The organism is Methanogenium sp. MK-MG, assembly GCF_009914725.1.
In the GTDB taxonomy this organism is placed as follows: Archaea; Halobacteriota; Methanomicrobia; order Methanomicrobiales; family Methanomicrobiaceae; genus Methanogenium.
Genome location: NZ_JAAAWJ010000014.1, coordinates 1 through 43,616, shown reverse-complemented (window position 1 = coordinate 43,616; position 43,616 = coordinate 1). Strand labels below are relative to the sequence as shown.

Annotated in this window: 41 protein-coding genes and 3 tRNA genes; 21 read left to right on the top strand and 23 right to left on the bottom strand. The window is 56.1% G+C overall.

Annotation, left to right across the window (positions count from 1 at the left end; genetic code table 11):
* Window positions 1-324: 324 nt before the first annotated feature.
* The 4 genes from MKMG_RS03815 (at window position 325) to MKMG_RS03800 (ending at window position 3,324) form a co-directional block, all read left to right on the top strand.
* Window positions 325-594: a hypothetical protein gene (locus MKMG_RS03815; protein WP_165075806.1), complete on the top strand. Its 270-nt coding sequence runs from the start codon at window positions 325-327 to the stop codon at window positions 592-594.
* A gap of 204 nt (window positions 595-798) precedes the next feature.
* Window positions 799-2,298 carry a DUF2193 domain-containing protein gene (locus MKMG_RS03810; RefSeq protein WP_165075803.1) on the top strand — a complete coding sequence of 500 codons (1,500 nt, stop codon included), beginning with the start codon at window positions 799-801 and terminating at the stop codon, window positions 2,296-2,298.
* A 71-nt stretch (window positions 2,299-2,369) separates the two neighbouring features.
* Window positions 2,370-2,582: a DUF2180 family protein gene (locus MKMG_RS03805; RefSeq protein WP_165075801.1), complete on the top strand. Its 213-nt coding sequence runs from the start codon at window positions 2,370-2,372 to the stop codon at window positions 2,580-2,582.
* Between the two features lies 1 nt (window position 2,583).
* Entirely contained in the window at window positions 2,584-3,324 is a 741-nt protein-coding gene (locus MKMG_RS03800) for an MIP/aquaporin family protein (protein WP_165075799.1), read from the top strand.
* Between the two features lie 21 nt (window positions 3,325-3,345).
* Here MKMG_RS03800 and MKMG_RS03795 read toward each other — a convergent pair whose 3' ends face one another.
* From MKMG_RS03795 to MKMG_RS03785, 3 genes are all read right to left on the bottom strand, one after another.
* Window positions 3,346-4,674: an NAD(P)/FAD-dependent oxidoreductase gene (locus MKMG_RS03795; RefSeq protein WP_165075796.1), complete on the bottom strand. Its 1,329-nt coding sequence runs from the start codon at window positions 4,672-4,674 to the stop codon at window positions 3,346-3,348.
* 19 nt (window positions 4,675-4,693) lie between these two features.
* Window positions 4,694-5,653, bottom strand: coding sequence for a hypothetical protein (locus MKMG_RS03790; protein ID WP_165075794.1), 960 nt, complete (start codon window positions 5,651-5,653; stop codon window positions 4,694-4,696).
* A 70-nt stretch (window positions 5,654-5,723) separates the two neighbouring features.
* Window positions 5,724-6,500: a TrmB family transcriptional regulator gene (locus MKMG_RS03785; protein ID WP_165075791.1), complete on the bottom strand. Its 777-nt coding sequence runs from the start codon at window positions 6,498-6,500 to the stop codon at window positions 5,724-5,726.
* Window positions 6,501-6,564: 64 nt separating this feature from the next.
* Here MKMG_RS03785 and MKMG_RS03780 point away from each other — a divergent pair, with 64 nt between their 5' ends.
* Window positions 6,565-7,860, top strand: coding sequence for a COG1361 S-layer family protein (locus MKMG_RS03780; protein ID WP_165075788.1), 1,296 nt, complete (start codon window positions 6,565-6,567; stop codon window positions 7,858-7,860).
* A complete protein-coding gene (locus tag MKMG_RS03775; protein WP_165075785.1) occupies window positions 7,860-8,552 on the top strand; it encodes a glucose-6-phosphate isomerase family protein in 693 nt (230 codons plus the stop codon). Before MKMG_RS03780 ends, MKMG_RS03775 begins: the two co-directional genes overlap by 1 nt.
* A gap of 6 nt (window positions 8,553-8,558) precedes the next feature.
* Here MKMG_RS03775 and MKMG_RS03770 read toward each other — a convergent pair whose 3' ends face one another.
* Genes MKMG_RS03770 through MKMG_RS03760 form a run of 3 tightly spaced genes read right to left on the bottom strand, consistent with a single transcriptional unit; the run spans window position 8,559 to window position 11,939 of the window.
* Window positions 8,559-9,311, bottom strand: coding sequence for an NAD+ synthase (locus MKMG_RS03770; RefSeq protein WP_165075782.1), 753 nt, complete (start codon window positions 9,309-9,311; stop codon window positions 8,559-8,561).
* 1 nt (window position 9,312) lies between these two features.
* Window positions 9,313-11,040: a TrkA family potassium uptake protein gene (locus MKMG_RS03765; protein WP_165075780.1), complete on the bottom strand. Its 1,728-nt coding sequence runs from the start codon at window positions 11,038-11,040 to the stop codon at window positions 9,313-9,315.
* Window positions 11,037-11,939 (bottom strand): ATP-binding protein, encoded by a 903-nt coding sequence (locus MKMG_RS03760; protein WP_165075777.1) that lies wholly within the window; start codon window positions 11,937-11,939, stop codon window positions 11,037-11,039. Before MKMG_RS03760 ends, MKMG_RS03765 begins: the two co-directional genes overlap by 4 nt.
* A gap of 38 nt (window positions 11,940-11,977) precedes the next feature.
* Here MKMG_RS03760 and MKMG_RS03755 point away from each other — a divergent pair, with 38 nt between their 5' ends.
* Together MKMG_RS03755 and thiL are read left to right on the top strand one after the other, a co-directional pair.
* Window positions 11,978-12,850 carry an RIO1 family regulatory kinase/ATPase gene (locus MKMG_RS03755; RefSeq protein ID WP_254059076.1) on the top strand — a complete coding sequence of 291 codons (873 nt, stop codon included), beginning with the start codon at window positions 11,978-11,980 and terminating at the stop codon, window positions 12,848-12,850.
* Window positions 12,851-12,916: 66 nt separating this feature from the next.
* A complete protein-coding gene (gene thiL / locus MKMG_RS03750; RefSeq protein WP_165075774.1) occupies window positions 12,917-13,780 on the top strand; it encodes a thiamine-phosphate kinase in 864 nt (287 codons plus the stop codon).
* An 85-nt stretch (window positions 13,781-13,865) separates the two neighbouring features.
* On the opposite strand, the gene MKMG_RS03745 is transcribed toward thiL, so the two are convergent.
* From MKMG_RS03745 to MKMG_RS03720, 6 genes are all read right to left on the bottom strand, one after another.
* On the bottom strand, window positions 13,866-14,441 hold the full coding sequence (locus MKMG_RS03745) for a hypothetical protein (protein ID WP_165075771.1): 576 nt from the start codon (window positions 14,439-14,441) through the stop codon (window positions 13,866-13,868).
* Window positions 14,442-14,452: 11 nt separating this feature from the next.
* A tRNA-Ala gene (locus MKMG_RS03740) sits at window positions 14,453-14,524 on the bottom strand.
* A 47-nt stretch (window positions 14,525-14,571) separates the two neighbouring features.
* On the bottom strand, window positions 14,572-15,582 hold the full coding sequence (locus MKMG_RS03735) for a transcription initiation factor IIB (protein ID WP_165075769.1): 1,011 nt from the start codon (window positions 15,580-15,582) through the stop codon (window positions 14,572-14,574).
* Between the two features lie 6 nt (window positions 15,583-15,588).
* Entirely contained in the window at window positions 15,589-15,819 is a 231-nt protein-coding gene (locus MKMG_RS03730) for an H/ACA ribonucleoprotein complex subunit GAR1 (protein WP_165075766.1), read from the bottom strand.
* A gap of 216 nt (window positions 15,820-16,035) precedes the next feature.
* The gene (locus MKMG_RS03725) at window positions 16,036-16,674 is read right to left on the bottom strand and encodes a histidinol phosphate phosphatase domain-containing protein (protein WP_165075763.1); all 639 of its coding nucleotides are present in this window, start codon (window positions 16,672-16,674) and stop codon (window positions 16,036-16,038) included.
* Window positions 16,675-16,689: 15 nt separating this feature from the next.
* On the bottom strand, window positions 16,690-16,953 hold the full coding sequence (locus MKMG_RS03720; RefSeq protein WP_165075760.1) for a signal recognition particle subunit SRP19/SEC65 family protein: 264 nt from the start codon (window positions 16,951-16,953) through the stop codon (window positions 16,690-16,692).
* A 55-nt stretch (window positions 16,954-17,008) separates the two neighbouring features.
* Here MKMG_RS03720 and hypB point away from each other — a divergent pair, with 55 nt between their 5' ends.
* The 4 genes from hypB to MKMG_RS03700 all read left to right on the top strand — a co-directional run bounded on the left by hypB (window position 17,009) and on the right by MKMG_RS03700 (window position 19,094).
* Window positions 17,009-17,656, top strand: a complete 648-nt coding sequence (hypB, locus tag MKMG_RS03715) for a hydrogenase nickel incorporation protein HypB (RefSeq protein ID WP_165075758.1) — start codon at window positions 17,009-17,011, stop codon at window positions 17,654-17,656.
* A gap of 96 nt (window positions 17,657-17,752) precedes the next feature.
* Entirely contained in the window at window positions 17,753-18,127 is a 375-nt protein-coding gene (locus MKMG_RS03710; RefSeq protein ID WP_165075755.1) for a 30S ribosomal protein S8e, read from the top strand.
* Between the two features lie 100 nt (window positions 18,128-18,227).
* Entirely contained in the window at window positions 18,228-18,623 is a 396-nt protein-coding gene (locus MKMG_RS03705; protein WP_165075752.1) for a hypothetical protein, read from the top strand.
* Window positions 18,624-19,094, top strand: coding sequence for a DUF2240 family protein (locus tag MKMG_RS03700; protein WP_165075749.1), 471 nt, complete (start codon window positions 18,624-18,626; stop codon window positions 19,092-19,094).
* Between the two features lie 40 nt (window positions 19,095-19,134).
* Here MKMG_RS03700 and MKMG_RS03695 read toward each other — a convergent pair whose 3' ends face one another.
* Together MKMG_RS03695 and infB are read right to left on the bottom strand one after the other, a co-directional pair.
* On the bottom strand, window positions 19,135-19,536 hold the full coding sequence (locus tag MKMG_RS03695; protein ID WP_165075746.1) for a 30S ribosomal protein S6e: 402 nt from the start codon (window positions 19,534-19,536) through the stop codon (window positions 19,135-19,137).
* An 89-nt stretch (window positions 19,537-19,625) separates the two neighbouring features.
* A complete protein-coding gene (gene infB / locus MKMG_RS03690) occupies window positions 19,626-21,428 on the bottom strand; it encodes a translation initiation factor IF-2 (RefSeq protein ID WP_165075744.1) in 1,803 nt (600 codons plus the stop codon).
* A gap of 639 nt (window positions 21,429-22,067) precedes the next feature.
* Here infB and MKMG_RS03685 point away from each other — a divergent pair.
* Window positions 22,068-22,139 (top strand) — tRNA-His (locus MKMG_RS03685).
* A 141-nt stretch (window positions 22,140-22,280) separates the two neighbouring features.
* Here MKMG_RS03685 and MKMG_RS03680 read toward each other — a convergent pair.
* The gene (locus tag MKMG_RS03680; RefSeq protein ID WP_165075741.1) at window positions 22,281-23,672 is read right to left on the bottom strand and encodes a PAS domain S-box protein; all 1,392 of its coding nucleotides are present in this window, start codon (window positions 23,670-23,672) and stop codon (window positions 22,281-22,283) included.
* Window positions 23,673-23,878: 206 nt separating this feature from the next.
* Between MKMG_RS03680 and acs the strand changes: the two genes are divergently transcribed.
* Window positions 23,879-25,771, top strand: coding sequence for an acetate--CoA ligase (gene acs, locus MKMG_RS03675; RefSeq protein WP_165075738.1), 1,893 nt, complete (start codon window positions 23,879-23,881; stop codon window positions 25,769-25,771).
* Window positions 25,772-25,801: 30 nt separating this feature from the next.
* On the top strand, window positions 25,802-27,070 hold the full coding sequence (locus tag MKMG_RS03670) for an OFA family MFS transporter (protein WP_254059075.1): 1,269 nt from the start codon (window positions 25,802-25,804) through the stop codon (window positions 27,068-27,070).
* Window positions 27,071-27,164: 94 nt separating this feature from the next.
* Here MKMG_RS03670 and MKMG_RS03665 read toward each other — a convergent pair whose 3' ends face one another.
* From MKMG_RS03665 to MKMG_RS03645, 5 genes are all read right to left on the bottom strand, one after another.
* A complete protein-coding gene (locus MKMG_RS03665; protein ID WP_165075735.1) occupies window positions 27,165-28,466 on the bottom strand; it encodes a methyl-coenzyme M reductase glutamine C-methyltransferase in 1,302 nt (433 codons plus the stop codon).
* 71 nt (window positions 28,467-28,537) lie between these two features.
* Entirely contained in the window at window positions 28,538-29,842 is a 1,305-nt protein-coding gene (locus MKMG_RS03660) for a PEGA domain-containing protein (RefSeq protein WP_165075733.1), read from the bottom strand.
* Window positions 29,843-29,977: 135 nt separating this feature from the next.
* Window positions 29,978-31,279, bottom strand: coding sequence for a PEGA domain-containing protein (locus tag MKMG_RS03655; protein ID WP_165075730.1), 1,302 nt, complete (start codon window positions 31,277-31,279; stop codon window positions 29,978-29,980).
* A gap of 55 nt (window positions 31,280-31,334) precedes the next feature.
* Window positions 31,335-32,411: an ABC transporter permease gene (locus MKMG_RS03650; RefSeq protein ID WP_165075728.1), complete on the bottom strand. Its 1,077-nt coding sequence runs from the start codon at window positions 32,409-32,411 to the stop codon at window positions 31,335-31,337.
* Window positions 32,412-32,413: 2 nt separating this feature from the next.
* A complete protein-coding gene (locus MKMG_RS03645; protein ID WP_165075725.1) occupies window positions 32,414-34,201 on the bottom strand; it encodes an ABC transporter permease in 1,788 nt (595 codons plus the stop codon).
* A gap of 187 nt (window positions 34,202-34,388) precedes the next feature.
* Here MKMG_RS03645 and MKMG_RS03640 point away from each other — a divergent pair, with 187 nt between their 5' ends.
* Window positions 34,389-35,279 carry an ABC transporter ATP-binding protein gene (locus tag MKMG_RS03640; protein ID WP_165075722.1) on the top strand — a complete coding sequence of 297 codons (891 nt, stop codon included), beginning with the start codon at window positions 34,389-34,391 and terminating at the stop codon, window positions 35,277-35,279.
* 111 nt (window positions 35,280-35,390) lie between these two features.
* On the opposite strand, the gene MKMG_RS03635 is transcribed toward MKMG_RS03640, so the two are convergent.
* Window positions 35,391-35,464, bottom strand: a tRNA-Lys gene (locus tag MKMG_RS03635).
* Between the two features lie 91 nt (window positions 35,465-35,555).
* Here MKMG_RS03635 and MKMG_RS03630 point away from each other — a divergent pair.
* From MKMG_RS03630 to MKMG_RS03620, 3 genes are read left to right on the top strand one after another with little or no spacing between them, the layout of a single operon-like run.
* Complete coding sequence (locus MKMG_RS03630) at window positions 35,556-37,025, top strand: DHH family phosphoesterase (protein WP_165075720.1); 1,470 nt, start codon at window positions 35,556-35,558, stop codon at window positions 37,023-37,025.
* Window positions 37,015-37,635 (top strand): 6-hydroxymethylpterin diphosphokinase MptE-like protein, encoded by a 621-nt coding sequence (locus MKMG_RS03625; protein ID WP_165075717.1) that lies wholly within the window; start codon window positions 37,015-37,017, stop codon window positions 37,633-37,635. The genes MKMG_RS03630 and MKMG_RS03625 overlap by 11 nt, the downstream gene beginning before the upstream one ends.
* Entirely contained in the window at window positions 37,625-39,280 is a 1,656-nt protein-coding gene (locus tag MKMG_RS03620; RefSeq protein ID WP_165075715.1) for a radical SAM protein, read from the top strand. The genes MKMG_RS03625 and MKMG_RS03620 overlap by 11 nt, the downstream gene beginning before the upstream one ends.
* On the opposite strand, the gene MKMG_RS03615 is transcribed toward MKMG_RS03620, so the two are convergent.
* Window positions 39,270-40,448, bottom strand: coding sequence for a CBS domain-containing protein (locus tag MKMG_RS03615; protein ID WP_165075712.1), 1,179 nt, complete (start codon window positions 40,446-40,448; stop codon window positions 39,270-39,272). The two genes, MKMG_RS03620 and MKMG_RS03615, sit on opposite strands and share 11 nt — an antisense overlap.
* 52 nt (window positions 40,449-40,500) lie before the next feature.
* On the opposite strand from MKMG_RS03615, the gene MKMG_RS03610 reads away from it, so the two are divergent.
* Together MKMG_RS03610 and MKMG_RS03605 are read left to right on the top strand one after the other, a co-directional pair.
* Window positions 40,501-40,764, top strand: a complete 264-nt coding sequence (locus tag MKMG_RS03610) for a PRC-barrel domain-containing protein (protein WP_165075709.1) — start codon at window positions 40,501-40,503, stop codon at window positions 40,762-40,764.
* Window positions 40,765-40,813: 49 nt separating this feature from the next.
* Window positions 40,814-41,539, top strand: coding sequence for a tRNA(His) guanylyltransferase Thg1 family protein (locus MKMG_RS03605; RefSeq protein ID WP_165075706.1), 726 nt, complete (start codon window positions 40,814-40,816; stop codon window positions 41,537-41,539).
* Between the two features lie 63 nt (window positions 41,540-41,602).
* On the opposite strand, the gene MKMG_RS03600 is transcribed toward MKMG_RS03605, so the two are convergent.
* Window positions 41,603-43,616 (bottom strand): class I tRNA ligase family protein (locus MKMG_RS03600; protein ID WP_165075704.1); only part of this gene is annotated, 2,014 nt, incomplete at its 5' end.

Here is a 43,616-nt window from a genome sequence, read left to right as displayed (position 1 = left end):
TCCGTTAGACCTGCTGCCATGTGTTGGGGGGGGGGGTTGGCAGCAGGCCGGAAATCACTGAATGTTGTCCATATATGTGTTTGGATGAATAATCGACACCGATGGGACAATAATCATACCTCTTTCCTGCGTCATCTGGACACGACTCTGCCATCTTCTTTGTTAATCTTCAAAGTTATTTAACATTTCGTTAATGCGCTATGCATATTTGCCATGCATAACTGTTTGGCAATCAGAATATTAATACCAGAAAAAGAATACACTTCTGTATGTCGATTTCTGAACCAAATGTCCCATTTCCGCCAATTTTCCGGTGGTGTGCTCATGGATGCCGGTGAAAATACGGGGATGTCTCTTGAAGATCTCCTTCTGAGCACCGGGGAGATGGAATATATGGGAAAACTGATTCGCCACTGTGCACGCGATAAAGCGGGATTAAGCCCGGAAAAGATGCTGGATGTGGTGGTCCATCCTCTGCTGGATGAATTGGAATTATATATAAAACGTGAGGTGTCGTCGCCGCAGGATGCAGTACAGCTGAAGGCTGTGGTCCATCAGTGGATATCATCCCGGTTTGATGGTCCGAATATATAGTTTGCCCTTAATATTCTCTATTTTTTGATTGATTGGTGCATCGGCCACGGAATGGCATTTTTATTTCAATTTAAATGTATTTTTTCAGGCATTCGCAAAAACAAGGTTTATTTGATATATATTCTACCCTGCGCGCACGACGTTCTGAGATAGGGTTATATAGTATCATGTGGCATTCTCGGACAACCTCAAAGGGGTGAAGAAATGGAGAATCTATATAAGAAAATGATTGACGAGGCCATGGGCGCCCAGTGGGCCGACGTCAATATTCTGAAAGAGAAGAGAGGTACAGAATTCCACGTGACGGACGGGAAACCGTATGTCGATGCAGTGAACAGGATGACCGTGGGGGACGGTCAGTCAAAGGCTGTCATTGATTTACACAAGCAGTCAGTGAATGCCCACTATGATTCGCTTACGGGTCTCACAAACTACGTGAGGCCTGAGGACGATCCGTTTGTCGAGCACTACCAGACGCCGGTGATCCTTGAGGTCCTCTGTGATCAGGATGAAGCATTCCGGAAGAGTGTGGACATCTTCATTGCAAAGATTGGAGATATGAATGCGATGATCGGCCTTGAGTCCGCCCGCCGGTATGCCGGATTCTACGGGCCGACCTGTGTGGTTGACTTTGCGATGATTCCCGGTTCAACCAGCAATGTGGTGAACCAGATTCTCAAGAATACCGACATTCCGCAGGATCACAAAAAGGCGCTCCTTGCAGCCAAGTCCTGGGGTATGAACACCTCATATGGTGTGGGAGAGGTCTTTGCGAAATCCGTGGAGGGCGGAGAGACCCTTGCTGCAGCTGTTGAAAATGAGATTGCGCAGTTACAGGCCATTTATGAAAATCCGGTTGAGGCGCAGGCCCGGCTGATGGACAGCCTTGGCATGGACTCGTTTGATCCGCGGAAGTACATGCAGGCATATCGCAAAAAGATGGAGCCGGTGGTGAAGGCAGCCGTCGCCGATGGTGTGCACTATGCAAACATCGTTACGATTCCCGCCTACTGTGTGGGTGACATTGGGCACCATATCGCACAGTCCACGTTCAACATGTGCAAGGACGATATGGTGATGGCCATCATCGAGGCCGTGACCCAGGTAATGGACAACTCACTGCGTGCTGCTATTCCAAAGTTCAAGAACTCCGGCCAGGTGCTCTCGCTTGCCACCGGCAGCGGTGCTGCCGCAGCAGAGTACCTGCTCGAACTCGACGGGTTCAACGGGCCGTCTGTCGTTGAATTCCTGACCCGCCGGTTCCACAACTATGTCCAGCTCTACCCGACACGCGGTGCCGCAGCAGAACTGCACAACTGTGACTTCATGGACATGGTATACCGCGGCTGGAATATCATGGACCGGGCACGCAAGGTGAAGGCGGGGACGGCAGCTGACTTCAAACCGAATGTGAGCGGCCTGCCGATTGACCTCGGGCCAATCCTGACCAATGATGTGATCAACAACCCGCAGCGGTATGTCTATCCGGCCTGTGCCATCACGGTCCGGTTTGCAGCACTGATGAGCCTTGCCGATTACCCGTGCCTGCTCACATCCGAGCCGGTCACCGCGACGATGATGACCAATGTCATCGCCCTTGACAAGGCAACGCCGGCAGCGCCGGTCCGTGCCTGCAAGAACTGTGCGTCTGCCTCGGTTGTTGACTTCAGGCACCAGTACTGCCAGTACCGTGAGGCGGTGTGAGGAGTTCTTCCCCTCACCCCTCTGGTGTCCGGGAACGAATATGACCGGACACACATACAGGGTGGTATGAAATGAAGTGCTATATATGTGCAAAAGAGGGCCGGGACAGTGATGCCGTTGCCATCTGTATCGTCTGCGGTATGGGGCTCTGCATGGACCATGCGATCCGTGAGGAGAACGATGTCTGGGAAGGCGGCTACCCGTTCCCTGCCCATAAGGTCAAACAGCGGCTCCCGCGTATCCTCTGCCCGGAGTGCGCTATTGCGATGAAAGGAGAGAAGTGATATGGCATCCCTGATGAGGCGGTCAGTGGCCGAACTGGTGGGTACCATGCTGCTGGTCTACTTTGGCCCTGGTGCAGCAGCAATGCTCCTGATGATTGCTGCACGGGAGTCAGGTCCACTCCAGTCTCTGACGATCGGTTCACTGGGGGGCCTTGCGGACTGGCTTGCCATTGGTCTTGCCTTTGCGATTGTGATTACCGCTGTTATCTACGGTCTTGGCCGGGTATCAGGCGCCCATATCAACCCGGCGGTGACGATTGCCCTCCTTGCCTCAAAGCGGTTTCCGGCCACGGATGCAGTGGCATATATCGTTGCCCAGCTGGTGGGGGCCCTTTTAGGGAGTTACCTCTTCTACCTCTCGGCAGGCATGGATGCCGTCACCATCGGCGGGCTGGGAGCAACTGCACCGGCATTGGGTGTGACATTCTGGATGGCGATTCTCGCAGAGACCATCGGCACCTTTGTCCTGATGTTAATCATCATGGGTGTTGCGGTGGATGAACGGGCGCCACCCGGGTTTGCCGGCCTGATCATCGGTCTTACGGTGGGAGGTATCATCACCACCATCGGCGGGCTGACCGGTTCGTCCCTGAATCCCGCCCGCAGTTTCGGCCCTGCGGTGGGTGACCTGCTCCTGGGCGGGCCTGATGTGATGGGGGTGTTTCCCATCTATATCATCGGTCCCATCCTGGGGGCACTCATTGCTGTCTTCTTCTACGACTGGGTCGTAAAAGAGGACTAAAATACACTATTTTATGGAAAATTATCTGTATTCGCGCTGTTCTGCACAATATCGCATCAGCCAGGCGACACCATCAGATGATGGATGCACTTCAGTAAACGACTCCATTGCATCGACACTGACTCCGCTGTTGATCAGGTATGCCAGGTAGCCCGCCGCAGCAGATGACTGCGGAGAGGCTTCATAAAATCCGGTCATCCGCCCGGTTGTGTTGTCTGTCATCAACAGTGATCTGCCGGTATGGCGTTCCGGGACGAGCCAGAATGAACCCGGCCCTGCCGGTGACGGGATCGTGGTGCCGTTCTCTTCTGCATCCGGGTGGAGGGCAATGGAATGTTCATGGCGCAGCTTAATTGTCTGTGGAATACAGGCGGGCGCAGGTTTCAGGGGCAGTCCGAGGATGGCATCGGCTGCGGCCCGGCCTTCCTGCCGTGCCAGGGGAGTGAGATACGGTGGGGCCGTCACATCGCCTGCCGCATAGACATTCGGGACACTCGTCTCCATCCGTTCATTCACACGAATTTCTCCGCCCGGCCCGAGGGCGATGCCTGCAATACCGTCTGTCCGGGGGACAAGACCTGCTGCAATGAGCACGGTGTCACATGGGATCACCTCTTCGTTCCCGTTGGCCCGGAGACGCACGCCGGTGACGCTGCCGGTGCCTTCAATGGCAACAACTGCCGTCTCCTCGCGGATATGCACTCCCGCAAGATCCCGCCGGGCACCGGTGATCAGCTGGTCGGGGAACCCGCGAAGGAGTGTGCTTCGGGCCACGACCGTCACATCTGCTCCTGCGACACGGAAGATGTATGCGTATTCGGCCGCGATGACCCCGCTGCCGATGATCACAATCCGTTGGGGTGAACGCCTGAGGCATGGAAGGGAATGGAGGGTATACACTCCGTCCAGTCCGGTCCCCGGAATGGCGGGAATACGGGGGACCGATCCGGTTGCAATGAGGACTGCCTCTGATTCATACTCAATGCCGCCGGCATACACCCGGTTCCCCTCAACGCGGGCGTGGTCACTGATGACGGTGACGCCTGCCTCCGTTGTCTCGGTGCCAATGACGCCTGCAATCGTTTTCTGGACGTCTGCCATCCTCTCCTGCAGGCAGGCATAGTCGATTTCCGGTGCGGTATCGGTGATCCCGAGCCGGTGAAGTGTCCGTGCTTCGTCACAGGCGCGTGCCGCATCATTCTGGGCGCATATGACCATGCAGCCCTGGTGCAGGCACTGGCCGCCCAGCCCCTCCACCCGGCTGTCAAAGAGGCTGACCTCTTTTCCGTGTGCAGCAAGGCGCATCGCTGCAATCCGTCCTGCAGGGCCTCCGCCGATGACTGTGATCATGTGGTGCATCCCCCTCTCTTCAGAGGACCTCTACCCCGTCGTCCATGGGTATCTCAAGGAGGTCGCCTGTGAACGCATTTATTTCAGCTATTCGGCTGCCGCGAATCTGCCAGACAGGGACATACACAATCTCGGAAGATATGGATATATTCTGCGGGTCGGGCGAGAAACTGCGATCTTCATAGAATATCGCGTCTCCCTCACACTGGCTGATACGCACCGTCTGGGAGAGTTCTTCGATGAGGCTGGAGAGCACCCGCTCTTTGATCTCGTTTTTGGTAAGTTTGGGCGGCAGTATATCCGCATCGCCGGGCACTGCCTTCGTCTCGGTTATTTCTGCGTTGAAGTCTCCTTTCATGCCGTTAATGGCGCTCATCACGCCGCTCTCCTCACGCTCAAAACTGATGATGTGGCTCTTGTATATTTTCTCCCCGTGGCTCTCTGCCCGGTAGGACCAGTAGGGAATAAACCGCAGGGCGGCAGTCCCCTTTATCCCGGAGGTGGCCTGTGCCCGGGCGGCGGTGATCGTCACCGGCAGGTGCGGAATCTCGATGCCGGGTTCGGGCTCAGGTTTAGGTTCCTGTTCTGCATGTGTCAGCCCCGCTGCACGGGGGACGGCGGTCTCTGCAGACGCGGAGAGAGGGAGGTTCACATCCCTCCCCTGTATATAGTCGCCTATGGCGTGGCCTAAGGTCTCGGTAAGTTCCCTCTCCCCCCAGACGGTGCAGGACTGCACCGGCACCGGCGGCGTGAACGATACCAGCAGTTTTTTGCAGAGCACAGGGCCTGAATCAAGGCTGAACCGGTATTTCAGACGGTCAAACTCCTGTATCTCATCGGCATCTTCAGAACAGAGGATCACAACACACTCATCACCGCGGAACGCAGAGAGGTCTACTGCCCCATCGCCGTCATCCACCTCATATGATGCGGCTTTGAATATCCATTGAACAACGTCTCGGGCCCTTCGGGGAATCATTAAAGGAAACTGTTGGGTCCCGGATACAACAAACTTTCCGGTATTGAGGTGTTTTTTCCCTATTTTCCTCTCAGGGGATGGGGACATGCCCTCTGACAAAGTTCCAGTATCCGGTAAAGAGGCTCACAAATCCCGGCGACTCTGAATAGAGTGCACTGGGGACGTTGGCATTACTCACAAATGCCATCACCCGCCTGCGGTCGATGATGATGATGCAGGGCGGTTCCTTCTCCCCCGGCACGTTCACCGGATGTGGGATCATTCCTATTACCAGTTCCTGCGCATTCGTCGGGATGTCATCACGTCCCTGGCTGCCTGTGGTGATAATCTCCACCGTGACCTCCGGGCCCAAGGCTCTGATCGCATCCCGGATGGGTCTTGTCATGAGGGTTTTGCCATTTATAATGGCCACCTCTGACTCCGCAGACCGGATCTGGTCAACCGCCCGGCTGTTGAGATTCTCAATCCCGTGGATGTTCCAGATCATCTCCTGGCGTTCCGCGTGGTTCATGCTGGACCGCTCTTCATAGATGGCAGTCAGTTCATTCTTTACGGCCGCGGAGTCCTGCGTGATGCGCGCAATAAGGCTGTCGATGGCCTCATCCGGCGGGGTGGCTGCAAAGCGTTTCGGGGATGCGGTGGTGACATTGACCACTTGTTTTTTGCTGAGTTTATCCAGTACAGGGTAGACAGATGCTCGTGGAACCCCCGAAATCTCGTGTATTTCGGTTGCAGTCGCGCCGTCGACCTGAAGGAGTGCGATATAGACAAGGCTCTCATATTTTGTCAGACCCAGGGATTTCAGGTGCTCCTGTATCATTGTGGTGCTGGGGGTAGTCTTAGCCATTGGCATAGGAATATATAATGAGAATGCAGATAAATGTTGTTACAATTACAACAACAGTGATATTATGAATCTTTCACGGACTGCAATCATGGGAATTGTCCTCATTGTGTGCCTCTGTGCACCGGTGATGGCAGCAGAGAAGGTGATCTCCGGGCCGCCCGATCTGCGTGTCGGTATTGAGGGCAGTAACGAATACTATCCTGACACGATGGTGACGATCCCGGTGAAGGTGGAGAACATCGGAACAATTGATTTCTCCTCACAGAATCCGGACAATGTTGCCCGGGAAGACCGCCCAAACACCGCCAAAAATGTGGTTGTCACTCTTGGTGATGGCACAGCACCGGTCTCAGTCAAGACCGATTCACAGCTTGTGGGTGACATCGCAGGCGGTGCACGGACGATGGCACCCTTCGAGGTCAGAATCAATGATGGCGCACCTGCGGGGACCTATGTCCTGCCGGTCACTCTCGAATACACCTACCTCTATCATGCAAATGAGTTCAGCAACGACGCACTGAAGTATGAATACCGGACAAAAGAAGAGACCCTCTCCCTTGAGATTGTCATCAAACCGGATGTGCAGGTCACAGTCCTCTCCGCGGATGTAACCGAACTCAATGCCGGCACTGAAGGCTACCTGGCAGTTTCCGTGCAGAACAGCGGGCAGGACACGGGGCAGCAGGCAACACTCATTCTGAGTTCTGTCTCAGGAAGCCCGGTCGCCCCTACAGACGGCAGTTACTTTATCGGTGAGTTTGCACCCGGTGAGACGGTAACCGCGAACTTCAGGGTGGCTGCATCAAAGGATGCCTCAGGCTCATCATACCCGATGAATGTCGTCGTCACCTACGAGAACAGTGAAGGCGACAAAGTCACATCAAAGCCGGTGACCATCGGTATCCCTGTGGGTGAGGAGATCACCTTTGAGGTCGTCTCTGAATCATATATGATGTATCCGGCAGAGAAGGGCACAATTGAAGTGGTCTATAAAAATACGGGCGGCGCCACTGCCTACGATGCCATCTCCCGTATCAGTGCGGTTGATCCTTTCACCAGCAATGATGACACCGCATACCTTGGTGATCTGGCACCTGGTGAGACCTTCACTGCCCACTACCACGTCAGTGTCTCGGGTGATGCCACTATCAAGGCCTATGGCCTCGACACTGAGATCCGCTACAAGGACTCCCTGAAGAACAGTGTCATATCAGACCCGATGAAAGCTAAAGTGACCGTCCAGAGCAGAAGCGGCCTTGGGACCGTTCTCACGAACCCTATCGTCATCACTGTGCTCATCTTTGCCATCCTTGGTGCCGGGTACTATCTATATCAACAGCGAAAACAGAAACAACAGTAATGGAACTGTACCGGGATATCGACCTGCCCGAACCGCAGATACGAACAATAGGCCAGATGCGCCCGGTCCTTGCCGAGGCAGGGTGCAGTGCATCCGGCCCCCTCTATTTTATGTTCCGAAACCTTGCCCGTACAGCAGGGGACAGGGATTGGCTGAAGGCCAACAGGATACGGTTTGATTATACGGTCATCCCCCCGATGACCCTGTGCGGGGAATTTGCAAAGACCAAGGGGCACTATCACCCGGCAGCACCGGACGGTAGTGGCTATCCCGAACTCTACCAGGTAGTCTGTGGCAGGGCGGAGTATCTGCTCCAGACACGGGATGCGTCAGACGTGATCGTTCTGCGGGCGGGGCCCGGTGACACGGTCCTCGTCCCGCCGGGGTACGGGCATGTAACCATCAATCCGGCGGATACCGAACTCTGCATGGTCAATCTGGTCTCAGAAGAGTTTGAAAGCGAGTATGCAGCGTATGAAGCATCCCGGGGGGCAGCATACTACCACTGCACCGACGGCTGGAAAAAAAATCCCCGGTATCCGGGTGTGGGTGAGCTGAAATTCAGGGATGCCCCGGAGTTTCCGGAGGCAGGTATTGTCCATGGCAGAGACATTTATGACCTCATCGGCGGGGACTCCCTTGGCTACCTGAACCACCCCGCTGAGTATACAGACCTTTTCCGCCAATTTTGACCCGGTTCATGGAATCTCCAGCAGGTTTGGCGGGGTCATGCGTTTGTGCATGGATGCCTGCACTTTCCCGAGGATGAGCTCTTCCTGTGCGTTTGACGCAGTCCAGTTGTTTGCCTCAAGGGAGATGAGTGCACTGTCAATTGTTGCATAGGTGAGGCCGATCTCCGCCTCATCGCTCTGTCCCGGCCAGAGGCCTGCTGATGGCGGCTTTTCGATGATGGGTGCCGGCACGCCGACTTCCTTTGCCAGTGCATAGACCCGTGTCTTGTAGCAGTGCAGAATGGGCTGGATATCAGCCGCACTGTCCCCGTATTTGGTCGAGTAGCCAAGCATGTACTCTGACCGGTTGGAGGTGCCGCAGACGAGATAGTGCAGACGGTTTGCATGGTAATAAAGTGTTGTCATGCGGATACGGGCCATCAGGTTGCCGCTCAGGTAGGAGTTCTTCTCAAACCCTTCCATGCCTGCAAAGGCGCTGAGCATCGGTTCAATGGGTATCGTTTTGAAGGGTATGTCAAATGCGGCGCAGAGGTCTTTTCCGTCTCTGAGGTCAGCATCCGGGGTGACCGGGGACGGGAGTGCGATACCCAGCACCCGTTCACCGCCCACTGCCCGTGCACAGAGCACAGCGGCTAGGGCAGAGTCTACCCCGCCGCTGATGCCCACAACAAAGCCTTTGGCCCCGGAGGACCAGAGGGTGTGGCGTATCATCTGTTCAATGCGTTCACATTCACATCCAATCTCACAAGTTTGTTTCATTTCAGTTATCTCCTGGTGATGTTATGCGGATGAAGCTCCTGAGTTCATTCCGGGTGCCGATGACGATCATCTCGTCACCTTCCATTAGGATCTGGTCTTTTTTTGGGTGTATCACATACTTCCGGCGCCCGCGGAACCCAATGACCCGCACACCGGTTCGTGCTTCAATACTCTCAACCGTAAGGGGCAGCTCATTCATAATATGCCTGGCTGCGATCTGCTTTCCCTCTCCGCCCGGGAGATCAAGTATGAGATGGATGATGTCAGCAAGAACGATGTTTGCTGCAAGAATTGCCCCGTGGGTCGGGAGATCGACGACATAATCCGCCCCCGCCCGGTAGAGTTTAGCCACTGACTCCGGTTCGGTTGCAACCGAGAGTACCCGCATCCTCTGGTTGAGGGTCCGTGCCATCAGTGTGCTGAATATATTGACATCATCGTCAGACGTCGCGATGATGCAGACCGAGGCATGGCTGATGCCTGCTGCGATGAGGTCCGCTTCTGACTCTCCGCTCCCGTGGATGCCGGGCACCTTGTCTGCCACCGGATCGATGACGGTCGCATGGATGCCGATCTCCTCCAGCTCCGCATATACGGTCCGCCCGATCCGGCCAAACCCGACGATCACTGCATAGGCGTCGGTCTTTCCGGGTATGAGGCTTTCATCGAGAGTGGCATGGACGTCCCCTTCCGCCCCGTGTACAAAGAGGACCATTGACTTGTCGATGACCTCGTTGTCATCCGGGTACATGATGAAGTTGTGTCCCTTCCAGTATGAGACGATCTCAATCGGGTGTTCGTCATTTCCGTTGATATCGCCGACCGTGTGCCCCACGAAGCGAAAGCCTTCGAGTACGGGAAGCATGAATATCTTGCGTTTATCCCCGTCGTCTTCCGCTGATTCCACAGACTGCAGGGTGCAGTAGGGGTTTTCGTCATAGATAGTCTCGAAGAAAGGGCCGGGAATCGCATAGCGGGCAAGACTCTTTCCGGTGACACTCTTTGGGGAGAGGATATACTCAGACCCGGCGTAGCGGAGAAAGCGGTCCTTGGTAATGTCTTCTGCAATGGTGATTATTTTCGCATCGGTCATACCGGTGATCCCCAAGATTATTTTTGCGGCGGTGTGCTCCTCCTCATTGATGATGACATAGTCTGCCTTTCTGATCCAGGCGTTCTTCCACGTCTCCTCATCATTGTATTTGCCCCATATAACCTGCGGCGTGTCCCGGTTCATCCTGAGTGCTTCTTTTGCCCGTTCCTCATCCTCCTCAACGAGGATGATGTCATTATCTGCAATCGAGAGCATGTGAATGATGGACCTGGTGACCTCATTGAAGCCTGCCACAACAATATGGCCGTCCGGACGGATTGTGGTCCGGCGTGGCGGGCCTGCCCGGAAGGCCCGTTCCAGGTATGGGGAGAGCATGGCCGGGATGATGAAGAGCACTGTTGTCACCCCGGCGATGATGATGATGCTGATGAGAAGGTAGGTGAGATCATTCTCTATCGGGAAACCGATGCCATAGCCGACCGTAGTGATGGTCATGACTACAAAGTAGAGCGACTCTATCGGGGTGAGGGTGTAGCCCTCCAGTAGCGGTATTAAGAGGTAGATGAGGAGTGCATAGATGACGATCTGGGCGGCAAGGGCGGTGACATATATGCGCAGGCGCTTTTGCGGCACCACGCCCTGGATGAATCGCCGCAGCAGCTCATGGGGTTTCATCGTTTCCTGTCCTGTTTCACTTCACTGAGGACCGCACAGGTCCGGCACCTGCCGAATGCCGGTTCGCCGCATTCAGGGCAGACTTCAGGGGTGATGGCAGGACCGGTGCTGCGTCCCTGCAGTTCTTCTCCCAGGGCCCGGATCGCGAATTTGGTGGCCGGGTGCTGCCAGGTGTAGTCGTTTAAGAGTCGCCTGACATCACCGCGGAGGGCATTGTGGGCATATGGGCAGCCGTGGTCGGCAAGCGATCCTACATGCAGGTGGGCGTAGAGTGCGACCTCCCGTTCAGGGATCACGGCAAAGGGGCGTATCCGCGGGATCATTCCCGGATTTTCCCGCTGCGTCATCGTCAGGCGTTCGGTGTCCCCCCGGAGGACGTTCATCATCACTGACTGTGCCTCGTCGTCCAGGTTGAACCCGAATGCGAGTTTCGTGCACCCGGCCTCCCGTGCAATGCGGTTTACCAGCCGGCGGCGCAGCACCCCGCAGAATGAACAGGACCGCCGGTCATCCTTCTGGCCCGCTACAATCCCGTCCAGGGTGATGCCATACTCTTCGGCAAAGGATGCCGTATGCCAGGGCACCCCATAGTGTTGGGTGATTGTTTCTGTCTCAGATAGGTCACGGTATCCTGCGATGCCTTCGTCAATGGTGATCGCGTGTATGGAGATATCCGGGCGGTGGCCAAAGGTTTTAATGAGAAAATGCAGCAGAGATGTGGAATCCTTTCCGCCGGAGAGGGCAACGCCTATCGTATCGCCGTGTTCTACCCAGTGGTGTTTACGTATCTCCCGTTTCACACGTGACTCCACGCTATCGGTGAAGTGCTCGCTGCATAGGTGCATTCCTGAGTACCGCTGGTGGATGATCGCCTCCCGGCGGCATTTTGAACAGTTCATGGGGGTATCAATCAAAGATATATCATCTCTCATGTTAAATGCATACTACAATAATGTCGCTCTGTGCTGATGATGTGCGTGACCTTCACCGCTTCGAGATAAAGATCCTGCTTGCCTTGGAACACCTGATGAAACGCTACCGCTGGGTTCCGGAGGATGTGCTCCGTCACCAGACGAAGCTCTCTGAGTCTGAAATGAATTACCGCCTTGGACACCTGATGGGACGGAACATGGTGAAGAGCAGTTCGGTTCCCTATAAGGGATACCAGATGGTCTTCACCGGGTTTGATGCCCTCGCCCTGCACGGTGCGGTGCGCAAAGGCTCTGTCACCTCCCTCGGATGTCTCCTCGGCGTCGGGAAGGAGGCGGCGGTTTACGAGGCGATGGGTATGGGAGTCGTTGCCCTGAAATTTCACCGGATTGGTCAGCAGTCGTTCCAGACGGTTCGCCGGTCACGGAGCTATATGCCGCAGTACAAGCATTTTCCGTGGATATTTGCCTCAAGTTTCTCGGCCCGGCAGGAGTATGACGCTCTTTTTGCCCTGCACGCAGAGGTATCTGTGCCGGTGCCGGTGGACATCAACCGCAATCTCGTCGTGATGACGTTCATCCACGGGGTGCCTATTGCTCAGGCGACCCTGGAGAATCCGGACGATGTCTTTGCAGAAGTGGTGGAGAACGTATCCAGGGCCTACCATCTCGGCTATATTCACGGCGATCTCTCGGAATTCAATGTCATGGTGGACGGGAAGGATCTCTGGCTGATTGACTGGCCGCAATGGGTCGACCCCTCCCACCCGGCAGCAGCAGAGATCCTGCAGCGTGACATCAAAAATCTTTGTACCTACTTTACCCGGAAGTACCGGGTCGGTGCGCCGGTGGAAGAGACACTTGCGCAGGTGGTCGGGTGAAGGTCTTTGGTCTCGGTGTAATCCGTGAAGACGGGCGGGAACGTGGGGCATCCGGGGTGAAGCGGGATGGATGACCGGGCCCTCGTCAAGGCGATTCGTGCGATCATCGGGACTGCGGCGACAGATGACGACTGTGCGGTCATCGACGACGGTGACAACTACCTCGTGATGTCGACCGACATGCTCCATGAGACGACCGATTTTCCGGCAGGGATGACTGATTTTGAATGCGGCTGGATGGCTGCTGCGGTGACCCTCTCTGATGTGGCGTCGATGGGGGCTCTGCCCATAGCTCTTTTGCTTGCAGCAGGTGTGGACCGTGCCGACCGCGTGGAAGAGATCATCCGCGGTGCTGACGAGTGCTGCCGTGCATACGGCTGCCGGCTGATGGGCGGTGACATGGATGCCCATACCGAGTGTACGCTGGTCTCAACCGGCCTTGGCCGGGTTTCGCCCGCATGTCTGGTGAGGCGGCGTGGGGCACAGCCCGGAGATATCGTGGCAGTGACTGGCGTACCCGGCCGGGCACAGGCAGGGCTGGACGGGTATGTGGAGCACTGGAAGGCACTCGTTGTGCCCCGGCCGGGTGTCTTTGAGGGGCAGGCCCTCGGGCGTGCCGGGGCAACCTCTATGATGGATGTCTCTGACGGGCTCTCCATATCACTGCACGACCTTGCCGAGGCATCCGGGGTAAGGCTGGATGTGAGAGAGGCGGTGATTCCCCGCCCGGAGGGTGTGCCGGCTGAGGATGCGGCCCGCTACGCCCTCTTCGGAGGCGGCGACTTCGGCCTCTTGTTCACCTGCCCGGCGGCGGTGTTCCCGGTTGCAGGGGTGGATGCGATATGCATCGGCCGGGTCGTGACCGGTGCAGGGGTTTTCCTCGACGGTGTGGCGCTGGAGAAGGCGGGGTATTCGCATTACTGGGAATGAGGCAAAAAAACAGAACCTTCTCAGAAAAACCCATCTCCAGTAAAAAACCCGAAACTGCTCATTTTTGTGATATTCATCGCTTCTTTTATCCGGCCGCATCTTCCCGGAGATGCCTGCGATAGTCTGCTCCCACCATGATGCCAATGATGATCACGCCGAAGATCGTGATCGCAAGCACCATGAGAATGATGGCGGGTTTGGTGAAGTTTGTGGTGACCACCAGAAGGGCCGCCGATATATTCCTGAACCCGGTGCCAAAGCCGAGGACCGTCTGTGTCTCCTGCAGAGGTCCGCCGGTGGCGTATCCGATGGCCCAGGCGCCGAGAATAAAGATGACGGCGACAACGGCCCCGCCGGTGCCGGTGAACATGGAAAAGAAGTCGCCCAGCCGTGCGAGGAAGGCAATCCCGAAGATGAGGGAGATGGCCACGATGCTGAGATTTGTGATGGCGTCCGCCACAGGAACCGCTTTTTTTGCAAACGATTCAAAGCGGGCCCGGATGCCGAGGCAGATGATGAGCGGGATGAGCATAAAGACAATCAGCGAGAATGCTGTGGCACCGGGGTCAACGGCCACTCCCGGCAGAACAAAGGGTATCACCAGGGGGAGGTAGACAACCGTTGCGACCAGTGAAAATATCTCTGCTGCAAAAAATGGCAACAGAAAAACAATGGACCTGGCGGGATTTGAACCCGCGGCCTCTACGTTGCGAACGTAGCGATCTACCCCTGATCTACAGGCCCGTTCTGAATTATTCCAAAATAATATTGGTGGGGGTGATTATCAGTTTCTACAGGATAATCTCGATGTCGAGCTTCTCTGCAAGTTCCTTGTAGCGGTTACGGATGGTCACTTCAGTGACCCCCGCCACCTCAGCCACTTCACGCTGGGTCCGGCGTTCGCCGCCCAGAATGGAGGAAATGTAGATGGCAGCTGCGGCGACACCGGTCGGGCCCCGTCCGCTCGTGAGTTCACGCTCGCCTGCCTGCCGGAGAATTTCAACCGCACGCGACTGAACCTCTCCTTTCAGGTTCAGGCCGGAGCAGAACCGCGGGACATAGTCAATCGGTGAGGTGGGGAGCAGTTTTAACCCGAGTTCACGTGAGATGAACCGGTAGGTCCTGCCGATCTCTTTTCTTGAGACACGGGACACTTCTGCAATCTCGTCAAGGGTACGCGGCACATTGCACTGGCGGCATGCTGCGTAGAGGGCAGCTGCAGCGACTCCTTCAATGGACCTGCCACGGATAAGGTTCTTGTCGACTGCGTCACGGTAGACGACCGCTGCTGTCTCACGGACGTTTCGCGGCAGACCAAGAGCCGATGCCATCCGGTCCAGTTCAGAGAGTGCGAACGCAAGGTTTCTCTCTGTTGCGTTTGAGACACGGATACGCCGCTGCCATTTGCGCAGCCGGTAGAGCTGTGCACGGTTCTTTGATGAGATGGCACGGCCGTATGAGTCACGGTTCCGCCAGTCAATCATCGTGGAGAGACCTTTGTCGTGAATGGTAAAGGTCATCGGTGCACCGACACGTGACCGCTTCATCCGCTGGTCATGGTCGAATGCACGCCATTCGGGGCCGCGGTCAATGACTTCATCATCAAGGACAAGTCCACAGTTCTGGCATACCAGTTCTGCTCGTTCGTTGTCCTGTATCAGCTGGCGGCTGCCGCACTCGGGACAGACGGTTTTGGTCGACTCTTCCGTCCGTGCTTTGACTGCCTCCTGCGCTTCTGTGGTCCGTTTTCTGAGTGTTTCCCGCTGGGACTGGAGTTGTTTTAATTTTTCAATTTCCTGCATGATTCATCATCCTATTTCTGTATACAATTCGTCACCCACGCTGCATTCGCACTGACCTTTGCAGACAACAAGGGCATACGGTGTTCTGATATTGCCGAACACTTCTACCAGTTTTCCGACAGGTTTTTTTCGCCGGTCAACAACCTCACTGTGGAGGCGTGGTAACTGTCCTGCGTCGATTGTGATGACGGCACAGTTTTTGCCACAAATATTCTGAACCTGACCTACGACCTTCATGATATAATACCTTCCAAAAATCCGGCACCCTGTGGGTTCGTAACTATTATAAATTGATGCCTATTTTATTTAAAGATTGGCATAAGCGTTATATATCGAGACGATTTGTTTTGGGGGTGATGCATGGTATTTCGCATGCAAATACCCGGTATATGGCTCTTGTGTTTTATCCAGATGCACCGGTCACCGGGCAGGAATCCCGTATGCGCGCTTTTTCTAAAGGAAGGGAAGGTTCTTTCCGGAGAGAACTGAGTGGCTCTCCGCTTCAGTGAGGCCCGCGCCGCGTGCAACCTGCATCCGCTCTGTCATTCCCATCAGGTCAGACGGTGCGTGGGTATCCGAATTGACTGCAAGCAGGCATCTCTCTTCTCTCGCCACGCAAACCACATGACCGTTTGTCCGGTTATGTCCGCCCCTCGCTGTGATCTCAAGTGCTACCCGGTTTTCACGGGCCATTTGGGCGTCTGCTAATGATATGAGGCCGGGATGAGCCAGTATGTCAACATCAGCGCAGGCACAGGCTGCGGCATTGGTCCCCGGTGCCACGGGTTCTGTGGTTGTCTCGCCGTGCACAATGATGATGTCGGCCCCGGCATCCCGTGCCTCATGGGCAAGGAGTGGAATTTCCACCGGTGGTACGTGGGTTATTTCAACGCCGACGAGGAGACGGATTCCATGTGCCCGGGCGGTCTCGCGCATCGGGTCAAGGGTGCGGACAAGGGAGGTGGTATTCGAGCGGTCGGCGTGATCCGTGATGCCGATCGTCTGGTATCCCAGCACTGCCATCCGGCGGATCAGCTCGGCCGGGAGCAGTTCGCCGTCAGAGAAGATGGTGTGGGTGTGGAGATCGTACATGTTGCACTCCTGTTTTTAGAGTTTCTGTGCGATTTTTTTCATCAGTTCTTCCTTGCTCCCTTTCCACCCGACAATGACTCTGCCGTCCTGTTTCCACCAGTACGCAGGATGGGAGGCTCCTTCCTCAATCCGTGCAGAGAGGCCTGCCTTCTTGGCAGCCTTGTGGATTGCCCTGATTTGGGGGGTCTCCCGTGCCATTTCATGGGCTACCCGGCGCCCCTGGCTGCGGGTGAGGGCACTGTCAAAGTAACATGGATAAAGTGTCCGCTCAGGATTCATACATTAGATATGTCTGTGTGAAGGTATTAAACGATACTTTGCCAAACCTATACGTATGCACCACATTGACGTCAGTATCGAAAAGGACATCTTTGAAGCAAACAACCGCCTTGCTGCGAAGAATCATGACACACTTGCCGCAGCAGGCATCCGTGCCTTTGACCTTCTCGGTGCCATTGGCTCTGGAAAGACTTCGCTTGTGGAACGGCTGGTGCCTATGCTGAAGGAACGCGGGCTGAATGCAGGGGCCATCGCAGGTGATGTCTATGGGGATGACGACTTCCAGCGGATTGTTGCGACCGGCGCTCCTGCGGTGAACGCAAATACCGGCAAGGAGTGCCATCTGGATGCCCACCTTGTGGGACATGCCATTGGGCACCTTCCCTTAGACGAGATTGACATTCTCTTCATAGAAAATGTAGGAAACATGGTCTGCCCGACTGATTTTGCCCTCGGCGCAGAGAAGCGTATTGTCGTGGTCTCCACCACTGAGGGTGATGATGTTGCAAACAAGCACCCGATGATGTTCCGTGAGAGTACAATGGCTGTCATCAACAAGGTGGATCTGGCAGAATACGTCGGCTGTGACGTGGCCCGGCTGGAATCCGACATTCACCGGTATAATCCGGAGATGCGGGTATTCCTGACCAATATGAAGACAGGTGACGGGATGGAAGCCCTTCTCGATGAGATCCTCAGATGATCAGTGGAATTAAATAGCTACAGGAGCTATATTTATAGACTTCAGAGAAGGGCTTACGCCCTTCCGAATACATTTCATATAATTCAGGTGTTTTAAATGCAGTGGCATGGCAGATCAGTTCGGAAAGAAACCGGTGGCAGAATCCGGTTCGCACGGGGTAAGAGGAGTAGCGAGATTGGCAGTTCGCCTGCTGATTCGCATATCGGCGAGGACCGCACAAAAATTATCCGCACAATGGGAGCAAACCAGAAGATTCGGGTACTGCGTGCACAGTACGCAAATGTGGCAAACCAGAAGAACGGTGAAATCCGCCGGATGGCAATCGAAACCGTTGACAAAAACACGGCAAACCCGAACTTCGTGCGGCGAAACCTTCTCACGAAGGGTGCCATCATCAAAACTGAGATCGGTGATGCACGTATCGTAAGCAGGCCTGGTCAGGACGGCGTCATCAACGCTGTTCTTATCTAACAATCATTTTTTTTATCGTTCATCTCATCTGAGCGTATGCTTTTATTATGCATATAATCTAAAGACTGGTGTAATGCGCAGAATATATCATCGTTTTCCGATGAGAAACGATCTGGTTTTTACCATACAGCGCCCGTTCATTGATGTGGTGTCCACAATACTTGCCCTGCATGGGATGCATGAGACCGGGCGGACACCTGGTGGGGAGATGGTGCAGATTGATTTCAGTGCAGCAGTGGCGGAGAAGAAGGTCACCTTTGTGGCGGTTGACTACATCCCCGACCTGCTTAATACGATTACAGAAGTGGTTGATTTTCAGATTGAACTCAAAGAGGCGACACTCATGTCAGACCGGCGTATTCCACGTTCAAGGAATGTCTTTCTTCTTCGTATCGCAGAGTCCGGGATGGCCTGTGAGTGTGCGGTAGTGAAGACCAGTACCATGACCGGCCTGGATGCACTGGACCTCAGGACTCTGATTGAGGGTGCGGTATAAGTGGCCCTGCGGACTGCTGTGGCAGCGCCCTTCAGGCATATGCACCGGGACCGGCTGCGCCGCCCTGAATTCATCTATTTTCTTGCAATCGACCGGCGCTGGATGAACCGTGATCAGGCGGGTGCACTCATCACGATTGCCCTGCGTGAGGGCCTTCTGCATGAGGAGGGGGGCGTACTGGTGCCTTCCTTTAATCCGGCAGAGGTGGAGATCCCGCTGGGATTCCGTCCGTCAGAGGATATCTTCGTGCAGGGTGAAAATTATTGTGAGACCCTGGTGGTCCGTATCGCCGAGTCACGGAGTGTGTCTCAAAAAGAGGTGGCTGCAGAGATAAACGCCCTCGTCAACGACCGGTTTGACGGTCGCCTGCTCCCTGAGGCCGGTGCGGTAATCCTTGCCCGGAAGTATGGGGTGCCGTTTGAGGATCTCATCGAAAAACTGCGTGAATCACTACGCGGTTCCGGCTGCTGAATGTAAAATCGGCAAAAAAGGTATTAAAATTTTTTCAGGGTTACTCTGCTGCCTCTTCTGCAGGAGGTGCGAAGTAGTCCTTCAGGCTCTTTTCGCCATATTCAACGACCTTTGCATTGATCTGGACAAAGTCACCATTGATCTCCGCTCCGCGGATGGTCATTCTTCTGCGCTGCCCGTGGTAGGTGGGGCGGAAGCCGGCGCCATTTGCAAGGAGAAGTTTCCTCCGGGTGAGACCGGGGAGGTCGCGGCGTGCGGGGATGCCGGTCTTGTCGGTTGCCCCGGTGATTGCGATCCGGTATCCTGCAAATCCGAGTGCATCGCCTGCAATGATGTCGCCTACGCTCTTGCCAATGAGGCTGCCTGCCATGCCGCCGGTCGCCTCAATCTTGTATGAAATGCCCTCCTGTGGGTCAGAGAGAACTACTTTGAAGTCTGCCATATTGTAATGCTCCTTTCTGAAAGTGTCTATTATGTTTGTTTGAATGCTATTAAAAATTGTGGAGTCCGGATGTATGCCGCCCCGGCGTGTTACTTGCCCCAGAACGGCCGTTCCTTACGTTTAATTCGTGTATACTCCTCCAGAACGTCGATCATCCCTCCGGTGAGGTGGGTGGTCATCTCTCCCTCCAGCACCTTGACATGGTGTTCGGGAATCTCGACATAGAGGTCATCTCCTACGTTTATCTGGCGGCCGACCGTTGGGCCTTCAATGGAGATTGCCACTTCGGCTCCCTGGTCTGCCTCGTTGGTATTCTCCTGTCCTATCTTCATCTGTTTAATCCGGCCGATTCTCTTCCCTGACGGGAGGACGAGGTTGACGCCTGCCTGTAGTTTTCCGGCCAGTACGCGGACACCGACCACTGCCGGGTTGGACTGCCGGAAGACACAGTCCGGGAGGAGAGTGATCTTGGCCGGCAGGATGAGTTTCTCAAAACTCTTCTTATGCATGAGGCGGCGTGTCTCCTCTTCCCAGTCTATGTAGTCATCGATGAGATGGTAGATGACGTCTGACTCAAAGAGGCGCACATGGCCCATCGCATGTTCGGCAAGGATATCGATGGCATCCGGGAGTATGGTGGTGTTGAAGGCGAGGATGACAGAGTAGAGGGGGTCTTTGATGGTGGAAACCTCCACGATGTCATGCCGGGAGATCGGGCCGACCTCTGCACGCATGATGGGGATCTTGTGCTCTTCGAGTTCCTTGGAGAGCGCTTCCAGAGCACCGATGGTGTCGGCCTTGATGAAGATTCCTTCATCTGAGAGGTTCACCTGTATGTCCTGCATCTCGTGGATGACGGAATCAACAATCTCCTCGCGGTTGCCACGCACTACGCGGAGGGGTGAACCGGCGACGGCCCCTTCCAGTTTCGGTGCGGAGACCTTGATACCGGATGCGGCGGTCACCTGTTTCACCCGTTCAAACCGGTCTTCTGTGAGAATCTCCTGCATGGGCCGGGGTTTTAACAGGGAACGGACCTTTGTCTCGATGACGCCGCGTTCCCCGCCGACCACGATCTCGTCCCCCACATTCAGCTGGCCGTCAATAAGGATGACATCAAGGGTGGTCCCGAGGCCCCGTTCCTCTTTCACCTCCAGGACTGTGCCATACCCGGGTCCGGTGGTGGAGAGGGTGAGGTTCTCTGTCAGATATCGCTGTGCAAGGCCAATCATCACCATCAAAAGGTCCGGGAGGCCTTCGCCGGTGATGCCGGAGATGGGTACAATTGCGATATTGCGGGCGAAATCCCTGACCCGGTCAAAACGGTCGCAGTTGAATCCCATCTCTGAGAGCTCACCGACCAGTTCATAGGTCTTTGTCTCAATTATCCCCTGCACCCGTTCATTCTGATTTGCGTAGGTCTTCAGGAAGGGTGCATTCTCCTGCACCCTCCAGCCGTGGATACGGTCGATCTTTGTGGCAGCGATGACGAACGGGGTCTTGAAGTTTCGGAGAATCTGGAGTGCCTCTCTGGTCTGCGGCTGGAACCCGTCGTTGATGTCCACCACGAGTATGGCCATGTCAGCAAGTGCGCCGCCGCGTGAGCGCAGTGTGGTGAAGGCATGGTGGCCGGGTGTATCGATAAACAGCAGTCCGGGAATGTCAAACTCTGCCGTATCGCTGGTGCTGCTCATCTTTCGGATCGCATCCAGGGGCACAATGGTTGCCCCGATATGCTGGGTGATGGCACCTGCCTCGCGGTCCACCACCGATGAACCACGTATTCGGTCCAGTAGTGATGTCTTTCCATGGTCTACATGTCCCAGTACGCAGACCACTGGTGTACGAATGGATGATGCAGCCTCTGATGTTTTCGTCTTCTTTTTTGCCATGCGTTCCGCCCTCTGTCTCTGGTATTGTTATTTGAAAAAAAAATTATCAATTCATCCGCCGCTCTTCTGGTATGCACCGTTTTGCGGCGTTTTCATATAAATAGTTCACCTGAAGTATTAATGGTGTTCGTGTGGGTGGTTGTGATGCGGACTTATCTGCAGGCTAGTGATGCTCCGTTTTTGTGTTTCAGGGCACTCCCGGGTATCCCGGAAGGGTGGACAGATCCAGATCCAACTCCGGTGGAGGGTAACTTCAGGTACAGCTGCAGGGAATGGGTGGGGTTTCAGGCTTCTCCCATGAGCAGCCCCGACCGGGCGCGCCATGGGCACGGGTCCGTATGGCAGTCTTAGCTCGGGATATGTGCGGCCTTTGTGGTGGTTGCACATCTGTGGTTTTGAACGTGGTGCCACGTTATGGGTGATGAAGGTGGGTGATCTGTGGGGATATATGCCTGCGATGCAGCGGGGATTCGTTTAGATACGCCACCGTCGGGTTTGTTTGCACTGTTATTCCCGGTCTGATGCCTGTCATCGCGGGTGTCCCTGTTCTCATGTTGAATTGCGTTTTTTCCTCTCTGCTGTGCCAGAACAGATTGGATAGATTAATTACTGCGAATGTCAAAATAAGAAAGGCATCTTGCCGGGGTAGGGTAGTGGTTATCCTCAGGGATTGTGGTTCCCTGGACTCGGGTTCAAATCTCGGCCCCGGCCTCTTTGTTTTTTCCCGTTCGTTTATGGCGAGTTCTTTCGGTTCGCAACTGTCCGGTGTCGGTGTCCGCGTTGAAATTCTGGTTCTGGAAGGAAATTGCCGGTTCGTTTCCTCTGCATGAGGGGGTTTGGGCCGGGAATATTTCAGTCTCTTTTGATCTCCCGTGCAATTGAACAGAAATACAACTCCCCGTCTGCCTTCACAAAGGTTCGGGAGAGGTCAACATCAAAGATGGTGCCGTCACGCCTGCGGTGAATCGATGTGGTCCGTTCTTTTCTGCCGGGTTCTGGTTCGTTCCACATCCTGTCCCATGCCTCCCGGGTGAGGGAGGGGTTTACGTCAAAGACGGTGCACTCTGCAAGTTCTTCTCTCCTGTAGCCCAAAAATTCCTCTGCAGTCCGGTTTGTCTGGCAGATGCTGCCGTCACGACTGAAGAGGAGGATGGAATCTGAGGCCTGGTCAAAGGCCTGGCGGGTGAAGAGCAGTTTCCGTTCCAGATCTTCTTTTTCTGCAAGGACGGTCATGAGTGCCTGGTTTGCCTGTTGCATCTCTGTTGTCCGCCTCTGGATATTCTCTTCGAGGTTCTGGTGATACTGGAGGACTTGTTCTTCGCAGTGTTTCAGGGCCGTGATGTCACGGCCGGTGGCATGATACCCGGTGATGCGGCCTCCGGGTTCGCCGAGGGGCCGGATGGTCCATGTTTCCCGGCCGGAAGACCCGTCACGGCGGATGGCACGGATCTCTGCTGTCACCGGGCTTTCTCCGGGCAGGAGTGAGGCGATGAGGGTGTCAAGGTGGCGGCGTTCATCCGGCTGGAATGCCGGCAGAAACCGGATGCCTGCCACGCGGTCAGCCGGGCGTCCGGCATGACGACAGAATGCCTCGTTTGCAAAGTCGATGGTCATCGCGGGGGAGATGTGGACGACCCATTCGGTGAGGTCTTCACTGAGTGCGGTGTAGCGTTCTTTCCAGGTATTCCGCTCTTCTTCTGCTGCGGCGCTTTCGGTGATGTCAGTGAAGGTGACGGCACATCCTCCTGCACCGCTCGTAAAGACGATGGGGATGAGCTGGATGGCCAGGTCAGTCTTCTGCCGGTTTTGGGTGATGCAGATGTGGTATTCTCCCGGCGTGCCTGCCACTGCGTCCCTGCATTTCGTGAGGAAGGTGTCATCCCTGAAGAGCGGGGCGGGCACTGCTGTATGGGGGGTGTAGTCTGCCTCCTCCGGGGGGTGGAGGAGGCGTGCAGCCTCAGGGGTGGCCTCTGCCACCTCCAGGCGGCCTGTCAGGCAGAGGCATGCGGGCGGCGTGACGAGGGTAAGGGCCTGTACCGGCACCCTTCGGGCGGGGAAGTAGGCCTTTGCCGGCCCCATGCGTTTGCGGTCGGCCTCTCCGGTGGCAACCAGCATGTCCAGGTACCTGGCCGCGGTATTGCGGTGCATGCCGAGAGTGTTGGCGATCTCGGTGATGGTCATCCCTGTTGGCGATTTATGCAACAATTGGCGTATTGTCTCTGTTTCTTTCCAGTCTGGCGTCATCTCTCTCCTTCTCTGTGTTTTCAGTCGGCCCGTTATGCAGTGCATATGTGTTGTGCCTGAAGAATATTTATACAGAATTGCGCTAATAGAGGTATGGCAATGCACTGCATTGGCAGTTGTCCCTCTCCTTTTTGGTCTTCATACATCTCAGGGAGGGGGTCAGCACAGCAAGAAATATACATGATTAATCATGTAGGTGGGATGAAATGTCAGGTTCATTTGATGTGAAACTCGAAGAAACGGTCTACCTCCCTGACCCTTCGGTCCGTGAACAGTCGTGGATAGGCGACTATGATACTGAGTACAAGCGCTTCCTCCGTGATCCGGATGGGTTCTGGGAAGGGATAGCGGATGAACTCGAATGGTTCAGGAAGTGGGACCACGTAAAGAAGTGGAACCCCCCGTACGCGGAGTGGTTCACAAACGCACAGCTCAATATCACCCATAACTGCCTTGACCGGCATGCGACAGGTGAAAGGCGCAACAAGGTGGCTCTCATCTGGCGGGGTGAGGAAGAGGGGCAGGAGCGGGTGTTCACCTACCGCCAGCTCTACCGGCAGGTGATGCGGTTTGCAAGTGCCCTAAAAAAGATGGGCATCGAAAAGGGGGACACGGTCTGTCTCTACATGCCGTTTGTGCCTGAGCACATCATCGCCATCCTCGCGTGTGCGAGAATCGGTGCGGTTCACAACATCGTCTACGGCGGGTTCGGGGCGTCGGCACTGAACGCCCGCATCCGTGATTCAGGGGCAAAACTGGTAATAACGGCAGATGTCGGATATCGCCGCGGCAAACGTGTGGCACTGAAGGCAATCGTTGATGATGCGGTGGTCAATGCCCCGACAGTGGAGAAGATCATTGTCCTCCGCCGGTCTGATCCGGGCCCGGAACTCTTCAGTGAGATGGAGGTGGACTTCTATGAAGTGCTGGAAAGTGGGGATGCCACCTGTGAAGCAACGGTGATGGACGCAGAAGACCCGCTTTTTATCCTCTATACGAGCGGGACGACCGGCCAGCCGAAGGGCATCGTCCACACCTGTGCGGGATACATGGTCGGTGCCTACTACACGACAAAGTATGTCTTTGACATGAAGGAGAAGGATGTCCACTGGTGTACGGCAGATCCCGGGTGGATCACCGGCCACAGTTACATCATCTACGGGCCGCTCTCCGTGGGTGCGACGGTCCTCATCACCGAGACCGTGCCGGACTACCCGGATCCCGGCGTCTTCTGGCGCATCATCGAGGACTTTGGTGTGAGCATCTTCTACACCGCCCCGACGGCCATCAGGATGTTTATGCGGGTCGGTGAGGGGTGGCCGGACAAATACAACCTTGACTCCCTGCGGATCATCGGTTCGGTGGGTGAACCCCTCAACCCGGAGGCGTTTGAGTGGTACTACCGGGTCATCGGGAAGAACCGCTGTCCCCTCCTCGACACCTGGTGGCAGACTGAAACCGGGATGCATATGATCACAACGACGGTCGGCGAACCGATGAAACCGGGATTTGCCGGTCGGGCCATACCTGGTGTGGTCGTGGATGTGGTCGATTCAGAGGGCAATCCGGTCGAACCGGGTACAGGCGGTTTGCTGGTCATCAAGGAACCCTGGCCGGCACAGATGCGGGCGGTGAATGGCAACGACGCCCGCTACCGTGCCTACTGGGAGACGATAAACGGCTACTACACGGCAGGTGACCTCGCGGTCAAAGACGAGGATGGCTACATCATGGTCCTCGGGAGATCAGATGACATCATCATCGTCTCCGGCCACAACCTGGGTACCGCAGAAGTGGAGAGTGCGCTCGTCTCCCACGAAGCGGTGGCAGAGGCAGCGGTGATAGGTCTCCCTGACCCGGTGAAGGGCCAGATGGTGAAGGCGTTTATCATCCTTATCGATGGTCACACACCGACAGAGAAGCTGAAGTCTGATCTCATCTACCACGTACGGATGAGCATCGGCCCGATTGCGATGCCTTCTGCAATTGACTTCGTGGACTCGCTCCCGAAGACCCGCAGCGGCAAGATCATGCGCCGGGTCTTAAAGGCACAGGAACTCGGTATGGACCCGGGAGATATATCGACACTGGAGGAGTAACTCCTCCCCATTTTTTGAGGTGAATACGATATGAATGGCAAACAGATGAGCAAAGCGGATCGTCCGGCGGTGATGGTGGCCGGCATGGATGCCGTGAGGGGCCGGTGGGCACTGGTCGGAATCGGTTTTCTCATCAATCTCTGTCTGGGAAGTATCTACTCGTGGAGTGTCTTCGTCGGCCCCCTTGCGGCGCACTACACCGGACTTCTCGGGCGGGAGGTGACTACATCTGAGGTGCTCTTCCCGTTCTCGGTTTTTCTCGCGTGCTTTGCACTTGCGATGCCGCTTGCGGGGAAGTTCATTGACACCCACGGCCCGCGTGCAGCGGTGGCTCTCGGCGGTCTTCTGACCGGTCTTGGCTGGCTGTCCGCCTCGGTGGCGCCGTCGGTCTGGATGCTGTACCTCATGTATGGTGTCGTGGGTGGCGCTGGTGTGGGTATCGCCTACGGGGTGCCGGTCGCGGTTGCCTCCCGGTGGTTCCCGGACCGCCGCGGCCTTGCAGTGGGTGTCACGGTTGCCGGGTTCGGGATGTCGGCTCTGGTGACGGCCACTGTTGCCGGCTATCTGCTGGAGACGGCCGGGGTGATGATGACCTTCCGCATCTTCGGCATCGCCTTTGCAGCAGTCCTGCTCCTCTGTGCGGTTCCGCTGCGGTTTCCCCCCGACGGGTGGCGGCCGCCGGGCTGGCAGCCGCCTGCCGTGGACACGGAACGTAATGCTGCCGGTGATGGTCTGGGCCAAATGCTCCGGTCACGCCGGTTTTACGGCCTGTGGATCTGTTACTTCATCGGCTGCTGTGCCGGACTGATGGCGATATCCATCGCAAAGCCGGTGGGGACAGAGGTGGTGGGGATAACCGGCGGGCTTGCAACGCTCCTTGTCGCCTTCTTTGCCATATTCAACGGCGGCGGCCGGCCGGTCTTCGGGTGTCTGACCGACCGCCTCCATCCGGGGAGAACAGCTGCAATCTCGTTTCTGATGATAGGGGGGGCATCGCTTGCGATGTGGGCGGCCCCGACCGTCCCGGTGTATATCGTCTCGTTTGCGATTCTCTGGGGATGCCTTGGCGGGTGGCTTGCCATTGCCCCCACCGCGACGGCCACCTACTTCGGGACCGCTGACTATCCGCGAATGTATGGCCTGGTCTTTCTGGCCTACGGTGCAGGTGCACTCGTTGGTCCGCAGCTTGCAGGCTTCATCCGCACGGCCACCGGCAGCTGGACGGGTGTCTTCCCGTATGTGGCGGTGATGGCGGCTGTCGGGTGCCTGATTGCACTGACCTTACTCAGAAAAGAGTGAGAGGGACTCTCTTTTTTCTCCCGTACCCCTCCCCTTTTGCTTCGGTTTGCGAAATTTATGAAAAAACAGGAGATATTCTATGAATATTGATCCTTCAGGCATACCGGCGGAGCAGATCCGTTGCCTTCCTGACTGTCTCTCCGTCCTTTCTCACTTCCGCAAGATAGGCGTTAAAGATCTGGTCTGTCACCACGTGCAGGCCCGGCTTAAACATGTCTGCATGCATCAGGAGGTCAAACGACCGTGCCTCAGCTTCAGTCAGGTGCAGGGACTTGTACTCACCTGTATGTGCGGCAAAGGCAGGGTTATCTGCGTCAGGTGTCCGCAGGGCGAGGTCAGCAAGCGGGGTGCCGGGAATTGGTTCTGCAATGGAGATGAAGACATCGTCAAGGGCGTATTGTGCGATGAATTCCTTTGTCTCCTCATACTCTGCTGCAGTCTCGGTGGGGTATCCGACAATAAAACTGCCTGCGACATGCAGACCGTGGGTTCGGCAGGCGTCAATGGCCTCGCCTGCCTGTGCTGCTGTCGCCCCCTTCCCCATCAGACGCAGCACCCGGTCGCTGCCGGACTCCAGACCGAAGAAGACCCAGCCGATGGTGTAGTCGCGGATGGCGTCAAGGACAGTATCAGAGATACAGTCCACCCGGATGTCAGGGGACGAGACGTTCTTCGGTCCCATGATCTCCGCCATCTCCCGGAGCAGATCTGCAAAGGCCTCGTCATTGAGTTTTCCGTCTGCATAGCCATACAGGGACCCGGTCCCACCGGAGACCGAGAGCCGCGTTGCGCCGGCATCCTTGAACGCCTGCACCTCTGCGAGGATCTCATCGAGGGGCCGTGACCGGATATCACGCCCGAAGAACCGGGGCACCTGGCAGAAGGTGCAGGCACCGATACAACCCCGTTGTGTCTCGATATAGGCCGATGCCCCCCGGACATCCTGCATGGCGATATCGGACGGGATGAAAGGCAGCGGACGGGATACCGGGCAGGGCGGTGCCGGGCCGGAGAAGACGATGCCGTCCGGGCCCGTGAAGGCAATCCCCGGTACAGCTGCAGAGATGCCGTCGCGGAGGAGGGCCTGTGCCCCCGCCTCTCCCTCACCGCAGATGACTGCGTCCGGTGCCAGTTCGCCGAGGACCATCTCAGGCACCGCCGAGACAGGTCCGCCGACATAGACTCTGCCCCCTGTCCTGCGATATTCAGAAATAAATGATCTGACCCTTTCGTCCATCAGGTTCTGCGTCGAATACAGACTCAGAAACACTGTATCTCCAGGCGGTGCCTCAAGCGTGCGGGTGAGTGTCACCTCATACCCCGCATCACGTACTATGCCTGCAATGACCATTGCACCATACGTGTACATTCCCGGGGATATGACGAAGATTTTCATTACCACTATTCTTGTTCCCTGTATGATATTAACGATACAGGTTCAGATGTCCGGGCAAAAAAAAGAAGGGATTATTCCTTGCGTGCGGCAAGAATGACCGCACAGGCGCCGAGGGCACCGATCACCGCAAGCATGGGTGCCGGGCTCTGGGTGGCGGTGGGTGTCGGGGCAAGGCTTGCCGAGACAGTGGATGTTGCACCGCTGTTCACCTGCACTACTTCAGACCAGGTGGTGTAGCCGGAGAGTTCAAGGGTGACGGTGTAGCCGCCGGGGATCAGGTCGCTGAGTGTCACCGGTGTGATACCCTTGTTCACATTGTTCAGGAAGACCGTGGCACCGGTCGGTGATGACGAGATGGTGATCGCTCCACTGGTGGATGCTCCGCCGCCAAGGTTGGCGTTCACCGTTGTGGTCTGGCCGGAGTTGACGGTCACAGTCGAGACTGAGTCATCATACCCTGAGAGGCTGACTTTAACAGAGTGACTGCCTGCTGCAATGTTGTTTGCAAAGAGGGCATGACCGGGGTTGGTTGTACCGTAGTAGACACTGTCAATATAGACGGAGGCATAGGACGGGTTTGATGAGACCGAGATGGCACCGGTGGTGGTCTGCGGGTCTGCCGTGAGCGTTGCCGTCACGTAGGTCACCTGGTTTGCATGGATCTGGATGGTGTTTGCCCATTCCCGGTATCCGGGCATGGTGATCTCAAGAGTGTGTGAACCCTTGGAGATGCCGCCGATAGTCCGTGGGGCGGTGCCCTTGTATGCACCGTCCAGGTAGATGTTTGCATTGGACGGGGTGCTGGAAACAGAGAGCGTACCATAGTTCACTTCTGCTGTCAGGACCGCATAGGTGGTCTGTGTCTGTCCGGCGACGATGTTGATCGTATCCCGGTAGTCCTTATATCCTGAATAGGTCAGCCTCAGGTCATTGTTTCCGGCAGGGAGGTTTGAGACCGTGTGCGGGGTTGTACCATAGTAGACACTGTTCACATAGACCGCTGCACCGGATGGGGTGGAGCTGATCTTGATGTTTCCGGTGGTGGGTGCCACCGGATTTAACGTCAGGTAGACAGACCGGTGTTCTCCTGCACCCGGGACTGCGGGGAGGGACGTGGATGCAGATGTGAACCCGCTCTTTTCCGCCCTCACGGTGTGATACGGTGTTGCAGTGGAATACACCCCGACACTCAGGATGCCGCCGGTGGTTACTCCCTTGTATTCTCCGTCAAAGTAGATGGAACAGCCATCGACATTGGTGTAGATGTCATACCACCCCTCGCCACCGCCAATGGAGGCCTCGGCCGCCAGTGCAGCAGGTGCTGCGGCAGCGAGTATAAGCATGCTCATGATGAGCACGTAGAATTTTCGTACCATGATGATCTGTGAACGGTTATTTTGCCGGATATAAATAATCTGCTGTTCTCAGCCCGGATTAAATGAACAATACATCAGTTTTATGGAAATATTACTGGTTTCAGGGACAGGAACTTCCCTGGGTAAAATATGAGTTCAGTCTTTCCCGCGCTCCCGTCTGCAGAGAAAGACACCGCCCAGTATCATGAGTGCACCGGTGGGCAGCAGAAGGGAAGGTGGTGACTGTGTGGGGGCAGGTGAGAGGCTTGCCGAGACGTACGAGGTGGAGCCTGCCTTTACCTCGGTAACAGATGACCACTCCGTATATCCTGCAAGCCGGACAGTCACGGTATGTGAACCGGGTGTCACCTCATTTGAGGTGACCGGGGTGATGCCTGCTTTTGCATTATTGATGTACACATCTGCACCCGTCGGGGAGGAGGTCACTGAGAGTGATCCGTATCCGGTGCCGGAGGGTGTGAGTTCAGCACTCACGCTGGTGGTCTGGCCGGAGTTGACGGTGATCGTTGAGACTGAGTCTGTGTAGCCGGAGAGACGGACCATGACGGTATGGCTGCCTGCACTGACCGCACTGATAACAAGCGGTCTGCCGGGTGACGTCTGGCCTTCATAGGTTCCGTCCAGATAGACGGCGGCATAGGACGGGTTTGATGTGACAGAGACGGCTCCGGTGGTCGGTGACTGCACTGGCACCAGTGTCGGGGAGATGGAGGTGACCTGTCCAGGATAGACTCGCATTGACCCGGTCCAGTCCCGGTAGCCGGGTTTGGTGAGTTCGACAAAGTACGACCTCGCGGTGAGACCACCTATTGTCTGGGTAGTTGTGCCGCGGAAACTGCCGTCCAGATAGACATTTGCCCCGGACGGTGAACTGGAGACTGAGATGGTGCCGTATGAGGTGGACGGCACGAGGGATGCACTCACGGTCGTCGTCTGGCCGCCGTAGACGTAGACCTGCTGAGTGTAGCTGTTATACCCGCTGTGCTCCAGTCGGAGCGTATACTGATTGTGGGTGAGGCTGATCTGCTGTGGTGTGAGACCACGGTAGGCATTATCGACATAGACCGCGGCCCCCGTGGGGGATGAGGTGACCGAGAGTGTGCCGTAGGACGGTGCAATGGACGTCAGGGTGAGGCTCACCGAGTATATGCCTCCCGGCGAGGCGGCAGGCAGATTCGCGTAGGCGTTGTTATACCCCACGCGGGACGCCATTGCCCGGGTGTATGGTGCGGGGGTGTCGACCGTCACCTGGAGATATCCGGATGATGTCCTGCCCATGTATTTGCCATCAAAGTAGATGTCGGCCATATCCACATTGGTGTATATATCATAGTGGGCAATGCCTGCAATCGGCTGTTCCGGGACTGCTGCCCCTGCAGGGAAGACCATCCCTGCGGCAAGGATGCAGGCCATGAGAAGAAGTGCAAACCATTTCATTCTGATCAGACACCTCCTATCCGGCAATGAGTATATATATCTATGGCATGTCTGCTCACTGCAGGGCAGTCTTCTCCACCACATGCATATACCGGTTGAGTGCGGCCATGCCAAGGGCAAGAATACCTGCCATCATTGCGAGCACTACCCAGTGTTCACTTCCTGCAGCGCCGATGGAGAGGAGAACGATCAGGTTTGCCGGGTTTGCAGGCAGGGAGAGGACGCCTATCAGCACCACCACGAGGGCTGTCGAAAAGATGAACTGGGCACTCGTCCGTTCCCGGTAGTGGAGGGCTACGAAGGTGGAGAGGAGGATCATGAGAAGCGATGCCACGCTCACGTGCAGGAGAATCGGCACAATGCCCGCCACATGGATGCCGTTTACCACCATCAGACCGATCCAGACGGCTGCCTGCACCGGCACAATCACAAAACAGGCGGAGACTTTGCCCCATACCATCTCGGCGAAGGTGATGGGGGTGGAGATGAGGGTCTCGACTGTATTATGCTGGAACTCCTCGGTGATCATGTCAATGATCAGTGCTGCAGAGATGATGGCAGGCATGAAGATGAGGAGAGGGATGAGGAGCCCATAGACAAATTCATAGAAGTTTGTGCCCGGCACCTCCGGCGGCAGGGCCACTATGATGGGGTCAGATGATATGCGGTCCGCCCGGATGCCACGCAGGCCGTTTTCATATGCGACAAAGACATCTCTCAGTTTGCTGTTCACAACCGATGACTGGATGTCGTTTTTGATGGTGTAAAGTGTGATCTTCACCGGGTTATCTGCGTCAGGTGCCGTATCCGGCACCCAGATGACCGCACTGAGTTTGCGTTCCTCAAGAGCCGTGACCGCGGTCCGGAGATCCATCTCATAGACGACAAAGTCCCCGCTCTCCCGCAGCAGACCCTCCAGCGGTGAGGGGGACCCGGTGTAGGCGACCGGATACTGCTGCCGCGAGTAGTCAGAGAGGGCGTCCGGGTCATACATCGCGGCGAGGCCTACGATGAGAAACGACGAGAACATGGCAATGAAGAGCTGCAGAAGAATTGCGAGGATAATGGTCTTCTCGGCATTGATGGCCCTGAGCTCCTTTTTTGTGATGACGTATACATGCCGCAGGTCCATTCTCAGATACCTCCTGTGATAAAGTAGAGATTATAGGCCCCGTGGACGACGGATGCGATGACGAGTGCGAGCGGGTAGCATCTCTTCCCGAAGATTTTCAGGAGGGAGGTGGTGATGAAGGCACCGGTGAAGTGTAGGGTGAGAGGCAGCCAGAGCACCTGCAGGCTCGTGAAGAGGGCCGCGCCGAAGACGGACTCAGAGATCTGGGCGATGGTGGCAAAGAGGAGGAGTTTCTCACCCAGGAGGAACCCTGCCATCACCGCAAGGGAGGCGAAGGTGACATTTCTCCACGTGAGAAATGCCGGCCGTTCCACGGCAATTGCATAGATGCCAATCGATTTTGCCCACTCCTCAATGAATGCCGCCGCAAAGATGAGGGCCACAAGGGAGAGCGGCATCGGGAGGTTGAAGAGGAGTACAAGGAGCATCAGCTGTGCCATCAGAACAAAGGGGATGGAGAAGAGGGTGATCCCGAAGAGTGAGGCAAACGGGTATTTCTCTGATACTGCACTCCCGATGTACTCCCGCACCTTTTCCCGCAGGGGGTGGAGGGTGAAGAGGCGCTCTTCGTTGAAGTTGACGATGCATATGGCAAAGAGAATCGCTGCTGTCACCCAGAAGAGGAAGGTGAAGTAGAAGTAATCGGCGAGCGTGAAAGGCGTGCCTTCAATCGCATAGATGATGAGGGTCAGGGGGGAGATGAGGGATATTACATGGATATTTGCAAAGATGCTTGGGAAGAAGAGGTAGGATGTCGCAACCGTCGAGAAGAAGATGGAGATGAAAGAGAGCTCCTTAAAACTTCGTGCGGCCATTCCGATGAGGAGGGCTGCAGCAAGGAAGAAGAGAATGACCGGGAAGACGGCTGCAAGGGCGACTGCCGTCTCTCCGGTGGTAAGGGAGAGTATGGCAGTTACCGCAATCATCACCACCAGATAGGGCAGCATCTTTCCGATGACAATGGCTGACGGCCGGAGCGGGCTTGAGAGAAGAATTTCCCCCTTACGTTCTATCCGCTCGTTCATCACCGACATCATGTAGAACTGTGAGGTGAAGTAGATGGGGAAGATGAAGACAAAGACCAGCACAATAGCGTCGAAGGGCAGGGGCGGGGTGAGCTGGGACGGGGTTTTGAAGTTACCCAGTGCCCCCTCCCCCGCGACTACGTCGGTGTAGCGTGCAACCGTGCTGTCTTCGCCTTCTGAAATGACCAGTTCAGCTCTGAGCTCCTCTTTGGTATACCCGATCTCTGCTGACGGTTCGTCAACGGGCCGCACCGGCCGGTCAGGGATCGGGTTCGCATAGGGATTCGGGGCGCCTGAGACGCCGGTTCCCGCCTCGGTTGCCGTGAAATCGAGTTCGCTCCTGACATACCGGATGTCGATCCAGAGGGGGTATGCGGCAAAGAGGTCATCCTCACGGTTATACTGTGCCGTCAGATACCTGGTATAGTCAGTCCGGAAGGCTTTCAGGGCGGCGTTCCCCCGGTCGGTATCCACCGCCCGGATCTCCGGCGGGGCGACTGTCAGGTCTCTCTCTCCTGTTGTCCCCGGGTACACCGTGAATCGCGGGTCACCGAGGATGATGTCGCCCGTCTCCGCTGAGTCGACGCCTGCCGTGTACATCCGGTCCTGCAGGTGAATCCCGCTCTCCTGTGTGTAACCGGTGACTACAATGAGGAGGATGAAGAGTGCCACTGCTACCGGGATGACCTCGCGCGGCATGGTGGTCGCAGACCGGCGTACCTCCCATCTGCCGATGGTCAGTATCTGGCGCAGTGGTGACAGCATTTCTATGCTGAGGTGGCAGTCAATCCTATTTTAAGTGATGTCACCTGTCATGGGCGAAAATAATGGCGAATTATTGATTACATGTTCAGATGGGAGTCATATGGGGGAGTAAGGCGCAGGGCCGGATACCCTGACCCCGGGGCTTAAATCATATAACTGCCAAGCACTCTGTCAACGGTGGTCATACATGATTGAGGCACGGGGACCGGTAAAGGATTATGGCACATTCCGGGCACTCGATGAGGTGAGTTTCTCCTTTGAGGATCCCGGTATATTCGGGATCATCGGACACAATGGTGCAGGAAAGACGACGCTCCTGAAGTGTATGGCAGGTCTGATTCAGCCGACTGCAGGCGACCTTGTCATCGAAGGCATCGATGTCAGGCGCAACCCTGCACGCCTGAAGGAGATGCTTGGGTATCTCCCGGAGGAGTCTCGCCTGTATGAGACGATGACAGTGGAGAGTTATCTCAGATTCTTTGGAGATATTTATGGCATATCTGCAGACGAATGCCGCATCAGGAGTGATGAACTGCTCACATCACTCAAACTTGATCCGCAGGGGAAGCGCATCGGTGAACTCTCGAAAGGGATGAGGCGCAAGGTGGCAATTACCCGTTCCCTGCTGCACAAGCCCTCTCTCCTCATTTATGATGAGCCGACTTCAGGTCTGGACCCGATGACCTCGCGCTACATCATCGGCTATCTCGCACACCTGCGTGACACCTGGCAGAAGACCATCCTTCTCTCCGCTCATAATCTCTATCAGGTTGAGGAAATTTGCGACCGTGTACTCATCCTGCGGCAGGGAAAGGTCGCTGCTTTTGGGACGATGGACGAACTCAGGGAACGATTTGGTTCCCTCTCATACCATATCCGGTTTGTCGCAGCTGATACTGCTGCCCTTCCGGCCTCACTCGATTTTGAAGAGGATAGTGGTGAATACGTGACCGTTGCTGAGAGCATGGCTGACCTCAATTTTGTGACTGCTGCAGTCGCCTCTGCCGGGGGTGCCGTCCGGCGTATTGAATCGCGCTACCCCAGTCTTGAGGAGATGCTTCTCATGATTGGGAAGTGAAGTGTGGTGCCCTCCCCTCTGTCTGGAGTGTGTGCCACGCAGAAAACAGTCAGAATGCTCTGATGTTGAAAATCACCTTTAATCAGTTAAAACCACAAAAGAAGTTGTTAGCGGGCCTGAAGGGATTTGAACCCCTGACCGCCGGATTAAGAGTCCGGCGCTCTTCCTGACTAAGCTACAGGCCCCTGTAAAGTGAACAGCTAACGTTGTAAGTTATTCATGATATACCTTTCGGATATCCTTATTATTCTCATAAAAACAGAAACTTGTGGTATCATGCCGGAGAATCATCCTAACGGAACTCAGTCGGCGTCATCGGTGGATTACCTGATACTTGGGTGCGGCAGTATCGGGTACAATGTGCTATACGAACTTCTCAAGGAGACCGATGATATCATCATCATCGATCAGGACGAGAAGAAGGTGCAGGATCTCCGTGACCAGAAATATGAGGCTTTCTGCAGGGATATCAGCGATACGGGTATGCTGAAAGAGATTCCGGTTCCGAAAGTGGCATTTGTCCTCTCCAGTGAGCAGAAGGCAAATCTCTCGGCGGTGCGGACAATAAAGGAGACAAATCCCGCGTCCTATGTCATTGCACGTGCAGTGGATGCCGGGGGAAGAGATATCTATCACGCAGTGGGCGCCGATGTGGTGCTGCATCCGCAGGAGGTATTTGCCAAAAAGGCCGTGCACCACGCACGCAAACTTCAGTCCTCACGGCAGGCGCACAAACTCTTTGAGCTACTCGCCTCATGGCGTGGCACACTGGGCATTGTGACGCACACAAACCCGGACCCTGACACCATCTCCAGTGCAATGGCACTCTGTGCTCTCGGAAAGGCGGCATCCAAGGGAAATCTCACCTGCCGGATTCTCTACGACGGGAAGATTGGCCACCAGGAGAACCGTGCCTTTGTGAACCTGCTGGATATCCAGATGGATCGTATCACACCGGAAGCACGTGCAGAATGTGATTATATTGCGATTGTGGATTCTCCGGGTCCGGGAATCAACAATGCACTCACAAAGGATGAGCGGGTCAATATCGTCATCGATCATCATCCGAACCATGATGCCAAAAACGGATATGATTTCATCGACCGTCGGCCGGATATGGGCGCGACGGCGAGTCTGATGACCCAGTATATGCAGGAACTGGACGTCCTGGTGGATAAAAACATCGCAACCGCTCTCTTTTATGGTATTATGGCCGATACACGCGGTTTCCGGCGCAATACCTCTCCTCTTGACCTCACTCTTTCTGCCTTCCTTCTGCCCCTGACGGATGATGAACTTCTGGCAAAGATCACATCCCAGTCGGTTTCGCAGGAGACTCTTGAGGTGATGGGTGCAGCTATCCGGAACCGGAAGATTGTCTCCGGGTATCTCTTCTCCAATGTTGGCTACGTGCGCAACCGTGACGCCATTCCACAGGCAGCAGACATGCTCATTCAGCTGGAAGGGGTCAACACCGCAGTAGTCTACGGCATAACAGATCAGCTGATCTCATTTTCCTCCCGCAACAAGGACTTGCGCCTCAATATCGGCCAGGCGATGGAGGAGGCCTTTGGTGAGATCGGCGAGGCAGGCGGGCATTCTGCTATGGGTGCCGCAAACATTCCCCTGAGCGTCTTTTCAATGGCGCGCAACAAGGATGACCTGCTGGATCTCATCATTGACCCAATCCTTCACCGGTTCATGGAGATTGTCGGCGTGGAGGAAGAAGAATCCAATGAGGTTTGAGGACTGGGAACCTCACTACCTTGCTATATGCGAGACGTTTGGCTTTGACCGGGCAGACGATGAAAAGGCAGCACGCCTGCTTGCCACCCTTTCATCTGTGGATGATTCGTTGCTGCTTGCAAAGTGCATCAAAGGAGAGACAGTCACTGTCTGCGGCAATGCTCCCTCGCTTTTCAGTGAGACAGATAACATTGAGGGCACGGTCCTTGCGGCCGATGCGGCAGCAGATCTACTCTTCAAAGCGGGTATACTGCCGGATGCAGTCTTTACCGACCTGGACGGGGCGGAGGACTCTTTTTTTGAGATGAACCGGCGGGGATCTGTGATGGTGGTGCATGGCCACGGGGACAATATGCCGCTTCTCCGGCACTGGGTGCCGCGTTTTGAGGGGCCGCTCGTCCTTTCCTGCCAGACCAGGCCTTTCGGGCATTTGCATAACTGGGGCGGGTTCACCGACGGTGACCGTGCTGCATTTGCAGCGGATGCCCTTGGGGCAGCAGGGGTGCGGTTTGCCGGATTCGACCTTGACGATCGGTCAGTGCCGCCGATGAAACGGGGAAAACTTCTCTGGGCACGCGATCTGCTGTCCCTCATCGGCCATGACCTCTGAAGCCCCTGAAGCCTGGATAGTGGACGGCTATGTCGACGAACCGGCATGCCTGGGTGTCTCGCCCTACATCTCCCCGAATATCCGGGCGGTGGCAGGTGTCTGCATTGAAGCAGGATACCGGGTCCGCTACCTGACTATTGACCAGCTGAGGACTGATTCATTTCTCTTTGCACCGCTGGACCGGGCGGCCCTTGTGGTGATGATTGCGGGAGTCACGGTCCCGGGCACCTATTTTGCCGGCACGCCTGCCACCCTGACCGAGATCCGGCAGGTGGCGGCCACCCTCCGGGGCCCGGTGACCGTCCTCGGCGGACCGGTCACCTTCGGCTACAGTCCGGGTGGTGGCGCCGCGGCGGTCCGGCAGGTCATCTCCGGGTTTGATCACCTGCTGGAAGGAGATGTTCCCGCAGCACTTGCACACCTTCTTGCAGGGGGACGCCCTGAGGGCACCCTCTCATATCCTGACTTCTCGCGCTGGCTCATCATGGGGAGCGGTATCATCACCGCCCATCCGCGATTTCCGTGGCTCATCTGTGAGATTGAGACTGCCCGCGGCTGTGCGCGTGCGGTGACCGGTGGCTGTTCATTCTGCACGGAGCCGTTTTACGGCCCGCCGCAGTATCGCCCGGCAACGGACGTACATGCGGAGATCGCCGCCCTTGCCGGCCACGGGGCCATGCACTTCCGCCTCGGACGCCAGCCGGACATTCTTGCCTACGGGACGAAGGGAAACAGGGAATATCCTGCACCCGATGCAGCGGCACTTGAGGCGCTCTTTGCCGGTATCCGAAAGGCAGCACCCAAACTCAGGACCCTGCATATCGACAATGTCAACCCCGGCACCATTGCCCGCAACCCGGACGCGGCCCGTGAGGCACTTGGCGTCATCGTCCACTACCATACCGCAGGGGACGTCGCCGCCTTCGGCATGGAGACCGCAGACCCTGCGGTGGTCGCCGCAAATAACCTCAAGGCCGATGCTGCGATGGTGATGGATGCGGTCCGCATTGTAAACGAAGTGGGGGGAGTCAGGGAGGAGGGTATCCCCCATCTCCTGCCAGGCCTGAACTTTGTCTGTGGCCTTGCCAGTGAGACCGAAGGCACGTATGATAAAAACGAGGCATTTCTCACCGGCCTTCTTGCATCCGGTCTCTTGGTGCGCCGGGTCAATATCCGCCAGCTGATGCCCTTTGAAGGCACGCGGGCATGGGAGGAGAACACACTGGGTGAGCATGATGCCCGTTTCCGCACCTTCCGTGAGCGTGTGCGGTCAACATTTGACGGGCCAATGCTGCAGCAGGTCTTTCCGGCAGGCACACTGCTGCGCGACATCTATGTGGAGGAGTGTGGCAGGGTCTCCTTTGGACGGCAGATGGGGTCATATCCCATTCTCACAGGCATGCCCGGAGAGATTCCCGAAGGGACGGTGCTTGATGCTGTCGTCTGTGATCACGGGCGGCGTTCGGTCACCGCCATGCCGGTCCCGGTCAATATCAACACTCTCCCGGCGGCAGCCCTCCGGTATATTCCGGGCATCGGGAAGAAACGGGCCGCCTCTCTCATCTCAAAGCGGCCGTTTGCATCCCTTGCCGCATTCCGGGAGATTGCAGGAGAGACGCCGCTGGACCCGTATCTTACGGTCTGAGCACACTGTGGGTGGTGGTGCTGCCGCTCACTTCCCGTATCTCCATCAGTTTGAGAATATCTGTTCTGGTGACAATACCCGTCACCTCCCCGTTCTCGACGACCGGTATGCGGCCGATGGTGTTGGGGGCAAGGATTTTAAGGGCATCGTAGAGGTCATGGCCGGGCGTGATGGTGATTACGTCCCTTGTCATGATATCGCGGACCTGAAGGGCGTCCCTGTCGACGTCTGAGGCATTCTGGATGTCATGCAGGGTGACCATGCCGGCAAGGGCGCCGCGGTCCACCACCGGAAACCCGAGATGGCGGGTGGAGTACATCAGGTCCATGGCTTCGGTGACAGGCATATGCGGGACGACGGTGGTCACCGGTGTGGTCATCGCATCGCGTACCTTTACGCCTGCAAGCAGCTGTGTGTAGCGGATCATTGTCACCTCCTGACCTGCACTGAGATAGATGAAGACCGCAATCAGGATGAGGATGGGATTGAAGGAAATAAGACCAATAATGCCGAAGATAATGGCTATTATCCTCCCGATTTCTGCTGCGATGCGTGTCGCCTTTTCAATCGGAAGCCAGATCGCAAGCAGGGCGCGGAGCACCCTCCCACCGTCCATCGGGAATGCCGGCAGGAGATTGAAGAGGAAGAGGATGATATTGAGCAGGCCCAGATAGCCGAAGATATAAAAAAAGAGGCCTGCGACTGCCGGATTGGGGATGGAGATGAGGCTTGCGTAGGCGATGCCCTCAGAGACAAGTCCGATAAAGAGGCTCATCAGGGGGCCTGCGATGGCCATCGGCAGTTCGTCCCGTGGCCGGGGCGAGACCTCGTCTTCTATTTCTGAAGCGCCTCCCAGGATGAAGAGGGTGATGGAATGAACCTTCATGCCCTTGCGGATGGCAACCACCGAGTGGGCCATCTCGTGCAGAAAGACGCCCACAAAGAGGAGGAAAGAGACGAGCACACCCAGGTTGTACGGTATGAAACCCTCTGTGATGAGGGACGTGTCAATCGGTTCGGGGAGGCCGAACACCTGTTCAACGAGGGTCACGGTCAGTTCAATCTGGGTTCCGATGATGATGGCAAAGATCGGAATGATCAAAAAGAAGGTATAGTGGATCTTTATCGGAATGCCTGCTACTTTTCCGATCTCAAAGGAACTCTTCATAGAAATGGATTATATTTTTAATATTTAATGATTATACCTTCCAATGATTACAATGAAGAGTGCAATAACCGAGTTGTTCGGGATGAAGGTCTATACCGAAAACGCCGTCTATGTGGGTGATGTGGAGGACGTGATCATCAATGTCGATACAAAAAAGATGGAATCACTTGCGTTGGGGAACGTGAATCGGGAGGTGCTTGAACTCACCAATTTCAAGGGGGTAAAGATTCCATACCGCATCATCAGGGCAGTCGGGGATATTGTCATTATCCGCCACCTTGCAGGTATGTCCCGGCCCGAGATCATAGAGGACTGATGCCTCCGTGCGGGCGGGTCTGGTCCCGAAAACTATGGAGATGAGCGGTATGCAGGATCGGGAAATATTCAAAAATCTCTCCGTCTTTCCACCCTTCATTGTCCGGCTTGACGGGCGGGCGTTTCACCGGTTAACCCGTGAGGAAGGGTTTGCAAAGCCCTATGACCGAAGGTTTTCTGATGCCATGGCGACGGTATCCGGGCAGATGCTCTCATCATCCGGCCTTGAACCGTCGTTTGCCTACACCTTCTCGGACGAAATATCTCTCTTCTTTCCCCGTGTGCCCTTCAACGGGCGGGTGGAGAAGATAGACTCGGTCTGTGCCTCATATGCGGCAAGTGCCCTCACACTTGCCCTTCACCTGACAGAACCGGTGGCGTTTGACTCGCGTGTCATTGTAGCAGACGTTCCCGCAGCCATCGTATACATGAACATGCGCCAGCGGGAGGCATGGCGCAATCATATCAACGGCTACTGTCAGCAGGCGCTCATTGCAGAGGGGATGACTGCGACACAGGCAGCGCGTGCCCTCCGGGGGATGAAGGGCCCTGCCATGCACGAGATGATGTTTGAGCGGGGCATCAATCTTGCAAAGACACCGGCCTGGGAACGGCGCGGCATTGCCTGTTACCGCACAGAAATAATAAAAGAGGGGTATAACCCGGTCACCGATGAGCGGGTCGCCGCGGCGCGCCGGGTGGTTGTCACCGACGATGACCTCCCGCTCTTCAGTGAACCGGACGGGGAAGCCTTTCTGCGCTCCCATCTCATTTGAGATGAACACAACCATCTTTTAAAAATAGTTTATTTTGGGAATCACGGGGTGATTTCCGGTGATTTACTGCTCGCTTTTTTGAATGTGAATGGTCATTGAGACTCCTTCCACATCCCATTCAGTTGTCAGACCGTCCTCGTCTGCCTCCTCTGCGATAGAGGTGATGGAGAGTGAGGTGGCCCGGACTTCTCCGGCAATACTGTCTTCATGCGTGCCTGCAAGCAGGTCGCGCACACACATGTCGGTGATGGCCACGTCTGCTATGATGAAATCCTCCACATTCAGGTCAAGCTGGCGCCGCATCTCCTGAATTCTCCGCACCACTTCACGTGAAAATCCTACGCCCTCCAGCGCGGGGGTGAGGGTGATGTCCACGCAGACGGTGGCCTCTGCCATCTCTGCTGCAAAGACATGCTCCGGCATTTTTTCTGAGAAGGCGATGTGTTTTTCGGTGATCGTAAACCCGCCCGCCGGCACCTCTCCGTCTCTTTCAATGGCTGCCTTCAGGGCTGCGGCGTCGGCCGCTTCGATTGCTGCCTTCACCTTTGGGCCGTCTTTACCGAATTCAGGGCCAATGCCCCGCATCACCGGTTCTGCTGAGCAGCCCATACGATCCCATGCACCGCGGACGACGGTGACTGTCCGACTGTTGGCACGCTGGCAGGCGAGGTCATTCATCTGCGTGATGGCGGTCTCCACGGCATCGCTGTCTGTGATGACGAAGGTCTCGCCGACCGGCCAGCGGAGTTTGCGGCCGCCTTCCTGCCGGGCGGTGGCCACTGCCTCGTCAAAGGAACGGATCACGTCCATCTCTGCTTCAAGGGCCGCATCAATGAGCGTTTCATCTCCTGCAAACCACGGCAGCATGTGAATGCTCTCCGGGTCTGCATCCGTGCGGAGGTTTGCATAGATATTGTCGGTGATATGCGGTGCAAACGGTGCCAGGACCGAGCATATACGCCGCATGACGTAGTACATCGTCTCGTATGCCTCACGCTTCTCGCGTGCGTCCTCTTCCAGCCACATCCGCGGCCGGACAAGCTGCACATACCAGCGGGATACATCTTCCAGGATGCAGGTGAGGCAGGCGCGGGTGGCCTTGTGGAGCATGCCGTTATCCACGTCCTCTCCCATCTGGGCGGCAAGGCTGTTGACGCGTGATATGATCCAGCGGTCCTCTTCCGGCATCTCTGTGAGATGTGCGCTGACATACTCTCCGTTCCATGTGCCGTCTGCAGCGGTTTCCGGTGCAAACGCGTCAAGAATCATGTATGGCAGCGGGAAGCGGTAGACATTCCAGAGGATATTGATGGTCCTGTTGATGGTCTTGATACCTTCCCAGTTGAACTTCAGGTCGTCCCATGGGGCGCTTGCGGAGAGCAGATAGAGACGGAGAACGTCCACTCCGACCTTTGCCACCACTTCCTCGGGTGTGACTACGTTGCCGACAGATTTGCTCATCTTGCGGCCTTCTGCGTCCAGTGCAAAGCCGTGCATGAGGACCTTGTTGTAGGGTGCCTGGTCAAAGGCAATTACAGAGGCACCCAGCTGGGAATAGAACCAGCCGCGTGTCTGGTCCTGTCCTTCGGTGATGAACGCCGCCGGCCAGAGCCGTTCGAACTCTGCGGTCTTCCGGGGGAATCCAAGGGTGGCCCATGAGGCCATCGCCGAGTCAAACCAGACGTCAAAGATATCCTCGACCCGCCGCATCGTTCCGCCGCAGGTGCAGGGGATGGTCACATCGTCCACATACGGGCGGTGCGGGTCGGTGAGGTTTGTCCCTGCGGCCTCATTGAGTTCTGCGACCGTGCCAAAGACCTTCCGGGCATCGCATGCATCGCATTCCCAGACGGGAATCGGGATGCCCCAGTAGCGCTGGCGTGATATACACCAGTCACGGGCACCGGCGACGAAGTCATGGAAGCGTGCTGAACCGGCCCAGTCAGGCTGCCATTCTACCCGGGCAATCTCAGCGAGCATCTTATCCTTGATCTTTGGGATGGCAAGGAACCACTGTTCTGTTGAGATCATGATGATCGGTGTCTTGCAGCGCCAGCAGTGTCCGTAGCGGTGGACA

Excerpts from the sequence above, each read along its gene's own strand:
- MKMG_RS03815 (WP_165075806.1), top strand. The coding sequence starts at position 325 with ATGGATGCCGGTGAAAATACGGGGATGTCTCTTGAAGATCTCCTTCTG.
- MKMG_RS03810 (WP_165075803.1), top strand. The coding sequence starts at position 799 with ATGGAGAATCTATATAAGAAAATGATTGACGAGGCCATGGGCGCCCAG.
- MKMG_RS03805 (WP_165075801.1), top strand. The coding sequence starts at position 2,370 with ATGAAGTGCTATATATGTGCAAAAGAGGGCCGGGACAGTGATGCCGTT.
- MKMG_RS03800 (WP_165075799.1), top strand. The coding sequence starts at position 2,584 with ATGGCATCCCTGATGAGGCGGTCAGTGGCCGAACTGGTGGGTACCATG.
- MKMG_RS03795 (WP_165075796.1), bottom strand. The coding sequence starts at position 4,674 with ATGATCACAGTCATCGGCGGAGGCCCTGCAGGACGGATTGCAGCGATG.
- MKMG_RS03790 (WP_165075794.1), bottom strand. The coding sequence starts at position 5,653 with ATGATTCCCCGAAGGGCCCGAGACGTTGTTCAATGGATATTCAAAGCC.
- MKMG_RS03785 (WP_165075791.1), bottom strand. The coding sequence starts at position 6,500 with ATGGCTAAGACTACCCCCAGCACCACAATGATACAGGAGCACCTGAAA.
- MKMG_RS03780 (WP_165075788.1), top strand. The coding sequence starts at position 6,565 with ATGAATCTTTCACGGACTGCAATCATGGGAATTGTCCTCATTGTGTGC.
- MKMG_RS03775 (WP_165075785.1), top strand. The coding sequence starts at position 7,860 with ATGGAACTGTACCGGGATATCGACCTGCCCGAACCGCAGATACGAACA.
- MKMG_RS03770 (WP_165075782.1), bottom strand. The coding sequence starts at position 9,311 with ATGAAACAAACTTGTGAGATTGGATGTGAATGTGAACGCATTGAACAG.
- MKMG_RS03765 (WP_165075780.1), bottom strand. The coding sequence starts at position 11,040 with ATGAAACCCCATGAGCTGCTGCGGCGATTCATCCAGGGCGTGGTGCCG.
- MKMG_RS03760 (WP_165075777.1), bottom strand. The coding sequence starts at position 11,939 with ATGAACTGTTCAAAATGCCGCCGGGAGGCGATCATCCACCAGCGGTAC.
- MKMG_RS03755 (WP_254059076.1), top strand. The coding sequence starts at position 11,978 with ATGCATACTACAATAATGTCGCTCTGTGCTGATGATGTGCGTGACCTT.
- thiL (WP_165075774.1), top strand. The coding sequence starts at position 12,917 with ATGGATGACCGGGCCCTCGTCAAGGCGATTCGTGCGATCATCGGGACT.
- MKMG_RS03735 (WP_165075769.1), bottom strand. The coding sequence starts at position 15,582 with ATGCAGGAAATTGAAAAATTAAAACAACTCCAGTCCCAGCGGGAAACA.
- MKMG_RS03730 (WP_165075766.1), bottom strand. The coding sequence starts at position 15,819 with ATGAAGGTCGTAGGTCAGGTTCAGAATATTTGTGGCAAAAACTGTGCC.
- MKMG_RS03725 (WP_165075763.1), bottom strand. The coding sequence starts at position 16,674 with ATGTACGATCTCCACACCCACACCATCTTCTCTGACGGCGAACTGCTC.
- MKMG_RS03720 (WP_165075760.1), bottom strand. The coding sequence starts at position 16,953 with ATGAATCCTGAGCGGACACTTTATCCATGTTACTTTGACAGTGCCCTC.
- hypB (WP_165075758.1), top strand. The coding sequence starts at position 17,009 with ATGCACCACATTGACGTCAGTATCGAAAAGGACATCTTTGAAGCAAAC.
- MKMG_RS03710 (WP_165075755.1), top strand. The coding sequence starts at position 17,753 with ATGCAGTGGCATGGCAGATCAGTTCGGAAAGAAACCGGTGGCAGAATC.
- MKMG_RS03705 (WP_165075752.1), top strand. The coding sequence starts at position 18,228 with ATGAGAAACGATCTGGTTTTTACCATACAGCGCCCGTTCATTGATGTG.
- MKMG_RS03695 (WP_165075746.1), bottom strand. The coding sequence starts at position 19,536 with ATGGCAGACTTCAAAGTAGTTCTCTCTGACCCACAGGAGGGCATTTCA.
- infB (WP_165075744.1), bottom strand. The coding sequence starts at position 21,428 with ATGGCAAAAAAGAAGACGAAAACATCAGAGGCTGCATCATCCATTCGT.
- MKMG_RS03680 (WP_165075741.1), bottom strand. The coding sequence starts at position 23,672 with ATGACGCCAGACTGGAAAGAAACAGAGACAATACGCCAATTGTTGCAT.
- acs (WP_165075738.1), top strand. The coding sequence starts at position 23,879 with ATGTCAGGTTCATTTGATGTGAAACTCGAAGAAACGGTCTACCTCCCT.
- MKMG_RS03670 (WP_254059075.1), top strand. The coding sequence starts at position 25,802 with ATGAATGGCAAACAGATGAGCAAAGCGGATCGTCCGGCGGTGATGGTG.
- MKMG_RS03665 (WP_165075735.1), bottom strand. The coding sequence starts at position 28,466 with ATGAAAATCTTCGTCATATCCCCGGGAATGTACACGTATGGTGCAATG.
- MKMG_RS03660 (WP_165075733.1), bottom strand. The coding sequence starts at position 29,842 with ATGGTACGAAAATTCTACGTGCTCATCATGAGCATGCTTATACTCGCT.
- MKMG_RS03655 (WP_165075730.1), bottom strand. The coding sequence starts at position 31,279 with ATGAAATGGTTTGCACTTCTTCTCATGGCCTGCATCCTTGCCGCAGGG.
- MKMG_RS03650 (WP_165075728.1), bottom strand. The coding sequence starts at position 32,411 with ATGGACCTGCGGCATGTATACGTCATCACAAAAAAGGAGCTCAGGGCC.
- MKMG_RS03645 (WP_165075725.1), bottom strand. The coding sequence starts at position 34,201 with ATGCTGTCACCACTGCGCCAGATACTGACCATCGGCAGATGGGAGGTA.
- MKMG_RS03640 (WP_165075722.1), top strand. The coding sequence starts at position 34,389 with ATGATTGAGGCACGGGGACCGGTAAAGGATTATGGCACATTCCGGGCA.
- MKMG_RS03630 (WP_165075720.1), top strand. The coding sequence starts at position 35,556 with ATGCCGGAGAATCATCCTAACGGAACTCAGTCGGCGTCATCGGTGGAT.
- MKMG_RS03625 (WP_165075717.1), top strand. The coding sequence starts at position 37,015 with ATGAGGTTTGAGGACTGGGAACCTCACTACCTTGCTATATGCGAGACG.
- MKMG_RS03620 (WP_165075715.1), top strand. The coding sequence starts at position 37,625 with ATGACCTCTGAAGCCCCTGAAGCCTGGATAGTGGACGGCTATGTCGAC.
- MKMG_RS03615 (WP_165075712.1), bottom strand. The coding sequence starts at position 40,448 with ATGAAGAGTTCCTTTGAGATCGGAAAAGTAGCAGGCATTCCGATAAAG.
- MKMG_RS03610 (WP_165075709.1), top strand. The coding sequence starts at position 40,501 with ATGAAGAGTGCAATAACCGAGTTGTTCGGGATGAAGGTCTATACCGAA.
- MKMG_RS03605 (WP_165075706.1), top strand. The coding sequence starts at position 40,814 with ATGCAGGATCGGGAAATATTCAAAAATCTCTCCGTCTTTCCACCCTTC.